The sequence below is a fragment of the Parapedobacter luteus genome, assembly GCF_900168055.1.
GTDB lineage: Bacteria > Bacteroidota > Bacteroidia > Sphingobacteriales > Sphingobacteriaceae > Parapedobacter > Parapedobacter luteus.
This window is the reverse complement of record NZ_FUYS01000005.1, coordinates 173,015-230,685: the sequence shown is the minus strand read 5'-3', so window position 1 is coordinate 230,685 and position 57,671 is coordinate 173,015. Positions and strand designations below refer to the sequence as shown.

At 49.4% G+C, this 57,671-nt stretch carries 48 protein-coding genes and 1 riboswitch (2 of these 49 running past the window's edge); of the genes, 21 read left to right on the top strand and 27 right to left on the bottom strand.

All coding sequences use genetic code 11. The features are described 5' to 3' along the window. Positions 1–1,063, top strand: partial view of a serine hydrolase domain-containing protein gene (locus tag B5X72_RS12085; RefSeq protein WP_079717157.1) — the 3' portion only. The gene continues 719 nt to the left of window position 1, outside the view; 1,063 of the gene's 1,782 nt are visible here — the last part of the coding sequence; its start codon lies beyond the left edge, outside the window; the stop codon is at positions 1,061–1,063. A gap of 37 nt (positions 1,064–1,100) precedes the next feature. Beyond that, positions 1,101–2,483 (top strand): DNA repair protein RadA, encoded by a 1,383-nt coding sequence (gene radA, locus B5X72_RS12080; protein ID WP_079717156.1) that lies wholly within the window; start codon positions 1,101–1,103, stop codon positions 2,481–2,483. A gap of 2 nt (positions 2,484–2,485) precedes the next feature. On the opposite strand, the gene B5X72_RS12075 is transcribed toward radA, so the two are convergent. The 5 genes from B5X72_RS12075 to B5X72_RS12055 form a co-directional block, all read right to left on the bottom strand. Further along, on the bottom strand, positions 2,486–2,854 hold the full coding sequence (locus B5X72_RS12075) for a YccF domain-containing protein (protein WP_079717155.1): 369 nt from the start codon (positions 2,852–2,854) through the stop codon (positions 2,486–2,488). Continuing rightward, on the bottom strand, positions 2,851–4,242 hold the full coding sequence (gene hisS, locus B5X72_RS12070; protein WP_079717154.1) for a histidine--tRNA ligase: 1,392 nt from the start codon (positions 4,240–4,242) through the stop codon (positions 2,851–2,853). Before hisS ends, B5X72_RS12075 begins: the two co-directional genes overlap by 4 nt. Before the next feature lie 61 nt (positions 4,243–4,303). After that, positions 4,304–5,035 carry a ribonuclease III gene (rnc, locus tag B5X72_RS12065; RefSeq protein WP_079717153.1) on the bottom strand — a complete coding sequence of 244 codons (732 nt, stop codon included), beginning with the start codon at positions 5,033–5,035 and terminating at the stop codon, positions 4,304–4,306. 65 nt (positions 5,036–5,100) lie between these two features. Beyond that, entirely contained in the window at positions 5,101–6,354 is a 1,254-nt protein-coding gene (gene fabF / locus B5X72_RS12060) for a beta-ketoacyl-ACP synthase II (RefSeq protein WP_079717152.1), read from the bottom strand. Positions 6,355–6,380: 26 nt separating this feature from the next. Then, on the bottom strand, positions 6,381–6,716 hold the full coding sequence (locus tag B5X72_RS12055) for an acyl carrier protein (protein ID WP_449406354.1): 336 nt from the start codon (positions 6,714–6,716) through the stop codon (positions 6,381–6,383). 174 nt (positions 6,717–6,890) lie between these two features. Between B5X72_RS12055 and B5X72_RS12050 the strand changes: the two genes are divergently transcribed. The 3 genes from B5X72_RS12050 to B5X72_RS12040 all read left to right on the top strand — a co-directional run bounded on the left by B5X72_RS12050 (position 6,891) and on the right by B5X72_RS12040 (position 9,829). Beyond that, the gene (locus tag B5X72_RS12050) at positions 6,891–7,313 is read left to right on the top strand and encodes an IPExxxVDY family protein (RefSeq protein ID WP_079717151.1); all 423 of its coding nucleotides are present in this window, start codon (positions 6,891–6,893) and stop codon (positions 7,311–7,313) included. Between the two features lie 108 nt (positions 7,314–7,421). Continuing rightward, positions 7,422–8,852 (top strand): pyruvate kinase, encoded by a 1,431-nt coding sequence (gene pyk, locus B5X72_RS12045; protein WP_079717150.1) that lies wholly within the window; start codon positions 7,422–7,424, stop codon positions 8,850–8,852. A 332-nt stretch (positions 8,853–9,184) separates the two neighbouring features. Next, positions 9,185–9,829 carry a TylF/MycF/NovP-related O-methyltransferase gene (locus tag B5X72_RS12040; protein ID WP_200121046.1) on the top strand — a complete coding sequence of 215 codons (645 nt, stop codon included), beginning with the start codon at positions 9,185–9,187 and terminating at the stop codon, positions 9,827–9,829. Positions 9,830–9,847: 18 nt separating this feature from the next. Here the strand turns inward: B5X72_RS12040 and B5X72_RS12035 are convergent, their stop codons facing one another. Further along, a complete protein-coding gene (locus tag B5X72_RS12035; RefSeq protein WP_079717148.1) occupies positions 9,848–10,219 on the bottom strand; it encodes a hypothetical protein in 372 nt (123 codons plus the stop codon). Between the two features lie 121 nt (positions 10,220–10,340). Between B5X72_RS12035 and B5X72_RS12030 the strand changes: the two genes are divergently transcribed. The 8 genes from B5X72_RS12030 (at position 10,341) to dusB (ending at position 20,466) form a co-directional block, all read left to right on the top strand. Next, positions 10,341–12,149: a sensor histidine kinase gene (locus tag B5X72_RS12030; protein WP_079717147.1), complete on the top strand. Its 1,809-nt coding sequence runs from the start codon at positions 10,341–10,343 to the stop codon at positions 12,147–12,149. A gap of 10 nt (positions 12,150–12,159) precedes the next feature. Then, complete coding sequence (locus tag B5X72_RS12025; RefSeq protein WP_079717146.1) at positions 12,160–12,852, top strand: response regulator transcription factor; 693 nt, start codon at positions 12,160–12,162, stop codon at positions 12,850–12,852. Positions 12,853–12,968: 116 nt separating this feature from the next. Beyond that, positions 12,969–13,072, top strand: a riboswitch (SAM riboswitch). Between the two features lie 119 nt (positions 13,073–13,191). Continuing rightward, positions 13,192–15,513, top strand: a complete 2,322-nt coding sequence (metE, locus tag B5X72_RS12020) for a 5-methyltetrahydropteroyltriglutamate--homocysteine S-methyltransferase (RefSeq protein ID WP_079717145.1) — start codon at positions 13,192–13,194, stop codon at positions 15,511–15,513. A gap of 124 nt (positions 15,514–15,637) precedes the next feature. Then, on the top strand, positions 15,638–16,315 hold the full coding sequence (trmD, locus tag B5X72_RS12015) for a tRNA (guanosine(37)-N1)-methyltransferase TrmD (protein WP_079717144.1): 678 nt from the start codon (positions 15,638–15,640) through the stop codon (positions 16,313–16,315). A 231-nt stretch (positions 16,316–16,546) separates the two neighbouring features. Next, positions 16,547–17,956, top strand: coding sequence for an anthranilate synthase component I family protein (locus B5X72_RS12010; protein WP_079717143.1), 1,410 nt, complete (start codon positions 16,547–16,549; stop codon positions 17,954–17,956). Positions 17,957–17,963: 7 nt separating this feature from the next. Then, entirely contained in the window at positions 17,964–18,629 is a 666-nt protein-coding gene (locus tag B5X72_RS12005) for an anthranilate synthase component II (RefSeq protein ID WP_079717142.1), read from the top strand. A 6-nt stretch (positions 18,630–18,635) separates the two neighbouring features. After that, complete coding sequence (trpC, locus tag B5X72_RS12000) at positions 18,636–19,430, top strand: indole-3-glycerol phosphate synthase TrpC (protein WP_079717141.1); 795 nt, start codon at positions 18,636–18,638, stop codon at positions 19,428–19,430. Between the two features lie 43 nt (positions 19,431–19,473). After that, positions 19,474–20,466 carry a tRNA dihydrouridine synthase DusB gene (gene dusB / locus B5X72_RS11995; protein ID WP_079717264.1) on the top strand — a complete coding sequence of 331 codons (993 nt, stop codon included), beginning with the start codon at positions 19,474–19,476 and terminating at the stop codon, positions 20,464–20,466. Here dusB and B5X72_RS11990 read toward each other — a convergent pair. The 8 genes from B5X72_RS11990 to B5X72_RS11955 all read right to left on the bottom strand — a co-directional run bounded on the left by B5X72_RS11990 (position 20,463) and on the right by B5X72_RS11955 (position 31,199). Continuing rightward, positions 20,463–21,968, bottom strand: a complete 1,506-nt coding sequence (locus B5X72_RS11990) for a lipopolysaccharide biosynthesis protein (protein ID WP_079717140.1) — start codon at positions 21,966–21,968, stop codon at positions 20,463–20,465. The genes dusB and B5X72_RS11990 overlap by 4 nt on opposite strands. An 18-nt stretch (positions 21,969–21,986) precedes the next feature. Continuing rightward, positions 21,987–22,286 (bottom strand): acylphosphatase, encoded by a 300-nt coding sequence (locus B5X72_RS11985; RefSeq protein ID WP_394332955.1) that lies wholly within the window; start codon positions 22,284–22,286, stop codon positions 21,987–21,989. Between the two features lie 131 nt (positions 22,287–22,417). Next, positions 22,418–23,263 carry an endonuclease/exonuclease/phosphatase family protein gene (locus B5X72_RS11980; RefSeq protein WP_079717139.1) on the bottom strand — a complete coding sequence of 282 codons (846 nt, stop codon included), beginning with the start codon at positions 23,261–23,263 and terminating at the stop codon, positions 22,418–22,420. A gap of 2 nt (positions 23,264–23,265) precedes the next feature. Continuing rightward, positions 23,266–25,032, bottom strand: a complete 1,767-nt coding sequence (locus tag B5X72_RS11975; protein WP_079717138.1) for a RagB/SusD family nutrient uptake outer membrane protein — start codon at positions 25,030–25,032, stop codon at positions 23,266–23,268. An 8-nt stretch (positions 25,033–25,040) separates the two neighbouring features. Beyond that, the gene (locus tag B5X72_RS11970; RefSeq protein WP_079717262.1) at positions 25,041–28,532 is read right to left on the bottom strand and encodes a TonB-dependent receptor; all 3,492 of its coding nucleotides are present in this window, start codon (positions 28,530–28,532) and stop codon (positions 25,041–25,043) included. Between the two features lie 205 nt (positions 28,533–28,737). Continuing rightward, positions 28,738–29,946, bottom strand: a complete 1,209-nt coding sequence (locus B5X72_RS11965; protein ID WP_079717137.1) for a FecR family protein — start codon at positions 29,944–29,946, stop codon at positions 28,738–28,740. A 109-nt stretch (positions 29,947–30,055) separates the two neighbouring features. Next, complete coding sequence (locus B5X72_RS11960; protein ID WP_079717136.1) at positions 30,056–30,613, bottom strand: RNA polymerase sigma factor; 558 nt, start codon at positions 30,611–30,613, stop codon at positions 30,056–30,058. Positions 30,614–30,782: 169 nt separating this feature from the next. Then, positions 30,783–31,199, bottom strand: a complete 417-nt coding sequence (locus tag B5X72_RS11955; protein ID WP_079717135.1) for a hypothetical protein — start codon at positions 31,197–31,199, stop codon at positions 30,783–30,785. A 126-nt stretch (positions 31,200–31,325) separates the two neighbouring features. On the opposite strand from B5X72_RS11955, the gene B5X72_RS11950 reads away from it, so the two are divergent. Further along, positions 31,326–32,681, top strand: a complete 1,356-nt coding sequence (locus B5X72_RS11950; protein WP_079717134.1) for a methyltransferase RsmF C-terminal domain-like protein — start codon at positions 31,326–31,328, stop codon at positions 32,679–32,681. Here B5X72_RS11950 and B5X72_RS11945 read toward each other — a convergent pair. The 6 genes from B5X72_RS11945 to uvrA all read right to left on the bottom strand — a co-directional run bounded on the left by B5X72_RS11945 (position 32,676) and on the right by uvrA (position 42,262). Further along, entirely contained in the window at positions 32,676–34,004 is a 1,329-nt protein-coding gene (locus tag B5X72_RS11945) for a PhoH family protein (protein WP_079717133.1), read from the bottom strand. The two genes, B5X72_RS11950 and B5X72_RS11945, sit on opposite strands and share 6 nt — an antisense overlap. 700 nt (positions 34,005–34,704) lie before the next feature. Continuing rightward, positions 34,705–35,829 (bottom strand): endonuclease/exonuclease/phosphatase family protein, encoded by a 1,125-nt coding sequence (locus B5X72_RS11935; protein WP_079717131.1) that lies wholly within the window; start codon positions 35,827–35,829, stop codon positions 34,705–34,707. Next, positions 35,829–36,710, bottom strand: a complete 882-nt coding sequence (locus tag B5X72_RS11930) for a rhomboid family intramembrane serine protease (protein WP_079717130.1) — start codon at positions 36,708–36,710, stop codon at positions 35,829–35,831. The genes B5X72_RS11935 and B5X72_RS11930 overlap by 1 nt, the downstream gene beginning before the upstream one ends. A 103-nt stretch (positions 36,711–36,813) precedes the next feature. Continuing rightward, complete coding sequence (locus B5X72_RS11925) at positions 36,814–37,545, bottom strand: rhomboid family intramembrane serine protease (protein WP_079717129.1); 732 nt, start codon at positions 37,543–37,545, stop codon at positions 36,814–36,816. Positions 37,546–37,560: 15 nt separating this feature from the next. Further along, a complete protein-coding gene (gene mutL, locus B5X72_RS11920) occupies positions 37,561–39,393 on the bottom strand; it encodes a DNA mismatch repair endonuclease MutL (RefSeq protein ID WP_079717128.1) in 1,833 nt (610 codons plus the stop codon). A gap of 10 nt (positions 39,394–39,403) precedes the next feature. Further along, positions 39,404–42,262 carry an excinuclease ABC subunit UvrA gene (uvrA, locus tag B5X72_RS11915; RefSeq protein WP_079717127.1) on the bottom strand — a complete coding sequence of 953 codons (2,859 nt, stop codon included), beginning with the start codon at positions 42,260–42,262 and terminating at the stop codon, positions 39,404–39,406. Between the two features lie 162 nt (positions 42,263–42,424). Between uvrA and B5X72_RS11910 the strand changes: the two genes are divergently transcribed. Both B5X72_RS11910 and B5X72_RS11905 read left to right on the top strand, forming a co-directional pair. Further along, positions 42,425–43,258 (top strand): DNA adenine methylase, encoded by an 834-nt coding sequence (locus tag B5X72_RS11910; RefSeq protein ID WP_079717126.1) that lies wholly within the window; start codon positions 42,425–42,427, stop codon positions 43,256–43,258. Continuing rightward, complete coding sequence (locus tag B5X72_RS11905; protein ID WP_079717125.1) at positions 43,251–44,540, top strand: type II restriction enzyme; 1,290 nt, start codon at positions 43,251–43,253, stop codon at positions 44,538–44,540. Before B5X72_RS11910 ends, B5X72_RS11905 begins: the two co-directional genes overlap by 8 nt. A 62-nt stretch (positions 44,541–44,602) precedes the next feature. Here B5X72_RS11905 and B5X72_RS11900 read toward each other — a convergent pair whose 3' ends face one another. The 7 genes from B5X72_RS11900 to B5X72_RS11870 form a co-directional block, all read right to left on the bottom strand. Next, a complete protein-coding gene (locus B5X72_RS11900) occupies positions 44,603–45,355 on the bottom strand; it encodes a zinc ribbon domain-containing protein (protein ID WP_079717124.1) in 753 nt (250 codons plus the stop codon). Then, a complete protein-coding gene (locus B5X72_RS11895) occupies positions 45,356–46,453 on the bottom strand; it encodes a Nif3-like dinuclear metal center hexameric protein (RefSeq protein ID WP_079717123.1) in 1,098 nt (365 codons plus the stop codon). It abuts the gene before it with no gap. Between the two features lie 7 nt (positions 46,454–46,460). Further along, the gene (locus B5X72_RS11890) at positions 46,461–46,922 is read right to left on the bottom strand and encodes a hypothetical protein (RefSeq protein WP_079717122.1); all 462 of its coding nucleotides are present in this window, start codon (positions 46,920–46,922) and stop codon (positions 46,461–46,463) included. A 61-nt stretch (positions 46,923–46,983) separates the two neighbouring features. Then, a complete protein-coding gene (locus tag B5X72_RS11885; RefSeq protein ID WP_079717121.1) occupies positions 46,984–47,451 on the bottom strand; it encodes a GNAT family N-acetyltransferase in 468 nt (155 codons plus the stop codon). Between the two features lie 9 nt (positions 47,452–47,460). After that, entirely contained in the window at positions 47,461–48,207 is a 747-nt protein-coding gene (locus tag B5X72_RS11880) for an alpha/beta fold hydrolase (RefSeq protein WP_079717120.1), read from the bottom strand. A gap of 26 nt (positions 48,208–48,233) precedes the next feature. Beyond that, on the bottom strand, positions 48,234–49,856 hold the full coding sequence (locus tag B5X72_RS11875; RefSeq protein WP_079717119.1) for an FAD-dependent monooxygenase: 1,623 nt from the start codon (positions 49,854–49,856) through the stop codon (positions 48,234–48,236). 2 nt (positions 49,857–49,858) lie between these two features. Next, positions 49,859–50,566 (bottom strand): SAM-dependent methyltransferase, encoded by a 708-nt coding sequence (locus B5X72_RS11870; RefSeq protein ID WP_079717118.1) that lies wholly within the window; start codon positions 50,564–50,566, stop codon positions 49,859–49,861. Positions 50,567–50,693: 127 nt separating this feature from the next. Here B5X72_RS11870 and apaG point away from each other — a divergent pair, with 127 nt between their 5' ends. From apaG to B5X72_RS11845, 5 genes are all read left to right on the top strand, one after another. Next, positions 50,694–51,080: a Co2+/Mg2+ efflux protein ApaG gene (apaG, locus tag B5X72_RS11865; protein ID WP_079717117.1), complete on the top strand. Its 387-nt coding sequence runs from the start codon at positions 50,694–50,696 to the stop codon at positions 51,078–51,080. A gap of 727 nt (positions 51,081–51,807) precedes the next feature. After that, positions 51,808–52,464, top strand: coding sequence for an oxidoreductase (locus B5X72_RS11860; protein WP_079717116.1), 657 nt, complete (start codon positions 51,808–51,810; stop codon positions 52,462–52,464). After that, positions 52,461–54,323, top strand: coding sequence for an ABC-F family ATP-binding cassette domain-containing protein (locus B5X72_RS11855; RefSeq protein WP_079717115.1), 1,863 nt, complete (start codon positions 52,461–52,463; stop codon positions 54,321–54,323). The genes B5X72_RS11860 and B5X72_RS11855 overlap by 4 nt, the downstream gene beginning before the upstream one ends. Before the next feature lie 76 nt (positions 54,324–54,399). Beyond that, a complete protein-coding gene (gene mnmG / locus B5X72_RS11850; RefSeq protein WP_079717114.1) occupies positions 54,400–56,259 on the top strand; it encodes a tRNA uridine-5-carboxymethylaminomethyl(34) synthesis enzyme MnmG in 1,860 nt (619 codons plus the stop codon). A gap of 81 nt (positions 56,260–56,340) precedes the next feature. Further along, positions 56,341–57,671, top strand: partial view of an Ig-like domain-containing domain gene (locus tag B5X72_RS11845; RefSeq protein WP_079717113.1) — the 5' portion only. 334 nt of this gene lie beyond the right edge of the window; 1,331 of the gene's 1,665 nt are visible here — the first part of the coding sequence; the start codon lies at positions 56,341–56,343; the stop codon falls past the right edge of the window.

The following is a 57,671-nucleotide window of genomic DNA, read 5'->3' as shown; positions in this document are numbered from 1 at the left end:
CGGCCAAGTGATTTTTGAAAAGGCGTATGGCTATCATACCTATGATCGGCAGCGGCGCACGGCGGTGTCTGACATCTTCGACTTGGCGTCCATCACCAAAATCGCTGCAACAACACCCGCCATTATGCGGCTCACCGAACGGGACATTATCAACCTGGACAGCACCATGGGATATTACTTGCTCCAAGCCCAGGGCACCAACAAGAAAGACACCAAACTGCGTGACATCATGCTCCATGAAGCCGGCTTCGTTCCCTTTATCGCTTTTTACCAGCACCTGAAATCCGGTGATCTCAGCACGGACTCATCAGCAGCCTATGCAGTGAAAGTGGCAGACAGCTGCTATATCCGTACGGGCTATTACGAAGACATCATGTGGCCTACCATGCTCCAGTCCAAGCTTAATGCTTCCGGATCGTATGTATATAGCGACGTCAGTATGTATGTTATGAAAGAGATCGCCGAGCACCAAACGGGTTTGCCCATACAGGATTATATCCAGCAAGAGTTTTACCGTCCATTGGGTATGCAAACCGCGGGTTATCTGCCCAGGCGGCGCTTTGACAAAAGCCACATCGTGCCAACTGAAAACGACAAAACGTTCAGAAAGACCTTACTGCAAGGGTATGTGCATGATCAGGGAGCGGCCATGGCCGGGGGTATCGCAGGCCACGCAGGATTGTTTGCCTCGGCAAACGACCTGGCTATCTATGGGCAATTATTGCTCAATCGGGGGACTTACGGCGGCGAGCGCTATTTCAAGGCCGAGACGATTGACCTATTTACTTCCAGGCAATCCGCCACCAGCAGGAGGGGCCTGGGGTTTGACCGCTGGGATCCCGATACCGCCAAGCACTACCCTTCGAACTTAGCCTCGGATGCCACCTTTGGGCACACCGGATATACGGGCACTTGCATCTGGATTGATCCGAAAGCGCAGCTGGTCTATATTTTTCTCTCCAACCGGGTGCATCCGACGGTCAGCAACAAGCTGATCAGCCTCAACATCAGAGGGCGGGTGCAGGACGCCTTATATGAAGCGATCAATGCCTCAAAATCTTGACACGCTAAACGAACGGCGATAACGACTCAGGAAAAACATGGCCAAAACAAAAACGACCTATTTCTGCCAGAACTGCGGATATGAATCTGCCAAGTGGCTCGGCAAATGCCCCTCATGCAACGAATGGAACACGTTCGTGGAGGAACTTGTGGAGCCCGCAAAGGCACGTGTACCGGACTGGCGGACAGCCTCAGGCCCAGCCGCCAAACGGACAAACAAGGCTTCGCGGATACAGGAAATCGCCCATCGGGAAGAAACGCGTTACGTCACACCGGATGACGAGCTGAACCGTGTACTGGGCGGGGGTATCGTCCCCGGTTCGCTGGTGCTCATCGGCGGCGAACCTGGCATCGGAAAGTCTACGCTGATGTTGCAGCTCGCACTCAGCATGCCCGGTGCGAAGGTCCTGTATATCTCCGGTGAGGAAAGCGAGCAACAACTCAAAATGCGCGCCGAACGGCTGATGCAATCGCCGAAAGCCGAATGCTTTATCCTCACCGAGACCTCCACGCAAAACATTTTTAAACAAATGGATGCCATCGCTCCTCAACTGGTAATCATTGATTCCATACAGACCTTGCATTCCGCCCAAATCGATTCGGCCCCGGGCAGTGTGTCGCAGGTACGCGAATGTACGGCCGAATTATTGCGGTTTGCCAAAGAAACCGCCATCCCCGTATTCATTGTGGGGCACATCACCAAAGACGGGGCCATCGCAGGCCCCAAGGTATTGGAACACATGGTCGACACCGTACTGCAATTCGAAGGAGACCGCCATCATGTATACCGTATCTTACGCGCCATTAAAAACCGCTTCGGTTCGGCCGCCGAACTGGGCATTTATGAGATGCAGGGGTCTGGCTTGCGCGAGGTAAGCAACCCCTCGGAGATTCTGCTCTCTCAGCGCGAAGACAATATGAGTGGCATCGCTATCGCCGTGTTATTGGAAGGCGTACGTCCCATGCTTATTGAAGTGCAGGCATTAGTAGGTACCTCCGCCTATGGCACTCCGCAACGTTCCTCCACCGGGTTTGACACGCGGCGGATGAATATGCTGCTTGCCGTACTGGAAAAACGATTCGGCTTTCGGCTGAGCGCTCAGGATGTATTTCTGAATATGGCCGGAGGCCTGCGTGTGGAAGACCCTGCTATTGACTTGGCCGTCATCACGGCGATAATTTCCTCACAGCAGGACATTCCCGTGCCCGCCACTACGGCCTTCGCCGGCGAAGTGGGACTTTCGGGGGAGATCCGGGCGGTCAACCGTATCGAACAACGCATCGCCGAAGCAGAGAAACTGGGCTTTGAAACGATTTATATTTCTAAATATAACGTCAAAGGCTTGAGCACGGCTAAATACCAGATAGCCATCAAACCGGTATCCCGGGTAGAGGAAGTCTTCCAGGCCGTGTTCGGTTAGTGTTAGTTGAGTGCCTTCCCGAAAGGAGTAAAGGCAAGTCCCATCAATTTAAAATGTTGGCGGCCAAAGGGGATACCGATGATGGTGATGCAGAGCAATAGGCCGAATACAAGGTGCGTGAGTGCGACCCATATTCCACCAAACACAATCCAAAGGATGTTCATCAGCGTGTAGAGGCACCCCGTGCTGGATGGGCGGTTGGTTACGACGGTACCAAAAGGGACCAGAGCAGCTACGGCCAACTTAAAAAGCTGGATGCCGAAGGGAATGCCCACGATAGTAAGACACAGCACCAGCCCGCCGACAAGGTACTCCAGAAAAATAAAAAAGCCGCCAAAAATAATCCAGATGAGATTGCCTAAAAAATTCATAGTGGTGAAGATAAAAAGGTAAACAATGCCTTCTCATCCAGTTTTCGCTGTTCACCCGTTTGCATATCTTTCAATGTCAAGAGTCCGCTTTGGATTTCCTCCTCCCCGATGAGGACAACATACGGTATCTTCTTGGCATCGGCATAAGCCAATTGTTTTTTAAGCTTTGCCGCGGCGGGATAAAGCTCAACGGCGATATCGGCATTACGTAGTTTTTGCAGCAAGGGCAACGCATATAGTTCTGCGAGCTTGTCGAAATTACTGATGAGTACTTTGGTAGACTGGGCAGTGCTTTCGGGGAATAATCCGAGTTCTTCCAACACATCGTATATCCGATCTGCGCCGAACGAAATGCCCACGCCGGTAAGCCCTTTGAGTCCGAACATTCCGGTAAGGTCATCGTATCGGCCGCCGCCGCCGATGCTTCCCATACGGACTTCATTGGTTGCCACTTCGAAAATACACCCCGTATAATAATTAAGTCCGCGCGCCAACGTGATGTCAACCGCCACAAAACGATTCAGCAGTGCCGTATCACCCGTCAGCTTTTCAACATAACCCAATACCGTTTCGAGCTCATCGATCCCCTGCAAGCCGATTGCTGACGACGCCAGCACTTGCTTCAGGTTTTCGATTTTTTCCATATTAGACCCTTGCAGTTGAATGATAGGCTGCAGCTTTTCCAAATCTTCCGGAGAAAAGCCGCGGTCAAGTAATTCCGTGACCACGCCATCCAGTCCAATTTTGTCAAGCTTATCAATGGCGACAGTCATGTCTACAATCAGCTCCGGCTTACCGAGCACTTCCGCGATACCGGTCAATATCTTGCGGTTGTTTAGCTTAATCGTAAAGTCGCTCAACCCCAAATTAGTAAGCGCCTCGTGATAAATAAGTACAAACTCCGCTTCATTAAGCAGGCTGTCCGAACCTACCACATCGACATCGCACTGGTAAAACTCCCGATAGCGCCCCCGTTGGGGCCTATCGGCACGCCATACCGGTTGTATCTGGAACCGTTTAAACGGTAAGGCAATCTCATGCTGACGCATCACGACATACCGAGCAAAAGGCACCGTTAGATCATAGCGCAGCGCCTTCTCGGCAATATGCGGAATCAGCGGTGCCGACGCCCTGCTTTCCAGCAGTTCGGCAGGGACCTTCGCCAGGTAATCCCCCGAATTGAGGATTTTAAAAATCAGCTTATCCCCTTCGTCGCCATATTTACCTGTAAGGGTTTGCAGGTTTTCAACGGAAGGGGTCTGTATTTCACGATATCCGTATTTGGCGAATACCTTTTTGACGGTATCAAAAATGTAATTACGTTTTTCCATTTCCACGGGCGAGAAGTCGCGCGTGCCTTTTGCCAAAGCGGGTTTGATTACTGCCATGGCGCAAAGGTAGGGATTGATTTAGGATTTTAGTTTTTAGATTTTAGATTTTTGCGGCATGCTAAAGGACATTCAGGGTCTCACAGGCCTTCTCAGCAGCAATTTTCTCTGCGCTTTTTTTGTTGTAATCGCGGCCGGTGCCGCATACCTCACCGTCGACCACAGCATCGATGGTGAAGATTTTGACGCTATCGCCTTCGGCGTTTTCGGTCTGCACAAAGCTCACTTCCTTGCCCGCCTGTTGGCACCATTCGATAAGCCGGCTCTTAAAATTCGTTTCGGTTTGTTCCAGTGTTTGGATATCCACATGAGGCTTGATGATCCGATTTATCAAAAAATTCTTGGTAAATACATATCCTTTATCGAGATAAATGGCGCCAATCAACGCTTCAAAAGCATCACCCAACAGCGATCCCTGTTTATTGGGATAGCTGATCATGCGCGTATCATATTGGATGAGTTCATTAAGGCCCAGCTTTTTTGACAATTGGTTAAGGTGTGCACGGCTTACGATTTTTGAGCGCATTTCGGTCAAAAAGCCTTCGCCTTTGTATGGATACTTTTTAAACAATAATTCCGCCACCACCGAACCCAGCACGGCATCTCCCAAAAACTCCAACCGCTCATTACTGTTTTTCACGCCATCTTTGACCGGTACAGCCACAGACTTGTGTCGGAAAGCCAAGTGATAAAGATGGAGATTGCCCGGCACAAAACCCAGCATATTCTTCAACGCCTTGACATACCGGCGATTAGACGAAAAATGCAGTTTGTAAATCTTTGAAAGAGGCATCTAATGACTAACTGAATACAAACATGCAAAGGGGCTAAACCCCTTTGCTGCAAATGCCTTCAAACCTATGCTTCAAACTTCTTAAATATAACGGTAGCGTTATGTCCACCAAAACCAAAGGTATTGCTCATGGCCGCGTTGACCTGCCGTTTTTCTGCCTTGTTAAAAGTGAAGTTCAGTTTCGGATCGAGGTTGGGATCATCCGTAAAATGATTGATAGTCGGAGGGACGATGTCATGCCGTACAGCCAGGATAGAGGCAATGGATTCAACGGCCCCCGCAGCCCCCAATAAGTGTCCTGTCATCGATTTTGTCGAGCTTATATTAAGTCCATAGGCGTGCTCGCCAAAGAGCTGAAGGATAGCCATGATTTCACTGGGATCCCCTACCGGAGTGGACGTACCATGTACATTGATATAATCGATATCTTTAATGGAGAGCTTTGCATCGGCCATGGCGTTGGCCATGGCAAGCCTGGCTCCGAGGCCATCAGGATGCGATGCCGTGATGTGATAGGCGTCTGCACTCATGCCTCCGCCGACGAGCTCCGCATAAATTTTCGCTCCGCGAGCTCTGGCATGTTCCAGACTTTCCAGCACAATGGCTCCGCCACCCTCACCGGCAACAAACCCATCCCTGTCTTTATCAAAAGGTCTTGACGCCGTCTTCGGATCGTCGTTGCGTGTAGACAAAGCGTGCATCGCATTAAACCCCCCAATGCCCGCTTCATTAATAATCGCCTCAGAACCGCCGCTGATAATGATATCGGCGCACCCTGTACGGATATAATTCAACGAATCGATCAATGCGTGGGTAGATGATGCACAAGCAGATACCGTAGAGAAATTGGGACCACGCAATCCATGCCGCATCGAGATGTGCCCTGGAGCGATGTCCAGAATCATCTTCGGAATAAAAAACGGATTGAATCGTGGGGTCCCATCACCTTTGGCGAAATTGCTTACTTCATCCATAAACGTCTTCAGACCGCCGATGCCAGACCCCCAAATCACGCCGATGCGATTGGTATCTAATTTATCGAACTCCAGCGAAGCGTCAGCAATCGCTTCATCGGTTACAGCCAATGCGTAATGTACAAATGGATCTACCTTCCGGGCTTCTTTGCGCTCCATGAAATCCTCAGCATTGAACCCCTTTACTTCACAAGCAAAACGGGTCTTGAACTTCGAAGCGTCAAACTTGGTGATAGGAGCAGCGCCGCTTACCCCTTTGATCAGGCTATCCCAAAATGCTGGGACAGTATTCCCAATAGGAGTAAGCGCACCTAACCCTGTTACTACTACTCTTTTAAGCTCCATTTATTACGATTAGCCTAATGAATTAGTTAGTTAACGTTTTTTTCTAAATAAGCGATTGCTTGTCCTACCGTACTGATGGTTTCAGCCTGGTCATCGGGAATAGCTACGTTGAATTCCTTTTCGAATTCCATGATCAACTCTACTGTGTCAAGTGAGTCAGCACCTAAATCATTGGTGAATGAAGCTTCCGGGGTCACTTCGTTTTCGTCTACACCCAGTTTTTCAACGATAATTGCTTTAACTCTTGATGCGATATCAGACATGATTTTATAGTTTAATTGTTTAATAAATCTGTGCAAAGAAAAATAAATTTCAGCAAATACTAAAACGTTTTTGATTTTTAGAACATTATTAAGGTTCATCCAGCATAACTAAATTATGGTTTTTATATCAATGATTTAGCCTATGGATTGCCAGTTATACGACGGTTTACTTTTGGTATATCGCTATATAGCATCTTACCTTCATTATCTTGTATATAATTGCTATACTAGTGTTTTTGTTTTTGTAAATTTGCGCTGAATATAGAAAAAACTTTGAATAAAGTCACACTAAAATACGAATTGGACCTCGATTTCGTCCTCATTGCCATTACTTCTTCACTTAGAGACTATCGCCTATGTTATTTCATCAACAAACTTACGGGGCTTAAATTGAGCAAGATAGACGACCACGAGGTTTGGATGCCGGCACCAATAGGCCTAACGCATTTCAGCCGGTATGCTGATTTTTCGGAAACATCGGACACCGAGTTTTACCTATTGGCCAACAGAGGGACAGCCGGGGGCTTCTTAATCCCTGAAATGCGTCATTCGGATTATTTTTTACTAATCAGGAACTTTATCGATGAGGAGGATTTGGCTGCCATCGAGAACCATATTACAACGATTCCGGAAGTGGTTGTCGCCAGTGAAATCTCCCCACAAAAATTGAAATCCAAAGAAAATCTAATATTTTAGCGCCATATTTGTCAAAGTGTATCAATTACACCATAACTAAACACAGGAATATCATTTTATAAATGCCTTATAGGAAGGGGCAATACAATAAACAAAACAACTCGATAAATGGAAAAGGTTCAAAAGCGAACTAAAATCGTAGCCACATTAGGGCCAGCATCGGCTAAAAAAGATGTATTAACAAGCATGATTGCCAAAGGTGTAGACGTTTGCCGGCTTAATTTTTCACACGGCAGCCAAGAAGATCACCTCAAAGTAATTCAAACCATACGGGAGATCAACCAAGAACACCAGACAAATATCAGCATCTTGGCAGACTTACAGGGTCCCAAAATCCGTATCGGGAAAATGAAGGAAGGCGGTGCGGTCTTGCTCAATGGCACACAGGTGGAAATCACTACCCAGGAGCTTATCGGTGATGAAAACCGTATTTATATTACATACGATAATTTTCCAAAAGACGTCAAAACAGATGAAATCATCTTGCTCGACGATGGGAAAATCCAGCTGCGCGTACTACGGTCAAACTTTGCTGACACCGTGTGGTGCGAGGTTGTCCATGGCGGTGTGCTCACTTCCCGCAAAGGGGTAAACCTGCCCAATACTAAGGTTTCCATTCCCAGCCTTACCGAAGAAGATTTAGACAACCTTAATTTCGTTCTCCAATATGATGTCGAGTGGATAGGGATGTCGTTCGTGCGGACAGCGGAAGACATCGTGAAACTCAAAGAAGTCATTGCGGCTCAAGGCAAATCCGCCCGTGTCATCGCAAAAATAGAGAAGCCTGAGGCGATAGATAATATTGACGCCATCATTGCTGCGACCGACGGCATCATGGTTGCCCGGGGAGACTTGGGCGTAGAAATGCCTATGGAGGATGTTCCCGTGCTTCAGAAAATGATCGTAAAGAAATGCCGCAATGCATCCAAGCCGGTCATCATTGCTACCCAGATGCTGGAAAGCATGATTACCACCCCTCGCCCTACGCGCGCGGAAGTGAATGACGTGGCCAATTCGGTGCTCGACGGAGCGGACGCAGTCATGCTGAGCGGTGAAACGTCTGTGGGAGAGTTCCCCGAAATTGTCATCGAAACCATGAGCAAAATCATTGTGCATGTCGAACGGACTTCTTACCCGTATTACAGCTCCAAGAAATCCGAGCACAGCACGGATTCCGTCATCCCGGATGCTATCTGCGGATCCTCTGTATACTTAGCCGAAAAGACCAATGCCTCGGCCATTGTCGCAATGACCTATTCCGGCTATACGGCTTTCGAAATATCGAGCTACCGCCCGAATGCAGACATTTACATCTTTACAGGCAATCCGGTATTGCTCAATACACTGAGCCTGCTATGGGGCGTAAAAACTTTCTATTACGACAAGTTTGAGAGCACCGACGGCAGTATCCACGACGTCAACTCGCTGCTGAAAGAAAAAAACCTTGTGCAGCCGGGACAAATCGTCATCAATACCGCATCGACACCATTGCATAAAAAAGGCAAAACCAACACCATCAAGGTTACGGAAGTAGAATAGCGGAATAACACAACCCCAATACCATTTAGCCACCTTGGCTTCGGCCTGGGTGGCTTCTTCTTGAACAGGTTTGCTCTTGCCTCCTTCAGTACCGGAAGATCGGCGTCAGGGACCGCAGCCGGTAAAAAACAAGGCTTTCTGTGATCAGGCGCAAACAAAATATTTTCAAACTTGTAGCGTTATATATCACATTGGACAACCGTCCAGCTGGGCAATGAATAACATTCCTGCCCCTACACGTATTGATGTTGACAAAAATGATAGCTGACCAGTTTCTCATAAAAGCACAGTCTTTATTTTATTCCTTCACAGACAAAGAAAAGGCTCAGCTTATGCGGATAAAAACGCAGCAACTGACCTATTTGACGACCAAGGATCTATTTAACCTGTATCGCGCGGCCGCTGAGGTAGAGCGTGCGGGGGTCCCGGGATTGTTTATCGAAGCCGGCTGCGCGCTGGGTGGCTCGGCCATCGCCATCGGAAAGGCAAAAAGCAAGCAACGGGAATTTCGGATATACGACGCGTTTGGATTGATTCCCCCACCGTCGGAAAAGGATGATGCCGATGTACATGCCCGGTATGAAGAAATCAAAAGCGGAAAATCTAAAGGACTGGGCAACAATACCTACTATGGCTATACCGAAAATCTGAAGGAGGTCGTCACCGCCAACCTCGCTAAACACGGCGTCCCCGTCGAAACCAACAACATCAAACTGATAAAGGGATATTTCGAGGATACCCTGTATCTCACGGAGCCGGTGGCTTTCGCGCACATCGATTGCGATTGGTATGCCTCCGTGATGAGCTGCCTTGTTCAAATTGAGCCCCGTTTGTCGCCCGGCGGTGTCATTGTATTTGACGACTATTACGCGTGGTCAGGCTGCCGGTCTGCCGTGGATGAATATTTCCGCGATAAAAGCGGGTTTGAGCTTAGCAAAAAGGGCAGAAAACTCCACGTCAGAAAGGCCGCACGATAACCAGTGGCCCGCGGCGGTTCAATTTTCCGATGGTTCAATCGGAGGCAGCGTGGGTTTCTTCCGCTTCGGCAAAATAGTTAATGGTTTATCCCGGATGCTATCCGGTTGTGCCGGCGTAACCAACGGACCATGGTACAGGTTCGGCATGGATACGCAGTTATCCCCACGGTATCCATTCGGTATTTCAACACACCTGTCTCCGCGATATGCGTTGGGCATCGGATCGGTCGGAAACGACTGTAAGCGATGCTGCTTGGGGGCGGCTGCAGCGCTATCAGCCGGGCTGTTCTTTCCCGCAAATCCGTCAGCCCGCTGCTGTTTGTTGTCCGATTGCCCGTAGGCCACGGTAAAAATGCCAATAACACCTAATACGATGATGAACGCTTTCATTGTCCCAGGGAATTAGTACAATTCAAAAATAGCAAAAACACGTCAAGGCCGTCATGTTATCCCTGTTAAAATATGTTAAAACCCTGTGTATTGCTGCTTAGCTTCTGTATTTTTGTGTGGGATGAAACATAAGAGTATCGGATTGATTATCGGGTTGATGACCGTGGCCCTACTGGGGGTGATGGCCATGCAATACTTTTTTATTAAGCAATCATACATCCTGAAAGCACAGCTATTTGACGAATCGGTGAAAGCTGCGCTCAACGCGGTCGCCGCCAAGGCTGAAAAACGAGAGGTCATGCAGCTCGCCGATGCCCAGCGCAAAAACAAAGAAAAACTGGAGCGGGAGCAACGCAAGCTGGAGGAACAGTTGCGCCTAAAAACCGAGATTGAGCGGCTACGGGAAAAACAAGCCCGGCAATACGCCGCCTTCAAACGGCATGAGGAGACGCTGTTTGCACAATATCCCGTGGTGCTGCCTATTGAAAGCAATGAGTTTTATGAGACGTATCTCAATGATTCCCGGTATAAAGACTTTTTGCGCGTCAAATTTCAGACGAACGCCACGGTTGATGGCGCTTTCCAACGCAATGACAATATTGTGGGTCTCTATGCTATCCGGCAGGTGCCGTTGCTCAAAGCCAAAGATGACAGCGTGCGTTATTTTATTCCAGGCCCCATTGCATACGGCTCCACGGTTTTAAATTACGCCATCGAAACCTTACCTCCCAGGCAAGATCTCAAGCTGAAAAGCGAAATAGCCCGCAAAGAGCGCCAGCTCCAACTGCTGGAGGCCACTACGCTGATGGACACCATTGCGATACTAAGCGGCAAAAACCCCCAATTAATGGAGGATTTCGCCGCAGAGATCGAACTGTATAAACGCCCGTTGAGCCAGCGCATCGACGTTGCTTATATCAGACGCGAGCTGCGTAAGGAGCTGCTAAGCCGGGATATAAAATCCGCCTTCAACCTGGAAATAAAAGACAACCACACCACGCTGTATGCGTTCGCGAATTTTTCGGCGGAGGACCTTTCGTCCCAAAACCTGTATACCACCGAGTTATTCCGTGCGGACAATGAGCGCTCATCCGGCCGGCTTTCTGTCTATTTCCCCAATAAAGCCAACATTTTGATGGGCAACATGACGGTCATGCTGTTTTCGTCGGTCGCGCTTTTACTGGTACTCATCAGCTGTTTTGCGTACACCATCTTTACCATGCTCCGCCAAAAGAAGATTTCCGAGATGAAGACGGATTTCATCAACAACATGACGCACGAGTTTAAAACCCCCGTGGCGACCATCATGATTGCCAGCGAATCCCTGCGCGATCCCGAGATAGCATCTGATCAGACGCGGGCTGCCCGTCTCGCTAATATCATATACGACGAAAATGTGCGCTTAGGCAACCATATCGAACGGGTGCTTAACATCGCACGCCTGGAAAAAGGAAACCTCAAATTGGAACTTCGCGATGTAGATGTTAATGACCTTGCGCAAGCCGTGGTGGATAGCATGGAGCTGCAATTGCTCAAAAACGACGCCAATGTGCACATGCATCTTGATGCAACAGATGCTACTGTCGTGGGAGACGAATTACATTTATCCAACGTGTTTTTCAATTTGATCGATAACGCGATTAAGTACAGCAAAGAAAAGCCCGACATCACCATTAAAACAAGAAATGCCGGCAGCCACATACACATTACCGTGGCCGATAAGGGCATCGGAATGAACCGTGACCAGCTTTCCAAGATTTTCGATCAGTTTTACCGCATACCCACCGGAAACCGTCACGACGTAAAAGGATTCGGTTTGGGGTTAAGCTACGTAAGTGACATTGTAAAACGATTTGGCGGCAAAGTGCAGGTAAAAAGCGAGAAGGACAAAGGAACTGCGTTTGAAATCATGCTGCCGCTCAAAGGATAGGGAGACTATTATGCAAAAAATTCTATTAGCAGAGGACGACCCCAATTTGGGCGACATCTTGAAGGACTACCTGGAACTGAAAGGAAAGTTTGACGTCACACTCTGCAAAGACGGCGACGAAGCCCTTCGCCAATTCAATAAAGAGAAATTTGACCTCTGCATCCTCGATGTGATGATGCCCCGTAAAGACGGCTTTACCTTGGGCAAAGAAATCCGGAAAGCCAACGCGGACATTCCCATTATCTTTGCCACGGCAAAAGGGATGATGGAAGACAAGACCGAAGCATTTGGCCTGGGGGGTGATGACTACATTACCAAGCCCTTCCGCGTGGAAGAGCTTTTGCTCCGTATCAACGCCTTGCTTAAGCGGGCATCCCGCGAAAAGCAAGGGGAGGAGGAACTCCCGGACAAATTCCAAATCGGGAATTACCACTTCGATTATGTCGCCCAGCAAATCAGCAGCAATGGCCATCAGCAGAAACTATCCACCAAGGAGGCTGAGTTGTTGCGCCTACTTTGCATCAAAAAGAACGATGTGCTCACCCGGGAGGAAGCCCTGCTAAAAATCTGGCACGACGACAACTATTTCAATGGCCGTAGCATGGACGTTTTTTTGAGCAAACTGCGCAAATACCTGCGCGATGATCCCAAGGTGGAAATCGTGAATGTGCATGGCAAGGGTTATAAGCTGTTGGTCAGTTAATCAGGCTGGGATAAGCGCCTTCTACAAGTTTGCTCGTTTCCGCATGACGGATGGATGGGCACCGCGCCTGCGAATTATTTTTTGCGCATTTCAAATTTTATGCCGATATTAGCGGCCGCTTATGGAGAAAGGCAGAGGGAATGGACCCTGTGAAGCCTTAGCAACCTGTCACCAGACAAGGTGCTAAATTCTACCCCGGGTAATCGGGGAAAAATAAGCAGACACAACTCACCTTGTGCCCTCTCCCCTAAAGCAATATAAAAACGTAGGATCGCCGATTCCGAAGTAGGAGAGGCGGTAGCTGATTTGTATATTTAAAAAGTTATCATACACATTGTCATGTTAAAAACCAACAATTTGGGTTACCCCCGCATCGGCGCCCTAAGGGAACTGAAGAAGGCTAACGAAGCCTATTGGGCAAAAAAAATAGGCCAGCAAGAGCTATTGGATGCTGCACGCGCTATACGCGAAAGCAATTGGAAGACCCAGCAGGATGCGGGTATTGACCTCATCCCGTCAAATGATTTCTCTTTCTATGATCAGGTGTTGGACCTCTCGCTGACCGTGGGCGCTATCCCTGCTCGTTACCAGGGCTTTCCGTTAGCAGGAGCATCTTCATACAACCTCGATTTGTATTTTGCCATGGCCCGCGGTTTCCAGCAGGACGGCCTGGATGTGACCGCCATGGAAATGACCAAATGGTTTGATACCAACTACCATTACATTGTTCCTGAATTTGTAAAAGACCAGCAGTTTCGCCTTACTTCGGAAAAGATCGTCAACGAGTTTAACGAAGCCAAGCAGTTAGGTATTGTCACCAAACCGGTATTGTTGGGTCCAATCACTTACTTGCTTTTAGGCAAGGAAAAAGAAGCCGGCTTCAACCGCTTGGATTTGATAGATCGCCTATTGCCTGTTTATGAAGAAATCCTCGGCAAACTGGCTCAAGCCGGAGCCCTGTGGATACAATTTGATGAACCGTTTTTGGCGCTGGATATCGACGACAAGACCCGGGCGCTCTATCAAACCGTCTATGATCGCCTCTCGGCCGCCGCTAATGGCATCAAGCTGTTGGTCGCCACTTATTTCGAGGCGCTGCAGGAAAATGCGCAAACGGCGCTGCGCCTGCCGGTGCAGGCGCTGCATGTCGATCTTGTACGCGGCGAAAAACAGTTGGACGAACTGTTACCTGCCGTGCCTGCCAACCTTATTCTTTCTTTGGGCGTGGTGGATGGCCGCAATATCTGGAAAAATGACTACGAAGCGTCTCTCCGGAAGATTAAACAGGCCGTGGACACATTAGGTGCAGACCGCGTTTGGGTAGCGCCGTCAAGCTCCTTACTGCATGTTCCGTTTGACCTGGATTTAGAAGACAATGAACAATCGTTGCCCGCGGAGGTCAAAAACTGGCTGGCCTTTGCCAAACAAAAGCTGGCAGAGGTAAAAGATTTGGCCGTCCTGGCAACTGGCAACGTTGACGCGGCGACATTAAGCCGTTTCGAAGCCAACAGGGCTGCACAGCAAAGCCGGCGTACCTCAACGTTGATTCACCGCGAGGAGGTGAAGGCCCGTGTAAAAAGCATTACCGATGCCGACGCACAACGGACAAGTCCGTTCGCCGAACGCAAAGCAAAGCAACTTGCAAAATTCAACCTGCCGGCCTTTGCCACCACCACCATCGGCTCGTTCCCACAGACACGGGACGTCCGCAAGTGGCGGGCCGACCTGAAGAAGGGCGCCATCACGCAAGAGGAATATGATAAACTCATCGCCGAAGAAACCGAGCGGACCATCCGTCTGCAAGAAGAATTGGATATCGATGTGCTGGTGCATGGCGAATTCGAACGCAACGACATGGTGGAGTACTTCGGCGAGCAGCTCTCCGGTTATGCGTTCACCAAAAATGGGTGGGTGCAATCGTACGGTTCACGCTGCGTGAAGCCCCCCATCATCTATGGCGACGTAAGCCGCCCCGCAGATATGACCGTGCGCTGGTCTGCATATGCGCAATCGCTCACCGAACGCCCCGTGAAGGGCATGCTCACCGGACCGGTAACGATCCTGCAGTGGTCGTTCGTGCGCAATGACCAGCCGCGTTCAGAGACCACCTACCAGATTGCGCTCGCCATCCTGGATGAAGTACAGGCACTGGAAAAAGCCGGCATCAAGATCATCCAAATTGACGAGCCTGCCATCCGCGAAGGACTCCCGCTGCGTAAGGCCGACCATAAGGGATACCTTGACTGGGCGGTACGTGCGTTTCGCGTCTCCTCATCCAATGTGGAAGACGACACGCAAATCCATACGCATATGTGCTATTCAGAGTTTAATGACATCATTGAGCACATCGCGGCGATGGATGCTGATGTCATCACCATCGAAACGTCCCGCTCACAAATGGAATTGTTGGATGCCTTTGCTGACTTCAATTACCCGAATGACATTGGCCCCGGCGTTTATGACATCCATTCACCTCGTGTACCGAGCAAGGAGGAGATCGTAGCCCTGCTTGAAAAAGCAAAGGCCGTCATTCCTGCGGAGCAACTATGGGTTAATCCGGACTGCGGCCTAAAGACCCGTGCCTGGCCTGAAACCAAGGCGGCTTTGGAAGCCATGGTAGAAGCGGCCAAAACGTTGCGCGGCGTAACAGAAACGGTGTAAGTGCCTTTACGCGACAAATTTTCGCTGACTCCGGCTGCCAATAGCGGCAGCCGGACTTTTTTAACCCCCCTAAAGGCCATCGGCCACGGCCGACCCATCACCAAAAAACACTATCTTTGCCCGTATGCGGTTTGACATTATTACGGTGCTACCCCAGCTGTTGGATAGTCCTTTTGCACATTCCATCTTACAGCGTGCGCAAAAAAAGGGACTTTGCGAAATCGTTGTGCACAACCTGCGCGATTACGCCGATAATAAGCATAAAAGCGTGGACGACTACCCGTACGGGGGCGGCAGCGGCATGGTGATGCAAGTGGCCCCTTTTGCCGCTTGTATCGAGCAACTGCAAGCCCAGCGCAGCTATGATGAGATCATCTTCATGACACCTGACGGCGACACGCTCAACCAGACTATCGCCAACCACCTGTCAACCAAAGCCAACCTTATCATCCTTTGTGGGCATTATAAGGGCATTGACCAACGCATACGCGACATCTATGTGACCCGTGAACTTTCGATCGGCGACTATGTCCTCTCCGGCGGAGAGCTGCCTGCGGCGGTCTTGGTTGATGCTGTTGTACGTCTGCTCCCGGGCGTGCTATCGGATGAAACATCAGCGCTTTCGGATTCGTTCCAAGGTGGCTTATTGGACGCTCCGGTGTATACCCGGCCGGCCGACTGGAATGGGCACAAAGTTCCCGATGTATTGCTCAGTGGCAATCAGGCCGCCATCAACCAATGGCGGGACGAACAGGCCATCGCCCGGACCAAATCCCGAAGGCCGGATCTGTTGGATGACTGATTTTTTTCATTTTTACCACAAAAAATTTGTTTGGCGTTTTTTTTTTATATTTTTGCTACACTATGTTAATGAACAAGTTCCGCATCGCATTATGGTGGCGGCTCGATGGAAATAACGTCGGGCAGGCTGGGACGGTTACATGTGGTTAATCACGGCTCAAGATTTAAACATATATGCCCCGACGTTTTAAAAATCCGTCGGGTTTTTTTTGTTGTCTATTAAAAGGAAATTATGGCTTATCGATTTAAAACCAACTACAAACACTTGCTGGCGGATACCACCACGCCGGTAAGCACTTACCTCAGGCTGCGTGACGTGTTTCCAAACAGCCTGTTGCTTGAAAGCTCAGAATACCATAGCCGGGAAAACAACATGAGCTATATTTGTTGCCAGCCAATAGCAGGTATTAAACTGGATAAGGAGTTTCTCGAAATCCAGTACCCCGGCAGCCCGGTGGAAAGGAAGCCTGCTGCTGCCATCAACCTTCGTGAAGAAGTTTCCCTGTTCAGGCAAGCGTTTGAAGAAACACGCGTATTGGATGCTAATGTCATTTCCAATGGCCTGTTTGGCTTCTTTACGTTTGATACGGTAGCTCACTTTGAGGATATCGAATTGAAAAGCCCGATCGATCCCAACCGCAATATTCCTTACTTGCAATACCATGTCTATCGGTATGTCATTGCCATCGATCATTTCCGCAATCAGCTTTATATGTTCGAGCATCAACTTGAAAACGAAGAAAGCCCCTCCGGATTGGAAAAAATCCAATACCTTATCCAAAACAAAAACTTCCCCGAATACAGCTTTTCCATCAACGGTGGAGAAACGTCAAACATGACCGATGAGGGGTTTAAAGCCCTCGTAGAAAAAATGAAGACCCACATTTACCGGGGTGATGTTTTCCAGATTGTGCCGTCCAGGAGCTTTTCCCGGCCATTCTTAGGCGATGAATTCAACGTATACCGTTCGCTACGCTCCATCAACCCTTCACCGTACCTGTTTTATTTCGACTACGGTGACTTCAAATTATTCGGCTCCTCGCCCGAAGCCCAATTGACCATCCGCAACAATGAAGCGACCATTTACCCCATTGCCGGTACGTTCAAGCGTAGCGGCAACCAAGAACGGGATGAAAAAATTGCTGAAGCCCTTAAGGAAGACCCTAAGGAAAACGCCGAACATGTTATGCTGGTCGATCTTGCCCGCAACGATTTAAGCCGTCACTGTGCGCATGTACACGTCAAATCTTACAAGGAGACGCAGTATTACTCCCATATTATCCACTTGGTTTCCAAAGTCTGCGGTACACTGAAAAAAGGAATAAACTCTTTTGATGTCGTGGGAGATACATTTCCGGCCGGGACGCTTAGCGGAGCACCCAAACATATGGCCATGCAGTTGATCGATCGCTATGAAAACCAGCAGCGCAGCTTTTATAGCGGAGCCATCGGCTATATGGGCTTTAATGGCGATTTCAACCACGCCATCATGATACGTTCGTTCTTAAGCCGCAACAACACCCTTCATTATCAAGCCGGCGCAGGCATTGTTGCCGATTCAAATCCCGAAAACGAGCTTCAGGAAGTCAATAACAAAATTGCCGCCCTGCGCAAAGCGCTGGAACTGGCACAAGATATTTAATACGACAATGAACAACCCACAACAATCATCACCACGGATATTGGTGGTAGACAATTACGACTCTTTCACCTTCAACCTCGTGCACCTCCTGCATGAATGCGGGCATGATGCCACGGTATGGCGCAATGATAAGTTTGCGCTGGAAGATGTAGCGGCTTTCGACAAAATCCTGCTTTCGCCCGGGCCGGGCATTCCGCAGGAGGCGGGATTACTGCTTGATGTCATCCGCGAATACGGGCCAACGAAAAGCATTCTCGGTATCTGCCTTGGCCAACAGGCCATCGCCGAAGTGTATGGCGGCTCCCTTTATAATCTTGCCAAGCCAGTACATGGTATGGCCATGCCGCTATCGGTTACGGTATCTGACGAGCCCCTATTCAGCGGCCTGCCGTCCTCGTTTTCCGTAGGACGCTATCATTCCTGGGCGGTATCGCGGGAGCAATTACCCGATGTCCTCCGCATCACCGCCGAGGATGACTACGGAGTCATCATGGGCCTCTCGCACCGCACATTGGATGTAAAGGGGCTACAATTCCATCCCGAATCGGTACTCACCCAATATGGCAAGGAGATGATTGCCAACTGGCTGTCGTCAACACCCCAGCATCGATCACCGATCACCGGCCACCCTTCACTGGCCGCAGATCACCCTTCACCGACCATTGACCACTGAAAAAAAATGACTATCTTAGATACCATCATCGCCAAAAAAAGACAGGAAGTCGAACAGGCAAAAGCAACCCTTTCGATAACCGATTTGGAAAGGAAACCGCTATTTTCCCGAGCATGTTTTTCGCTGCGCGAATTTGTATTGTCGCCCGGCAAAAACGGCATCATCGCCGAATATAAGCGCGCTTCGCCATCCAAGGGAATCATTAACGATCGCTCACCCGTGGAGGAAGTCGTTGCCGGCTACCAGGCCGCCCACGTGTCAGCAGTCTCCGTACTTACTGATTCGGAGTTTTTTAGCGGCAGCCTCAATGACCTGACGGCCGCGCGTGACGCACTGCTTATTCCCCTGCTCCGTAAGGAGTTTATCATTGACGAGTATCAGCTGTTTGAAGCCAAAGCGCATGGTGCGGATGTTATCTTGTTGATTGCGGCGGTCCTCCGGCCAAGTGAGATCAAGTCGTTGTCTGAAACGGCACAATCACTGGGCCTCAGCGTCCTACTGGAAGTGCACGGACACGACGAACTCGACCGCAGCATCATGGACAGCGTAGATGCCATCGGCGTAAACAACCGCAACTTGAAAGACTTTACGGTATCACTGGAGCATTCGCTGGGACTGGCCGATTCGATTCCAGACCGGTTTATCAAGGTTTCAGAAAGTGGCATCAGCAATGCCGCCACTATCAAGCGGCTGCGCCAAGCAGGATTCCAAGCCTTCCTGATTGGCGAAAATTTCATGAAGACCGGAGATCCCGCACAAGCCATACAGCACTTCGTTGCGTCTTTGCAGTCATCCGATTAGCAAAAATTTGCGTATTTTTGCACCGGACATCAACGATCCTTACATGACTGTCAAAATAGGCAATATTGATCTCGGTGAATTTCCACTGCTCCTTGCACCGATGGAGGATGTCAGTGATCCGCCTTTCCGCTTTGTATGCAAACAAAACGGGGTGGACATGATGTACACCGAATTCATTTCGTCGGAGGGGCTCATCCGCGACGCAGCCAAAAGCCGACAGAAACTGGACATATTCGAATACGAGCGCCCCATCGGCATTCAGATTTTTGGCAGCGACATCGATACCATGCGCGAAGCAACGGAGATTGCCTCTCAGGCGGGGCCGGACCTCATCGATATCAACTATGGCTGCCCAGTCAAAAATGTTGCCTGCCGTGGGGCCGGAGCCAGCCTGCTGCAGGATATAGACAAGATGACGGCCATGACCAAGGCCGTGGTGGGGGCCACGCATCTGCCCGTGACGGTCAAGACGCGCCTTGGTTGGGACGATAACACCAAGAATGTGTATGAGGTCGCCGAACGCCTTCAGGATGTCGGCATTCAAGCCTTGAGCATTCATGGCCGCACACGCGCGCAGCTTTACAAGGGACAAGCCGATTGGCACCTCATCCGGGAGGTAAAACGCAACCCCCGCATCCAAATTCCTATTTTCGGCAATGGCGACGTCGACAGTGTGGAGAAGGCTGCCGCATGGCGCATGGAGTATGAAGTAGACGGCATCATGATTGGCCGTGCATCGATTGGGTACCCGTGGATATTCCGCGAAATTAAGCACTTTTTCCAAACAGGCGAATACCTCCCTGGCCCCACCATTGCCGAACGGGTGGCTGTCTGCCGCACACACTTCGAGAAATCCATTGCGTGGAAAGGGGAGAAAACCGGTGTCTTCGAAATGCGGCGTCACTACGCCAACTATTTCAAAGGCATTCCGCATTTCAAGGAGTATCGCATGAAACTGGTTTCCCTTACGGCTATTGCCGACATCCACGCCGTGCTCGATGAAATCAGTGAGCAGTTTGAGCCCGAATGGGCTTAACGAGTGCTTCGCTTAAAGACCGCCAGCAACATTTTCCGCTCCAGCAAAAGCGTCACGCCAATAAACCCCAGGAAAAGGAGGTTTCCAACGTATACATTCCTATCGAAGACACTGAAGGACAGCCAGCAGATGCCTGCACCTGCCAAGATATAGCCCAATGCCTTGCCTACCCGATAAGGAATGGGGTATCGCTGCTGTCCCCAGAAGTAGGAAAGTGCTACCATACAACAATAAACGACCAGCGTAATCCAGACCGAGGCAACATAGCTATACCGCGGGATGAACACGAAATTGAGCACCAAGGTGATGACAGCGCCAATACCTGAAATATAAAGACCAAAGCGCGTCTGATCCGAAAGCTTATACCAAATCGATAAATTTACATAAATACCCAATAAAACATAGCCCATAAGCAAGATCGGGACAATGTGCAAACCCGACCAATAGAGCGCCATGTCCGCCTCGCTTCCGCCGCGTATAAAATATTTCAGCCATTCGATATTGACCGTGATGCCGACCATCACCAGTACCATGGCAATCACAAAATAATCCATGATGATCGCATAAACGCTACGGGCATTCGCATTTTTTGCGTAGCTGAAAAAAAACGGTTCGGCCCCCAGGCGGAATGCCTGTACGAAAAGGCTAAGAAAGACCGCAATGCGGGAGACTGCGCCATATATGCCGTTATCCACCTCTCCTGCTTTTCCCGGCACCAGGAGGGGGATCATCATCTTATCGAGGTACTCGTTGATGATAAACGAAATGTTGGCAACCAATACGGGAAAGCTGTACGAAAGCATGTCAACCAGAAGCTTGCGATCAGGCCGTAGCCGAATCTTCCGCAGTTCAGGAAGCAGAAGCACGAGCGTAAGCCCGCTGGCAGCAAGATTGGCCAAAAAAACGTAGCCCAACCATCCCTGTCGATACCACCCTTCAAAGTAGGGAACCCATGCGGGCATGTGGTGCAATGCCCACGGAATAACCACGATAAACAGTAGGTTGAGCCCCACCAACGTCAGGACATTCAGGAGTTTCACCACCGCAAACCGAATCGGGCGCCCGTCGGCCCGCAGCTGCGCAAAAGGTATAACAGCCAATGCATCTGCCGCCAGAATGACCGCAAAATAGCGAACATATCGAGGATAGTCGTCGCCCTGACCACCATTGTCGAGCCATGCTGCGATAGTCGGTGTAAATAAAAAAACGGTAATGACAAATAAGACGGAAACGAACAGAATGACAAGGAAACTGTTGCTGAGAACCCTTTCCTTGTTGTTTTCGTGCTTCTGTAGGTATCGGAAAAAGGTGGTTTCCATTCCGAATGCCAGAACAGCCTGTACCATCGCCGCCCAACTATACAAATGGGTGAAAATGCCATAAACAGCCGTTGGAAACTTCCTTACGAACAGCGGCGTAAGCACAAAGTTGATCAGCCGCGCAACGATGGTGCTCAGCCCGTAAATAGCGGTTTGTCCGGCAAATTTTTGAAGTACAGACAAGTTCTTAAAACATTACGATCAGTCACGCGATTTCCTGATGACCTCAAAGTTACGATAGTTTTTCATTTCGCCTTCCTCGCAATCGACTTTTTCGACTACCGCCCCTTCGGGCCCCTCCTGGCACCATTCAAAGAACGATTCAAGCGCAAATGAATCGCCTTCCGCTTCAATATATACGGTACCTTCAGGTTTGTTTCGGGCCGTTCCTTTCACGCCCAGCTGGTCAGCCACCGCCTTGGTCGTCAGTCGGAAATACACACCCTGCACTTTTCCGTACACCGTGATGTTGAGGTGTTTCAGCTCATGTTCGTTTGCCATTGCCGGAGATCGTAAATTACCTCCAAAAATAAAAAGTATCACCGAAAAATGCGTTGCGTTTCTCAGATTAGCAATCACTTGTTAAAAAAATAGGCAAATAGTCCAATGTCCTATTTGCCTAACCTGACTTATCAGCGTACTAAACGAAGGGTTGCTACCACAGGCAGGTGATCCGATGGATACCGTTGATCCTTCGCATCCGTCAGCACGGCATATTTCGTCACTTCAAAGTGGTCACTTACCAATACATAGTCTATGCGGTTGCGCAACGGGGCAGTAAACCGGAAGCCGTTTGACGTGCCCACAGGTCCGTAAGGAGGCATCTTGGTAGCGCTATAGGCATCGTTGAGCAAGGCCGACAGGCCTTTAATCTGTTCCGTTTCGGGCGTGGAGTTGAAATCGCCGGTACAGATAACAGGCAGCTCCCCCGCGATTTCCTTAATTTTCGCCACCATCAGCTTCCCTGATTCTCGGCGAGCAACCACCCCTTGGTGATCAAAGTGGGCATTGAACACGTAAAACGCCCTTTGAGTGTTTTTATCGGTCATTTTTACCCATGAACAAATTCTGTTGCAACACGTGGCGTCCCATCCCAGTCCAGGTACTTCCGGGGTTTCGCTCAGCCAAAAATTGCCGGAGTCGATGATTTCGAAGCGGTCTTTCTTGTAAAGGATAGCCGAGTGTTCGCCGCCTTGTTGGCCGTCGTCGCGCCCAGCACCGAAATAGGCATACCCTGGCATTTCCAACAGATCGTTGATCTGATGGATAAATGCCTCCTGCGTGCCAACGATATCGAAATCGTGATATTGGATAAGTGCTTTGACGTTCGCTTTGCGGTGCGGCCAGGCGTTCAGGCTATCGCGTGGCGTGTCCATCCGCAGGTTATAGCTGGCAACGTTTAAGGTAGACCGCCGTTCCTGTGCGTTAACCCCGCCCAGCAGGGTTAACGACATTAAGATGATGAAGAACTTGTTCATCGTTACCATCCCGGATTTTGGCCTAATGCAGGATTCAGTTCGCGGTCGGCCTGTGGTATCGGGTACAGGTATTTCCGGTCCTGCCACTCGCGGGGCCCCGGATTGTGAATCACCTCTCCCGATGTGCCGTTGGAAAGCTGCGCACGCCCCGCTGCCGTGGATGGCGATACATCCACAAAAGCCACTGATGGGTTGGAAGGTGCCGGGCGGCTGCCCTGATAAAAACAAACATCCATTATGCCATCCTCATTCAGATCGTATTCGCCCAATGCGGGCACATACATGCCGTTCATCGGAGCGCTTTCGAACAGATCGCCGAGGCGCCACCGCCTTAAATCATCCGGGCGAAGTCCTTCAAACACCATTTCCACTGTTCGTTCACGGATAACTTCCAACAGAATCGGGTCGGTAAACCGTCCTTGGTAGTAGGACAACAGATACGGATCAGCCGAGGCGGGCAATGTCGTCAAGGTTGGTCCGGTAATGCCAGCACGGGCGCGGATCGCTCCAATGGTTGCCGACCAGTCGGCAATGGTCATGTTGCCCAGTTCAGCCAAGGCCTCGGCTTTATTCAGCAACACTTCGGCCCAGCGCATGATGATGTGTGCATTGTCATTTCTGCTTTCATCATCATAAGGAAAACGCTCATCGTAACACCACTTGATGGGTTGGTAGCCAGTGAATGTCTGGTTAAAATTGGGCGGCGCGATGACGGGGACGCCATTTTCCGTGCGGTGGTAATCGCCCGACCGGATGGTCTGCTTCAGCCTCAGATCGCGGCCTTTCACTTCCTCGGCAAACGGGGTGGTCCGATAATCGGGATCATCGGTAAAACGTGTGCCGTCAAGGTTGAGGTACATGTTGACGAAGTTGCGGGTGAGGCTGGGCCGATTGCCAAAGGTGGGGCTGATAAACCGGCGGTTTGCCGAGCTGAACACCTGTAAGTTGGCGTCCAGGGTGACGGCCAGTATGGTTTCATCGGCATAAGGCATACGGGTGATGAATAATTCGCGGTAAGACAAGCTTTCATTGGCCGATTGGTGCAGCGTAAACCCGGTAATCCCGTTGGCTGCATCCACTACATGCTGGAACCAGGCGTTTGCCGTAGCTTGCATCTCGTACTGGCCGTGGTATTTTCTGAAGGACGCCTCAAAAAGGCAAATTCTCGTCTTATACGCCCGAGCGACATTTTTGGTGATTCGGGTACACGTCGGATCGGTTTCCAGCGCAATGTTTTCGATGGCAAAATCCAGATCGGCCAGCACATGGTCCATCACGGTAAAGCGGTCCGTACGTGAGCCGTATAAGGTTTCCGAATCGTTGACGTCGATCGTCTTATCGATCCAGGGCACATCGCCAAAACGCCTGACTTTTTCAAAATAAAACAGCGCACGGAAAAACCTCGCCAAACCCAGAAAATGGTTCCTTTCGGCAACAGTGCTCTGCTCCGCATTTTCAATGAAGTAATTGATGTTGCGCAGTGCCGTCCACGACCATCCACTGCTGGTTATGGGACTCAATGCACCGGGTGACAATAGGTTGTCCACGCCGTTTCGTGCGACGACGTCGGAAACGTCATCGCCGTTAAAAACACCTTGGTCTGTTCCGGGCAGAATGTCGTAAAATGAATTGGCATAAAGCTCCATGCCGCTTGCCGATCCAAAAATAGCCTGATTCGTGGCAGTATCTACGGGAATTTCCTCCAGGTTACAGGACGCCAATGACAAGCTCGCCATGGCGATCAGCAAATATTGAAAAATCTTCATCATGGTGATCGTTAAAAATTAAGTGTTAATCCTGCCGAGATGGAACGCATCATCGGGTAGTTGTAGCCGTCCCCGCTATTTCCCCCGCTCAGATCGCGGTCAGAGCCGTAAATACTGGTGACGTCGGTATCGCGGGTCCATTTATACATAGGCGACCAAGTCCACAGGTTTTCGGCCGAAAGGTATACCGTCAGCCCCTTGGCATGCAGTTTGGATAAGGCGCGTTGCGGAATAGCATACCCCACCTGCAGGTTGCGCAACCGGATGTATGATGCATCCTGCAAGAAGCGATCATTGGCTACCTGCAATGCCCGCCCGCTTCCCTGGGCGATATAGCCCACAAGGCGGGGCAAATAGGCGTCAAAATTACCGAGCTCTTCCCGGAACATGTTATCCTGGTGCCAGCGCGGATATTGATTATACGGACGGTTATATTGCCCCCAGAACCGTGCTTCGGCAGACGGATACCAGTCTTGCTTCAGTACTCCCTGGAAAAATGCGGAGAGGAAGAAACCGTTCCAGTCACCAGACAGGTTGATGCCGTATGCATACCGGGGTTCGGAATTGCCGATGATCGTCTTGTCTCCCGAATTGCCTACACGGTTTTCCCCATGGAAAATGACGTCATCCCCATCCAGGTTGACAAACTTCAGGTCTCCGGGATAGTTTCTCCGAGTATTCGTATTCGGGATGTTGTGCTGTGAAGGCGAATTGGCAATTTCCTCTTCCGAACGGAACAGCCCTTCAACGCGGTAACCCCAGATTTCCCCTATCCGTTGCCCGGTATAATGAGGGAGCGCAAGGCTCAGCTCCTGGTTGTTGTACTTGGTGATGGTTGCATAAGAGTCTGCCATAAAGACTTTAATGCCGTAAGCGAACGGCTTGCCGGCCATTTCAAAACGGTCCTGCCAATTTACGGTCACTTCCCACCCGGTAGTTTCCAGGTCGGCATAGTTACCGCGCGGTACGGCGGTGCCGTAGATGGCCGGCAGGGTTGGGCCAGCGGTAAACATGTCGGACGTCCACCGGCGATAAAGCTCGCCCACGAATTGCAGGCGGTTGTTCAAGCTTCCAATATCCAGCCCGATATTCCCGGTTGTCACCGTTTCCCAGGTCAAGCCTGCGGGAATCACACCGGGTTGTCCGGTTTGCTGCGGACGGATGCCATTAATGATCCGGCCGGACTGGGAAATCCTGAAATTTTCGGTGAATTCGTACGGGTTGATATTGCCGTTGCCCAGGGAGCCGTAAGATGCCCGCAGTTTAACGTTTGACAGGACCGCGGGATTGACGTTCCAGAACGATTCTTCCGACAAACGCCACCCGACGGATGCAGAGGGGAAGAACGCCCACTGCTGATCAGTCGGGAATTTCGAAGAACCGTCGTAGCGGCCCACAAGCTCAAGCAGGTAGCGCTCTTTGAAATTATAGTTCACCCGGAAAAAGCCGCCTGCGATGGCCCATTTCTGGTGTCCACCTGTGGTTACGATCCCCTGCCCCAGGGCAAGGTTGATGTCGTCAGCATCCTCGTACACGATGCCATTTCGCCGCACGGTCAGGTTTTTGTACAACGATTGCTCATAGTTGAAGCCGGCCAGCAACGTAAGATGATGTGCGTCGGCAAAATTTTTCACGTAGTCCGCGTACAGGTTGGTCGCCAGGTACTCGGTGGTTCGGCGACGTTCCTCCAAGTCGTTCGTATTGGTTCCCGTATAGCCGGTTACTCCCTCAAAACGGCTGTAGGGTACCTGAACCCGCTTCTGGCTGGATCCGATATCGTTGTTCTGAAACGTAAAATCGCCGCGCACGGTCAGGCTTTTATCAAAAAATTCAGCCCGGAGTGCCGTGCGGTTGCGCAGGAAGCGTTGTTCGGTGTCTATACCATTCCGTCCGATATAATAGTCACCCACGGTATACGCTGCGGAGAAAGACAACGAACCATCCGGATTCAGAAGCGGTGCAAGGGGGTGCCCTTCGTCTGCCATGTTCCGCCAGATGCCACTGCCTTCACCGACGTTAAGCGGTTGGAAGTAACGCATTTTGGAGTATTCGGCATTGTTTTCGACCTGTAGCCAAGGCGTCAGTTGGATCGTACCCTTCGCACGGAGGTTGTGCATGCTGTAGTCGTCTGAGTTATATCGGTAAAGCCCATCCTGCCCGTTAAAGCGCCCGCTGACATAAAACGATGCTTTATCATTGCCTCCGGTCAGTGACAAGTTATGGTCCTGTGCGAAAAACCGATCTTTCATAAGCTCACGGTACCAGTCCGTGCTATAATAGTATTGGTATTCGCCGGTAGCGGGATCGACCTCGACCCGGGGTAGGGAGGGGTCTTCCCAGCGCCGTTTTATCTCCTCCAGGTATGCCGGTGAAAACGGAAGGGTTTTATTGACAGCAGTTGGCGTATTTCCATTGTCATTCCAGCGCGACCAGGCATCACTGAAGCCTTGTGCCCAGGGATATGAATCGGTTATGTTGTCAGGCACGGCAGTAGGCGCCCGTGACGAAAAGTTGGTCGAATACGTAATTGATGTGAGTCCTTCGACCGCTTTCTTGGTGGTGATCAATACCACACCGAACGCTGCCCGTGCTCCATAAATAGAGGCGGAAGAAGCATCCTTCAGTACCGAGATGCTTTCGATGTCGTTTGGGTTCAGCATCCGCGGATCGCCCTCTACGCCATCGATCAAAACCAACGCACTGCCTTCTTGGCCAACAGACGTCATGCCCCGTACATTAAAAGCCGGAGACTGGGTCGGTTTCCCGTCCAACAGCTGGATATTTAAGTTGGGGACGACCCCAACGAGTCCTTGGGCAACGTTTGTAATGGGTCGCTTTTCCAACACTTCAGGACCAATCTGGTCAACGGCGCCGGTAAGGTTTGCCTTGCGCTGTGTTCCATAACCCACCACGATCACCTCATCCAGGCCGCTCACCTGCTCACGGAGGGAAACATTGATGACATTGTCGCTTGAAACAGGTAGTTCCTGTGAAGCATAGCCAATAATTGAAAACAAGAGAGACTGATCGCGATTGGGTAAGCGAACGCTGTAATAGCCGTCCGCTGTGGTAGTCACCACCGTTTTGCCGCCCTTAACAGCGACGGTGACCCCCTCCAATGGCTGCCCTTGTTCATTCGTCACCCGCCCGGTAATCACAATCTCCTGAACGTTTCGTTTTCTTGTGCCCGCTATGGTGGGGTCGTAGCCCGGGATACGGGTGATGATGATGTTTTGCGACACCAGCTTATACCCCAACCCCTGTCCTTTGAGGCTTTCTGAGAGCGCCTCTTCAATTGAAGCATTTTGAAGATTAATGTTGACCGGCTTGGTGTTCCGGATGATGTGTGCGTCGTAAAAAATATGATAGCCTGTTTGCCGCTTGATGTCTTTAAATACTTCTATCAGCGTTACCTGGTTTTTCTGAAGCGTAATGCGTTGGGCATATGTAAAGGCACTTACCTGCAAGCAGCTGATTAACAACAAAATACAGGACAATTTCATAGCCAATAAGTAGTTGGGCATCACACATTTACGAAGACAATTGTAATGTGCGGTAAAAAATTTATACATTTGAATAGGGTTTATAGAAAAAATTCATTCGATTTCTTATTTCATTAAATCCTTTGGCCCAAAGCCACGCGCATCAGGAGCGGTCGCAACGCTCCTGATTGCCTTTTAGCCTCGGTTACTGTCTCCACTTAGGCTACTATGTCATGACGATTACCCTCCTTCCTGTAATTTTGAACCGGATGGATCCGGTGAGCGCTATCGTTTTCAACAACGTTTCGAAATCTTCAAACCGTGAAATGGTACCCCCGAAATATTTGTTAGCCATATCACCTTGATATTCCACTTCGATATCATACCACCTGGCAATAACATTCATGACCTGGCTGATATGTTCGTCATCGGAAAACGCAAAATACCCATTTTTCCAAGCGATGTACTGCTCCACATCCACTGAACGGATTTTCGTTGCCGCTCCCCGCACCACGCTTTGGTCACCGGGCTTTAATACATCCAAATGGTTGGCGGCCAAATTCCTGATTTGGACGGAGCCTTCCACCAAGGTAGTCTTTACGTCGGATTCGTCGGGATAAGCTGCTATATTAAATTGCGTACCAAGAACCTCTACGGTTTGATTCTTTGTTTTCACCACAAACGGCATTTTTTTCTGCCCGCGTACTTCAAAGTACGCTTCGCCTTCCAGTTCGACGATACGTTCGCTCCCCGTAAAGCTGCCTGGGTATTTCAACGTAGAGGCCGAGTTGAGCCAAACATTGGTGCCATCAGATAGGGTGATTTGGTAGGTGCCGCCCCTGGGAGCGGTTATCAGCATCGGCTCCCGCACTTCATTTTCGCCCGAATGCCCCTGTCCTCCATCCACAACTACGCTTCCATCCCCATAGGTAATCCGGTCGCCCATGACGATGCCCGAATGGTCCGAACTTAAGTCAATTTCTCGCCCGTCGGCCAATGTCAATACCGCCTTATTGCCTCCGGGGACAATGGGCTGCTCAATATTCACCACAGCAGCCTGGTCTTTCTTCGCCTCCCGACCGGGCCAACGGCCATCACGGAAAAGCAAAATACCTGCGCACAGCAATGCGGCGGCCCCGGCCAACCAGCCCCAGTAAAGGCTTCGCTTGAATGGTTTTGCTGCCATAGGCTGCGCCAACGGTGCATCGGGCGCCTCATTTACATGCCGGAGGATACCTTGATACATGGCGTCACTGGAAGCCGGTGCTATCGGCTCATCGTCCATCCGCTGCCATAGTTCATCGACCACGTCACTTAAGGCATCATCCATGCGCTCATGCTGCACATACTGCTTTAATTCCCGCAGCTCATCTGCACTGATTTCATCGGCAAGATAACGTTGAAGCAAATAGCGTAAATGTGCTCTGTCCATCATGGTACGTCCTAAATATATACGAGCAGCACTGTCTTTCCGAACGAATTACTGCAATTATATAAGAATAAACGGATGGAATGGGCGGATGGACTATCGGTTCATATATTTTTTACCAATAAATCATCCCTTGTTGGGTAAAGCGGAGTTTTAGCGTCCTTAATGCATTGACCATGTGGTTCCTCACCGTATTGGGCGAAATCTGCAACCGTTCTGCTATTTCGTCATAGGATAGCCCCTCATCCCTGCTCAACGTGAAAACCTGCTGTTGCTGGGCGGGCAGCGAATTGATGGATTCCCGGGCAAAACGATTGAGATCCTCAAAGAAAACGGTTTCTTCAGTGTTGTTCGTGGAATTAGCAGCGAACACCTTCACGTAATCCGAGGCATTGGTTTCCGCCAGCTTCTTCCGAAAATGGTCTATGGCAAGCCGTTTAGCGATTAAGTAAATATAGGGATACAATGGTTGTTCGCCATCCAGTTTGTGCCGGTTCATCCATAGGGAGATGAACGTTTCTTGCAACACTTCTTCGGTTTTCGCCGTGTCTTTGAGCAAAGCAAGAATCAGCCTGTAAATCCGACCATGCAATTGATCGTAAATTGCCCTGAAAGCGGCCTCCTCCCCGTCACGCAAACGGGCAATCAACGCTGGATCGACACAGGTAGACATGGCAAATTATCTCCTCGTTTGAATTTGTGGATTATCCTTGGTGCCAACAAACATAACGCTATTTTTTAAACCACACAAGGATATGTTTCGCCAACAAAAATAGGGGGGTTAACTAAAGTTTGTATGCAATTCGTATTAAGTTTATGTTAGCAGCGGCAATGTATGCCATTCACGGCGCCGCATCTACTTTTTCCACCACCGCTACGGCACGCTTCCCCGCCGCAGGCAAAAGCACAAGGTAATAATAAGCAATAAAACCGATGCCAAAACTGAATGGTATAGCCGTGTAATATCGAAGCGAATCGTGTTCAGGCCAGAAAAATTCAAAGGTCATCCATGTGCAGTTGGCACATATCCAACATAAAATGGCCAGATTGTGATACAGCTCACTCTTGATGTATCGGGTTTGGATGGTTATTTTGACGGCCAACAGCAGCGTCGGGATGACCATCACCATGCCCAGGGGTTGCCAGAGCATGGCCCAGCTAATGTCTTTGATTAACCAAAAAACGATATGTAAGTTTTCCGAAAAACGGAAACGAGCCGGTACTTGATAGACGGGTTCGTCTGTTAATGGTGGTTGCATGTACTGATTTATGTAATTTTGAAAGCCATCGCCGGAACAACGAACTCCTTTCAGGGTTCGAAAATATTTCTTTTCACACACATACGCAAGGGTAGGACCGGATTAAATCCTTAGCTTTGTATCCACATGAGCAACATCATACCGCCCGCGCTGGTTCGCCGATTAGGTAATCTCGCCGGGTTTGACACCGTGGCTTTTGAGTCCGTACATGAGCGGGAAGGGGGTGTTACGTCCATCCGGATTAACCCAGCAAAAGCCAGTAAGCTTGATCTCGCCTCACTTGACCGGGTGCCTTGGTGCGACAACGGCTTTTACCTGCCCGATCGCCCTATCTTCACCCTGGACCCGCTGTTTCATGCCGGCTGTTATTATGTCCAAGAGGCGTCCTCGATGTTTATTGCCCATGCGATAAAAACGCTGGCATTGGACGGCCAACCGGTGGTGGCACTGGACCTTTGCGCGGCACCCGGCGGCAAAAGTACGCTGCTGAATACGTACCTCCACCCGGACAGCTTGCTCATTGCCAACGAGATCCTGAAGGCCCGGGCGACCGTTTTAGCCGACAATCTCGTGCGCTGGGGACAGGCCAACACCATTGTCACCAACAATGACCCATCGGCATTCCGTCACCTGCCCGGCTATGTCGATATCATGCTGGTGGATGCTCCTTGTTCTGGGTCGGGCATGTTTCGCAAAGACCACGATGCGATTACGGAATGGTCTGAAGCGGCGGTACTGCTATGCAGCGAACGGCAACGGCGCATCCTCGCCGACAGCTTGCCCGCGCTCAAGGAGGGGGGTATACTGCTGTATTCCACGTGTTCCTATTCGGTTGAAGAAAATGAAGAGATAGCCGACTGGCTTTGCGAGAACCAGGGTATGGAACCGCTCGGCATCCCCATCAACGAGTCATGGGGCATTGAACAGACGCTGTCAGACAAGCATGCATGCCCCGGCTACCGGTTTTATCCGCACAAGCTGCGTGGTGAAGGCTTTTTCCTGGCCGCTTTCCGCAAGAAAGGCCCGCAACCTTCTTTTGATCGCCGCAAGCTGAAAACCGAAAAAAACTCCATGCCCAAGGAGCTGGAAAGTTGGATCAGGGAATTTGGGGCATTCACCGCGTTTACAGTAGGCAGCGACTTGCACATTCTGCCCAAAAGCCGTGAGGTCGACCTACGTATCGTCCAGGATATGCTCTACCTGCGTAACGCTGGCACCCGCGTGGGGAAACTGGTCCGGGGTGAGCTTATTCCGGCACACGACTTCGCATTAAGCGTTGAGCAAAGTCCGGGCATCCCCAAGCTGGCGCTGGACAGGGAGCAGGCACTGGAATACCTCCGCAAGGGCAACCTTTCGCTCATGCACGACCGCAACGGCTGGGCATTAGCCACATACGAAGACGTCCCGCTGGGCTGGGTGAAAATACTCCCCAACCGCATAAATAACTATTATCCCAAGGAGTGGCGCATTGCCACGCTATAACAAATCATTCGCCAGGTTAGCCAACTCACTGCGTTCGCCCTTTTGCAGGGTGATATGCGCATATAGGGGATGGTTCTTCACGTTTTCGATCAAATAGGAAAGGCCGTTGCTTTCGGCATCAAGGTATGGGGTGTCAATCTGGTAAATATCGCCCGTAAAGACGATCTTCGTGTGTTCGCCAGCCCGGGAGATGATGGTTTTAATCTCATGTGGCGTCAAATTCTGCGCCTCATCGACAATGAAGAAAATTTTGGTAAGCGTGCGTCCGCGAATAAAAGCCAACGGGGTGATCGCAATTTTCTCCGTGGCAATCAGTTCGTCTATCTTTCCAAGCATCTTTTCGTCATCGGCATATTGCTCTTTGATAAAACGGAGGTTATCCCAGATGGGTGCCAGAAATGGATCCGTCTTTGACTTTGCATCCCCTGGCAAGAAACCGATTTCTTTATTGCTTAATGGGATAACCGGCCGCGTGATATAGATCTGCCGATAATTCTTCCGTTGCTCCAAGGCACTGGCCAACGCCAGCAATGTTTTTCCTGTGCCTGCATTGCCCTGAATACTCACCAGGCGGATAGCCGGGTCCAGTAGGGCGTGAAGCGCAAAGGCCTGTTCGGGATTTCTGGGTTTAATGCGGAATACCGGAGCCGTCGATACAGGGGCCAATGTTTGCGTGCTTTTATGGTAAAACGCGTTAAACGTTTTCCTACCCCGCTTCAGCACATAAAACTGGTTCGCGCCGATATGGTTGAAAGACGTACCATCCACCGCTACGGGAGCCCGGTTTTTCAGCGCTTCCACCAGCTCATCGGTTAAATCCTTTCGTACCGTTTTGCCCGTGTAGAGTTCATCCACATTTTTTATCTTTCCGGTTTCATAGTCCTCCGCAGGCAGGTTCAGCGCCTTGGCCTTCAACCTTAAACAGATGTCCTTTGACACCAGCACAACCTTCCTTGCAGGATTTTCTTCCATAAGCGTGAGGGCAGCGTTGATGATTTGGTGGTCATACTTCTCATTGCCGAAAATTTCCGCCGCGTCATTCCGTTGAGGCTTTCCGGAAAGAATAACCCTGAATTTGCCTTTGCTTTGCCCGTTGAGATGTACCCATTGGTTGATTAACTTCTTCTTGGAAAGGCCATCTATCAACCGAATAAAGCTGCGGGCTTCGAAATTGCGGGTCTCATTGCCCCCCTTCATGTTGTCGAGCTCCTCAAGTACTTGTATGGGAACGGCCACATCGTGCTCCTGAAAGTTATTCAGCGCATTATGATCATACAAAATGACTGAAGTATCCAAAACAAAAATCTTGCGGGATGCTGTCATAGATAAGCTAATTTCCTTCCAATTGTGGACATAAAAATACAATTTTTTCCGACCACGTTTCCAAAAAAGGCATTTTTAGCAAGCGGAAAAAATGGGCCAATGCGTCAAGAATCAGTGTCACTTGTTGATAAGTCTGCCAGACTAAATGTGGAGAAAAGATAAAATCCGCCACAAAAGGTAGATTGATTGGAGCAATATAGCCGAATATGGGCGATATGAACCTGTGAATAACGGCCTGTATCTGAGTGGAAAACTTGTTAATAAAACAAATAGCTTTCCTCTTGACAGTCAGACTTTTTGTTATTACCTTAGTCTTTATCAAGTACGAAGTTCTTTGAATCGTCCATAAAGAAAGCATCCGAGATGAAGCAATACCTGATGGTTTTTGCTTCGGATAGCTTCAGCGATGGATTGGCTCCAAAGCATTATGCTACTGGAGATTTGCTGGTCCCCTAAGGGGGGCGGCCCAATCAAAGCATACGCAATGGATTTTGCGCAGTTCAGTCTCTATGGAGTACCATACATGCGGCAAAAGCATCATGTAAATGCGGCCTTCTGGCGAGCATAAGACAGGTGCCATCAAAGATACTTGACTTGATGCCTCAATTACAGCTACGGTTGTAATTAAGGTTAAAAACGGAGGATTCAAATCGAAAGAGGCGGTTCTCCGTTTTTTTATGAATTAAGGCTTTTATGAATTTTAAAGCTGCACATCCGCCCACACCGGATAATGATCAGAAAGCTTCGCTTTGATGATTTGATAATGATGTATCTTGAATTCCTTGCTTGTCAGGATATAATCAATTTGGAAGTTTGGGAAATCGCCGTTGTACGTTACTCCCCATCCACGTCCCTTTTCATGAAAAGCGTTCCGTAGCCCCGCAGAAACCCGATTTACAGAATAAGATAAAGGCGTATCGTTAAAGTCGCCCGCAATGATGTAGGGTGTTTCGCACGCACGGCTATGTTCACGGAGGGATTCGGCCTGGTCGCTCCGGGCACTGAAAGCATGTTTCAGGCGCGAACTGATACGCCGGGTGGAGGCTGCATCCTTTTCAATGGCTTTGGAAGGCCTTTTGATGAAATCGTAATCTTCTTTCTGAAAACCGAACGAACGTAAATGCACATTATATACCCGGAAAATCTTACCTCCTTTGTCTATATCGGCGTAGATAATCCGGTTCACCCCCAGCTCATGTTCGGGCAGATGACCTGAAGCGATAATCGGATACCGCGAGAAGATAGCGATACCATAAGCTTCATACTCATTTTCCGCTGTGGGGGAGATGTAATGGTATGGTGTCTTGATCTTCCGTTCAAAGGCCCGGGCCATTTTATATTGTCCTTTCTTGCGGGTATAATATTCCTGTATACACACAACATCCGGGGAAATGCTGTCCATCAGTTTCATGGCATCTTCCCAGATGGTGAGTTCGGTATCCTCCTGCTCAAAGGCCCTGAAGAAATGGACGTTATAAGTAAGTAGCCGAATGGTTGCCGTGTCTTGCGATGTCACCACCGCTTCGGGCACCTTGCGGTTGAAGCCGATATGCTTGCTCAGGGTGTTCCAGCCGAATACGATGGCCAACAACGAAATGCCCGCATAGCGGGCCCCGAGTATCAACCAATAGACGATAAAAAGGATATTGATGACCAGCAGCGGCAGGTAAGCGATGCCGAAGAAAGCGATCGGCCAGAACGAGCGGGGGTTAATGTACGGGGCGGAATAACTCAGTAATAGCGCCAGGACAGCGATAATATTGGCCAACAAAACGGTTTTACCGAAAAAATTCAGTTTTCTTATACGACGTGATTTCCGTACCATCAGTACTCGTTTTGGCCCTGTTTGCTGGCTTTGAACAAAGCTTCTTTCTCGGCCTTGGTAAGGCTATCGTACCCGGACTGGGAGATTTTGTCCAATATTCGATCGATTACTTCCTGATTAGGTACCAGCGGCTCTTCATACGGCGATGCCATGTTGTCATTCCGCATCACCCGCAATTTCCTTTTCCTGCGCTCGGTGCCCAGCATGCGGCTCCAGTCCTGTCCATTCTGCAATCGCTTGATGTATATAAAGCCAAACAAAGCCCCGCCGATATGCGCGATACTTCCCCCGGCATTAAGACCGGAGATAGCCAATACATCGATGGCAATGAATGCCAATGCGAGATATTTCAACTTTACATTGCCAAAAAACAGCATCCGGATGGTGTAATCCGGCAATAGGGTAGCCGTTGCAAAGACAACCGCACTGACACTGGCCGACGATCCAATCATGACCGTGCGGAAAGCTTGTGCGCTGAACGCCGGAATCAGGTTGAAAGCGAGCAAATAAAGCAGGCCTCCCGCAATTCCGCCGGCAAGGTAGACAAAGACAAATTGGCGCTGCTTAAGAAAATCGAGGAAAATGATGCCCAGCCAAAACAACCACAACATATTAAAGAGCACATGGAACAATCCCTGCTGCGTAAACATGTATGTGGCAATGGTCCACGGCTTATACAGCCAGCCGGTGATGGATGCCGGAAGCTCCAACCACGACATCAGGTAGCCGGACAAAGGGACGTTCGTAATGCCCAGGGCCGTAACCAACGAAAGCAGATTAATGCCAACAAACACCAAGATGTTGATAGCAATAAACAGATACAGCGGATTCCCCGAGCGGAAAGCTTTATCCCATAGATCGCCAATCCATGACCTTTTCATTGTCGTGCTTTCTGTATAGTTGCCTGATAACAGTGGCTAATATAGGAAAAATTTTTTTTAATCATTTTTATTGAAGACACAACACAATCCGCTTTGTTTTATTTTACCAATAATTGGGCCGTCTGATACCCCACAGCTTAATGAGCAGAAATCCGAACAGCGCCCCTCCGATATGCGCAAAGTGCGCAATGGAGGTGCCGGTACGCGACACACCAAGAAAAAGCTCGATAAGAATCATCACCGGAATAAAGTACTTTGCTTTGATAGGCACCGGCAAAAAAATCAACATCAACGGTGTGTTGGGAAACAAGTACCCGAAGGCGATCAACAAGCCGTAGATTGCACCTGAAGCTCCTACCATCGGTGTGTTATAGATGGATACCAGCTTCTCAAAGCTTTCCTGTGTCAATCCCGGATGATTGCCATGCACGACTCCTGCAAGCATATCAAATCGCAACCAATCCCGTGCAGCCACTGTCCCCGCAATTTGATAAACCTCTGCTGCCTGCACACCAAATTGTAATACCAACGCGCCGAGCCCCGTAATCAGGTAATAATTTAAGAATCGTTTGGACCCTAGTACCTGCTCAAGTACCGGGCCGAACATAAAGAGCGCGAACATGTTGAAAAAAATATGCGTAAATCCCCCATGCATAAACATATAGGTGATGATTTGCCACATTTTAAAAAATGGCGAGTCCGGATAATAAACACCGAAAAAGCGGTTGGCCTGCTCAAAAATCATCGTGCCGACAAAACAGATAATATTGATAATGAGAAGGTTTTTGACTACTGGCGGTAGTCCAGCAAATGGGGATGCGGAATTATTATACATGGTATTTCTATTCAATTAATTGCGTTCAAAACGCGCTGACAGTTCTTGCAATGTAAAAGTAAGGATTATCGGCTTGCCATTCAATGATACATTGGGCATTTCGCAGGCAAAGAGCTTATCTATCAATTCAGCCATGTCATCGGCAGACAGTGCCATGCCGGGTTTGATGGCCGCATGCTTAGCCAAACTTCTGGCCAGCTTTTCCCGTTTAGGCAGCTTCAGCGCAGCTTGGTTGTTTTTATAATCTTCAAGCAGTTGCTCCAATACCTGCCGTTCGCTCACGCCTGAGGTCAAATCAGCAGGGATGCCCTCTACCACAAACGTATGTTTGCCAAACTCCCTGATTTGAAATCCCAGCGCCTGAATGTCCGGAAGTAAATCCATAATCAATTGGAAGTCCGGACCACTAAGCGTCACGGTTTGTGGGAATAAGCTCTGCTGACTTGCTCCCTGGCGGTTTTCCAGCTGCTGGCAAAACTGCTCAAACAAAATACGCTCATGTGCAGCTTGCTGGTCAATCAAAATAAACCCTGAGTGGATTTGCGAAATGATGTACCTGTTATGCAGCTGGAAAGGTTGCTTCTTAGCGGGCTGCACATGCTCTCCCGGTACATCAGCATCGTTGCCATGGAGGCCAAGCTGGGTGTCCCCCTTTTTTTCCGTGATCTGATAAAGCGTATCCCAATTTTGGGGAATGGATGGCGATGGCGCTTGCTTCCGGCTACCCGATTTCGTGTGTTCAAAAGGGTTAAAATCAGGATTGAAGGTAATGGATGGGGGCGTAATTTCTTCCAGCGGTTTCGCACTGATCATGTGGCTGAATCCGGTTTCCTGGTTAAAGTCAAGCGTAGGTGTGATATTATATCGCCCCAACGAACGTTTCACCGCCGATTGCAGGATCGCATAAATCGCCCGCTCATCTTCATACTTGATCTCCGTTTTAGTCGGATGGACATTGATATCTATTTTTGCCGGATCGATTTCAATGAATAAGACATACAGCGGAAAGCTGTCCGGCGGAAGAATCCCCTCATAAGCCTTGACGACAGCGTGGTTGAGGTAAGGATCTTTCACGAAGCGGTTATTCACAAAAAAGAACTGTTCGCCCCGCGTTTTCTTCGCAAACTCGGGCTTTCCGATGAAGCCTTTCAGGTTGATGATGGTCGTTTCCTCCTCTACCGGCACCAGTCGCTGATTGTAGGTGTTCCCAAATACGTGAACGATGCGCTGTTTCAGGCTTTCGCCGGGCAAATGAAACAGCTCCTGGTCATCGCTGTGCAGGCTAAAGAAGATGTCCGGGTGGGCCAGAGCCACCCGTTGGAACTCATCCAAGATGTGGCGCATTTCCACCGGATTGCTTTTGAGAAAATTGCGCCGCGCAGGAATATTGTAAAACAGGTTTTTTACGCAAATGCTCGTGCCCGCGGGAAGGGCTGCCGGTTCTTGCCGCGTGACCGCTGAGCCTTCGATTTCGATCAAGGTGCCCAGCTCATCTTCCACACGGCGAGTCTTGAGCTCGACATGCGCGATCGCTGCGATGGATGCCAATGCCTCTCCGCGGAAACCCATGGTCCGGATAGCGAATAAATCTGCTGCCTCACGGATTTTGGATGTCGCATGGCGTTCGAAACATAGCCGGGCATCGGTTACGCTCATACCGCAACCATTATCTATCACTTGAATAAGCGATTTACCGGCATCTTTTACAATCAGCCTTATTTTGTCTGCTCCGGCATCAATCGCATTTTCTATCAATTCCTTCACTGCTGATGCCGGACGTTGCACCACTTCACCCGCAGCAATTTGGTTGGCCACGGTGTCCGGCAACAGTTGGATAATATCTGACATGTTGGCGAAGTTACGAAAACGTCCCTACTCCCCGCATTTCTAACTCAAGAAAGCGGGCCGTTTGGCTTCTTTTACACTGAACAAGATCTTCGGGTGTACCGCTGAAAAGGATTGATCCGCCGCCGGCACCCCCTTCCGGACCAAGGTCTATCACCCAGTCCGCGACCTTGACGACGTCGAGGTTGTGTTCGATCACCAATACCGTGTTTCCGCGGTCTACCAGCCGGTTAAGTACACCGAGCAGTACATTGACGTCCTCAAAATGGAGGCCGGTAGTCGGCTCATCGAGGATATAAAAAGTCTTTCCCGTATCCTTCTTGGAAAGTTCGGTAGCCAGTTTCACACGTTGCGCTTCACCGCCGGATAGCGTTACCGACGACTGGCCCAGCGTAAGGTAGCCAAGGCCCACGTCCTGCAACGTTTTGATTTTCCGGTATATCGAAGGGATGTTTTCAAAAAAAGTGACTGCCTCATCAATGCGCATGTCGAGTACATCGCTGATGGATTTGCCGCGATAGCGCACTTCCAGTGTCTCCCGGTTGTAGCGTTTGCCGTTGCAGGTCTCGCAGGGCACCTGCACATCCGGCAGGAAGTTCATTTCGATGACCTTCATACCCGCTCCCTGACAAGTTTCGCAGCGCCCGCCTTTCACGTTAAAGGAAAAGCGGCCCGGTTTATATCCCCGGATTTTAGATTCGGGCAATTGTACAAAAAGCGCCCTGATGTCCGAAAATACCCCGGTATAGGTAGAAGGATTAGACCGCGGCGTGCGTCCGATAGGAGTCTGATCGATCTCGATAACCTTGTCTACATGCTGTAGTCCATCAAGCTTCTTATAAGGTAGGGGCGTCTTTTTTGCACGGAAAAAATGGCGGTTCAAGATGGGGTACAGCGTTTCCGTAATCAAGCTGGATTTGCCACTGCCGGATACACCGGTCACGACGATAAGCTTGCCCAGCGGAAAATCAACCGAAACATTGCGCAGGTTATTGCCGGTTGCGCCGGAGAGGTGCAGCACATGCCCATTGCCTGGCCGCCGTTCTGCCGGTACGCGTATCGCCTTTGTTCCGTTGAGGTACGCCGCGGTAAGCGTGTCGGCAGATTTGATGGCATCCGGTTTGCCCTGTGCCACCACCTGCCCGCCATGCGCGCCCGCCGCCGGCCCCATATCGATTACATAGTCGGCGTGAAGAATCATATCCTTGTCATGCTCCACAACCAGTACCGAATTGCCGATGTCCCGCAGGTTTTTCAGGGCATTGATAAGCCTTTCGTTGTCTCGTTGGTGCAACCCGATACTGGGTTCATCAAGAATGTATAGCACATTGACCAGTTGTGAACCGATCTGCGTGGCCAGCCGGATGCGTTGCGCCTCACCGCCGGAGAGTGTTTTTGCCGTACGGTCGAGTGTCAGATAATTAAGTCCCACATCCAGCAAAAAACCAAGCCGCGCACGGATCTCCTTCAGAATCTCTGTCGCGATTAAGCGCTGCCTATCGTCCAATTGCTGTTCGACGGCATCAAACCATGCCGCCAGTGTAGTGATATCCATGGCCGCCAGCTCATGGATATTTTTACCGCCTATTTTAAAGTGAAGCGATTCCTTCTTGAGGCGGGCGCCCTCGCATACGGGGCACACCTTCTGTACGCGGTAGTCATCCAGGTTTTGGCCGTTGAGCCCGAGCCGTTCATTTTGCTCTTCGAGCATCTTAAAGATGCCCGCAAAGGTAATTTTGTAGTCTTTGGTATTCCAGCTGCTATAGGATACCGGCACCGTTACGTCTTCTTCTGCGCCGTAAAGCAGGATGTCCAGCTGCTTGTCTGAAAGTTTTTCAATAGGCGTAGCCAGCGAAAAATCGTATTTCTTGGCGACGGCCTTCAATACCTGAAAGTTCCAGGTATCACGGTATTCGCCAAGCGGAGCAAGGCCGCCCTTCGTGATGCTGAGCTTCGGGTCCGGAATCACCGCATGGCGGTCTATTTGATAAACATATCCCAGTCCGTCGCAATGCTCACAAGCTCCATAGGGCGAGTTGAATGAAAATGTATTGGGCTGCGGCTCATCATAAGAGATGCCCGATTCCGCGTCCATCAGGTACCGGCTGTAAAAGTACTCGTTATTGTCCTTATCACTAACCTTGATGATGCCCTTTGCCGCTTTCATGGCCTGCATGACCGACGTGTAAAGCCGTTTGCGATCTTTTTCCGTGACCAGAAGCCGATCAATGACCGTTTCGATATCATGGATCTTATACCGATCGACCTGCATCTTCGGCACGATGTCCAACAGCTCGCCGTCTACACGCACTTTTACGTAGCCTTGCTTGCGAATTTGCTCGAACAGTTCGCGGTAGTGGCCTTTACGGCCCTTGACCACCGGTGCCAACACATTGATAGCTTGTCCATCAAATTGCTGGATAATACGGTCCACAACCTGCTCTTCCGACATGCGCTCCATCTTTTTCCCCGTCACATAGGAGTAAGCCTCTCCCGCCCGGGCAAAGAGCAGGCGCATGAAGTCATACACTTCGGTAATTGTCCCCACCGTAGAACGGGGGTTTTTGCTGGTGGTCTTCTGCTCGATGGAAATCACCGGACTGAGCCCGGAGATCTTGTCTACATCCGGGCGTTCCATACCACCCAGAAACTGGCGGCTGTAGGCGCTGAAAGTTTCCATATACCGGCGTTGGCCTTCCGCATAAATGGTGTCGAAGGCTAACGATGACTTGCCACTACCGCTTAGGCCGGTTATGACAACCAATTCATTACGAGGAAAGCTTACGTCAATGTCCCTGAGATTATGTACCCGCGCGCCAAAAACTTGTATTTCACGTTGTTCACCCAAGTCGGGCGTCGTTTGTTTCGTCATTTACCCTTTCTAATAAAAACTAAGTGGTAAGCAAAAATACGGATTTTTTGTGAATTTTATTAGTAAAGAAACGAGAATACCGCCCATGCTGCCGCTGAAAAAATAATTGTTTTTATCCTTAATATTTGCGAGCTTTGCAGCTAAGCATTTTAGCATTATTTCGTGGCAAAAAACAACTTGATTGCGCCAGTCTTGAAATGGGTGGGAGGCAAGAGGCAACTGCTTGACGCCATCATCGCACTGAAGCCAACCCGATTCCGTTCATATTATGAGCCTTTCGTGGGCGGAGGAGCCGTATTCTTTCATCTGCAACCCAAGAAGGCGATCATTAATGATGCCAATGCCGAGCTTATCAATGTCTATAAAGTCATACGGGATAGCCCAAAGGCGTTAATTGATGATTTGATGAGCCACAAAAACGAGGTGGACTACTTCTATCGGATAAGGGGGTTGGATAGGCTACCGAACTATCCGGACTTGTCAGATATCAAGCGTGCGTCAAGGTTAATCTACCTAAATAAAACCTGTTACAACGGTTTGTATCGGGTGAATAGCGCCGGCGAATTCAATACGCCTTTTGGCCGGTACAAAAACCCGAATTTTATTAACGAACCCACGATAAAAGCCGTCAGTAGGTACCTGAATACGCCGACGATCCAAATACTGAACATCGATTATGAGCAAGCATTGGCTGAAGCCACCCGCGATGATTTTGTTTATCTGGATCCGCCTTATCACCCGGTATCGCAGACCGCAAACTTTACGGGTTATGTCCGGGGGGGATGGGGCGAAGAAGATCAGGTACGTCTTCGTAATGTATGCGACGATCTTAACGAAAGAGGTGTCAAATTTCTGCTTTCTAACTCCGCTACTGCATTTATCGGCGGTCTATACGCGAATTACCACATCCATACCGTGAAAGCGACGCGAGCCGTTAACTCAAATGCCGCCAAACGGGGCGAGATTGATGAATATCTGATACGCAATTATGACTGATTCCAAAAATGAAGCTGCTTGGAAGCTGCTGTTCGAACGGCATCAAATCTTGAAAGCGATAAATGAATCAGGCTATTATAAAATCACCTCCGCAGAAATCAATGCCGTGAGAGAAGCGCGGTTGATGACCAAGTTTGACCACCAATCCCAGCTTCCACAATTATTTACCGCCCATAATCTTTCGATACTTCCAGTGACCCGGCGCGCTTATATTATCTCCTCATTCAACGCCTATCACGTTTTTGAGCCGGATGATGCCCCAGTCTATAAAATTAAGTTTCCCCACCATATTGAAAGCTTGGATTTCAAAAATATAACCAGCGAGTCAACCGCCGTAAACTGCGCTTTTATCACCGGGATTATTCAAGATTTTGTCAACGACGACGCGTTATATGCAACGGTCAATGGCAGGATGGGTTCGTCGGCATTCGACTTTGATATCCATTGTGCAGATGGCCAATCAAGAACTGTCGCCGTCAAAAATGCGCAGATTGAAATCGATGCCGGATACGAAGGATCACATTCATTAAGTCTCATTGAGGCAAAAAATTATATCGCGGGAAATTTCCTGATTAGGCAGCTGTACTATCCATTCCGGCTCTGGCATGGGCAGGTCACCAAACAGGTCAGACCCCTTTTTCTGACCTATACAAACGGCATCTTTCATCTCCGTGAATATGTTTTTGAAGACCCGAATGTTTATAATTCCCTTCGCTTGCGCCGGCAAAAAAAATACCTGATCGACGAGGGAGCACCTCCCATTCGTTTGTCGGCAATCCTTGATGTTTTGCATCGTACACCCATAATCGCGGAGCCAAGTATTCCGTTTCCACAGGCCGACTCGTTTGAGCGCGTTATCAACCTCTGCGAGCTGCTGTTTGAAGAAACCCTTTTGACGCATCAACAAATTACGGCAAATTATGATTTTGACAGGAGGCAAACCAATTATTACAGCGATGCCGGGAGATATTTGGGATTAATCGACAAAGTCCGGGAAGGAGGGGAGACCCTATTTTACCTGACCCAAAGAGGCTCCGCGCTCTTTCGATTGGACATCAAAGCGAGGCAACTGGCATTAGCAGGATACATCTTTGAACATACAGCATTCCGGTCGGCCTTCTTCTTCTATCATAAGCAGGCCAAAATGCCCAGTAAAGAACAGCTTGTTGAAATCATGAAAATGAGCGATGTTTATGCGATAGAATCCGAATCGACATTCAGGCGCAGGGCCTCAACCATCGCGCATTGGATACAATGGATAATCGGCCTTATTGAGGAATAGTTGGCAAAAAAAAGCCATCATCGGATAGGATGATGGCCTCAGTTGAACACATTTTTTATTTATCAGCCCACGAAGGCCGATTCCACTTCCTGAACCAGCGCTTCATCAACCAATACGCGTCCACAATGTTCGCAGACGATGATTTTTTTGCGTTGGCGAATTTCCAGTTGCATCTGGGGCGGAATTTTGTTGTGGCATCCCGAACAGCTGTCGCGATCGATAGAGACCACCGCCAATCCATTTTTATAAGAAGACCGGAGCCTGCGGTATACGCGAATCAGCCGATCTTCAATGCCCTTTTCGGCTTCCTCCGCTTGATTCAGCAGCTCGTCTTCCTCCTTTTGGGTTTCGGATGTAATGGTATCCAGCTCACCTTTCTTTATTTCAAGGTCTTTCTTGGCTGTCTCAAGCGTTGCCTGTGTATTTTCGTAGGCTTCCGTTTTATTCTTAATTTCAAATTCAAACTCGCGGATTTTCTTTTCGCTTACCTGGATATCCAACCCCTGAATTTCGATTTCCTTCGTGATCGCGTCATACTCCCGGTTATTCTTTACCTCATTGAGCTGCCCTTCATACTTTTTGATGGCGGCCTGTGCATCTTGGATCATGTTGCGGCGGTTGACGATGGAATCTTCCAAGTCGTCCAATTCGCCTCGAATTTTTTCAATCCGGGTTTCCAGACCTGCAATTTCATCTTCCAGATCACTCACCTCCATAGGCAATTCGCCCCTTACCTGGCGAATTTTGTCTATTTTCGTGTGTATGGTTTGCAGCAGCCAAAGGGCTCTTAGCTTTTGTTCAATGGTCTGTTCCATTTAACTGTAGTATTTTATCGGATTTGTATCTATTTCCGTCAAACGGACTGCAAAGGTAGGAAATTTTTTCCGAATAATTTCCAACAATAATTCTTGCGTAAATTGTTCGCTTTCAAAATGTCCCACGTCGGCAATCATGATTTTTCCCTCGGCGTCGAAAAACTCGTGGTATTTGTAGTCGGCCGTCACAAATGCATCTGCGCCCGACCGAATAGCCGCACCGAGTAAGAAGCCTCCAGCACCGCCGCAAACAGCAACGCGGGCCACCGGTTTGCCGAGCAAGGCCGTATGCCGGATTACCGATGCTTGCAGTTGTTCTTTCAGCAGCCGAAGGAACTCCAGTTCGGGCAACGGATGGTCCAACTCGCCAACAAGGCCACTACCTACCTGCGGATGGTTATTTTGCAGCGGATATATATCGTAAGCCACCTCCTCATAGGGGTGCGCCTTGAAAAGACCGATCAGCAGCTTCCGCTCGCGATCAATGGGATATACCACCTCGATCCGTACTTCCTCTTCGCGGTGCTGCTTACCGCGGCTGCCAACGAAAGGGTTGGTTCCTTCTCCACCGCGGAATGTGCCGTAACCCGCCACATTGAAGCTGCACTCGTCATAATTCCCGATATGGCCGGCGCCGGCAGCAAATAGTGCCGCACGTACCTCCTCGGCATGGCTTGCGGGCACAAATACAGAAAGCTTGCGGAGCAGCTCCTTTCTGGAACTCAATATGGCGGTCTTTTGTAAACCTAACCGCTCAGCTATCTTGCTATTTACGCCGCCCGTCACGTTGTCAAGGTTGGTATGAATGGCATATAGCGCTATATCATGTTTAATGGCTTTCATCACCACACGCTCCACATAAGTTTTGCCATTGAAGCGCTTAAGTCCTTTAAATACAATGGGATGGTGAGAAATAATCAAATCACATCCCAAATCAATGGCTTCATCCACCACTTCTTCCGTGCAATCAAGTGACACCAATGCTTGCTTGATCGGCTTTGCCGGGCTGCCCACCAGCAACCCCGCGTTGTCGTAAGGCTCCTGATAGTCGAGGGGGGCCAGTGATTCAAGGTAATCGGTCAGTTCTTGCAAATACATCATAGCATCAGTCCTGTTGTTTGTTTTTAAACTTCTCATGCTCCTCCAGGAGGTTCCGGAAGTTGCTTAGTTTTACCCAGTACACGATAAAATAAACGACGCTCAACAAAAAGATGGTAATCAGTATAAATGGCGGAAAAGGAATATTTGAAAGCAAAAACAGCCACGCATACCACATGCCCGCCGCACGCCCCGGGTTTTCCTCTTCAGCAATCTTCCTGTCGAAAAACTCATTGGTCAGCGAGTCTGCCACCCTCGAGGCGACCGAAAAGTTCCAATAGATGTTGAAAAAAGGTATGACCAGCAGCCACGCCTGTTCGGGTTTAATCAACCTGTTTTCCGGTGCGACCAGCAGCAATGTCTTCCGTACCGTATTGGCATAAAACACCCATATCAACATCCGGATCATGAACACTGCAGCCGCCAACTGCATCATTTCCGGCGAAAGGTTTTCGTAATCGATATTCATCGTTGCTAAATTACGGCGATTTGAGCACAAAACCCAATCTGGGCGGTGATCCGTGTCATCGCTATTCAATCAATGAAAGCGTCATTTCAATATGCAGGATACCGGCGTCCATATAAGGTTCGCTCGTCTGTTCAAAGCCGAGACGGTTATAAAACGCTTTCAGGTGTTGCTGGGCGCTGATTTTTATCGTTTGGCGTCCAAACAAGTTATAAACAGCATCAATGCTCCGCTGCATGAGCGCTTCGCCAAAATGGTAGCCCCGAAAATTTTTGGCCACTACTACACGGCCTATGCTTGTCGCATCGGCGTAGGAAAGTCCCCGTGGAATAAGCCGCGTATAGGCTGCGAGCACATCGCCGTGCCAACCCATCAGGTGAAACGATTGCTGGTCTTTATTGTCTAAATCACTGTACACGCACGCCTGCTCCAAAATAAAAACTTCTTGCCTGATTTGCAGTATTTTATACAGCTCTTCGAGCGACAACGCATCAAAGGGTTTGAGGCGCCAAGTAAGCGTTTGTTTATCCATGATTAGCGGTCAGTTTTCTATCACCTGTTGATCCAGCAATTGGGCGAGCTTGTCTGGCATGGTCATCTGCGGATTATGATCGGCCTGCATATGGATGACCTTCCACCCGTTATCATCCGCGCGCCTTGCAAACGCTGCGAAGGCGTCTTTATCCGGGTCATCTCCCTCAAAGGTGAGGATGTAGGTCGTCGGTATTTTCAGCCGGTCTGTATTTTTCAACGAAAGCGGCTGGGTAAATGTTTTGGCAGACTGCGGTACGTCCTTTGGGTAAGGCTGATCTGCTGCCACCCAAGCCGGTACAATGAATCCATCCGTTGACGGCATACTGCCCTGTTCCGGCTGCCCAAACGCGGTAGCCAGGCTCTGACCATCTTCCGGCAAAAGCGCATCCAAATAAATCATTTTACGGATCCGGCCTGGTATACTGTCTGCCACGCCCGTGATTACCATGCCGCCATAACTGTGTCCCATAAGCACCACATCATGCAGGTTTTCAAACAGGATGGTATTGACCACGTCCTTGATGTGGGTATCCAGCCCGATATCGGGCGATGCCAAGTGCGCACGTTCGCCCTGGCCGGTAAGCGTCACCCGGTAAACTGCATGTCCATGGGAACGGAGCAGGGAATCGGTTTTTTTAAATGACCAGCCACCGCCCCATGCGCCGTGCACCAGCACAAAGGTCGTCTGCTGGGCCGTAGCCCATGTCGCCGGCAGCACCCCGCTGATTAGCAACACATAAAATAGCTTTCTCATCTTGCATTTAAATTAATAACACATAATTAGTGTATTTTCGACAAATGACCAAAATTTTTCCATCCCAGCACCTCTTCCATGTACGTATCGATAAGGCTTACATTCAGCATATCGTTGATGTAACCGATGTGCATGTCGGGCCTGATAAGAACGATCTTCGTCCCGTCCGACTTTACATCAAACGCATCGAATACATCCCTGTTTTCACCCGAATAGGGTAGGTAATACAGGTGCATCTCCCTGGGGTATTTCTGCCGCACCCACTGGCCGACTTGGTGCAGATGATGCTGGCTGATGGTGCCCAAAAGGAGCAATACAAAACCCGGTTTTTCGCACCATCGGTGTAAGTCCGTCCGGGTTTTGGTTTTTTCATCAAAAATCGGTAAAAAGGGAAGCCTGTCTCCAGCCTGAACTCCACGGCCAGTTGCGTGATGGACGGCAAGTGGTGCTTTACGGTAATGCACATCCAGTTGTGCGATATGGTCAAAAAGGCTGCCGATCCTGACGCTTTTTTTTGCGATGTAACGCAATCCCAAGGACAAGAATGTATTTCTCAGCGGAAGGAGCCAAGACGGTACGGCTGTCATGATCTTAAACGCTCGATCAGTCGTGCGGAGGGTGGCACGGGCCACAGGCATACGCTCCAACGGGTAGGTATGCAATACCTGGCTATCCATCCTTCCGTTTATCACGCCGGCCAATTTCCAAGCCAGGTTTGCAGCATCCTGTATCCCGCTGTTCATTCCCTGGCCGCCAATCGGCGTGTGCACATGAGCCGCATCACCTATCAAAAAACAGCGCTGCCGGGCGAACTGTTCCGCCATGCGTTTATGCAGCAGAAACCGGCTGATCCAAAAGATTTGGCTTACCGGAAGTTCAAAGCCAACCCTTTCCTCCACGATGGGCTTAATATCGGCGTATTGGATATCGGGAGACCCTTGGTTTTCTTTTTCTTTGGGCAATAGCCCAAAAAGGCGGTACCGCCCGTTTGAACCGTATGGAAAAATTCCCAAAAAGCCTTTTTTCGACATAAAAAAATGAGCCAGGCGCTTATCCGCCCCCTCAATTTGCACATCTGCCAAAAAAAACCGGCCATGATACGGCCTTCCTTCAAATGAAATGCCGATGCACTCCCTCACTGTACTTTTTATGCCATCCGCTCCGATGACCCATTTGCATTCCCATTTTTGGACGGTCTCCTGATTCCGCAGTTCCACGCGGGCCACCTTATCATCCTGCCGGATCGAGACCAACCGGGTCTCCCACTTTACGGGGCATGTATTTTCCGTCAACCGGTCTATCAATAACTTTTCCGTCTTGTCCTGCGGGACAATGTGAATAAACGGAAACACCGTATGGGGGCTGTCCATTTGGGAAAAATCCAGTTTACCCAGTATATTTCGGCCCGACTGTAGCTGCATGCCATAACAGGGTGTGCCCTGGGCAAGTAGCGGATCAGCCAGCCCCATTTGCCTCAGCAGCTCCAGCGAGCGCGCATGCACGGCGATGGCTTTGGAGGTTCTGTCCGGCCCCGACTTGCTATCAATGATTACGGGTTGTACGCCAAACCGGAGCAACTGGGCCGCCATCATCAGGCCCGAAGGGCCAGCACCCACGATGAGCACATCGGTATAGTTGACGTTGTCCACGGTTAGAAAATCAGGAAAATTGCCGGTTTTTTGTGAAAGTCATAGGAGCCTTTCCGCCATAGCTGCAAAGGCTGACTGACAATCTGCTCATCCGCGGCTGTAAGATTGCATGCCACGCAAAGCCGGGTCTGAGGCTTGCCTATACGCAGAATTTCGGCCAGTAACTGGTTGTTGCGAAAGGGCGTTTCGATGAACAGTTGCGTCTGCCGCTCCCGCTGGGCCGCCTGCTCCAGGACTTTGATTTTTTTGGCTCGTTCAGCTTTGTCGATTGGTAAGTAGCCGTGGAACGCAAAGCTCTGCCCATTAAACCCCGAAGCCATCAACGCCAGCAAGATAGCACTGGGGCCGACCAAAGGCACGACATTAATGCCCCTGCGATGCGCTTCCGCCACGATAGCGGCTCCCGGATCGGCGACACCGGGGCATCCGGCCTCACTCATTAAGCCCACGTCTTTACCCGCCTGCAAGCCCGTGAAAAAAGCTGCGGTATCTGCTTTATCGCGGGCGTGCTTGCCGTAATCATGCATAACCAAATCGCGCTGCGCCTTCTCAAGTCCAGCCTGTTTGAGAAATTTGCGAGCAGTCTTTTCATTCTCTACAATATATTCATCGATGCCGTTAATGACGCGCGTAAGGTACGGCGTAAAGGACGCTTCTGCGGCTTCATCGGCCAAAGGCACGGGAATAAGGTACAACGTTCCATAAGGCATGCACAAAGGTAATGAAAATTGCGGCGCGAAACAGCAACATCAGCGACGGCTCAGCGGCAGGTATTTTCCCCCTATGCTTCATTAATTCAAACACATTTGTTAAATTGGCCAAAAATCTGTGATAAGCATGGTCACGCAAATTACTGACGGGGTAAAGGTTTCAGTTGAAACCGTGTATCAGCCCGAATATTCCAATCCGGAAAATGAGCATTTCATGTTTGCCTATAAGATTACCATCGAAAATTTAAGTGATTACAGTGTCCAACTTCTGCGCAGGCATTGGTATATCTTTGATTCAAATGGCTCGCACCGGGAGGTGGAAGGAGAAGGCGTCGTCGGCCAGCAGCCCATTATCGAGCCGGGTGAGCAGCACGAATACGTATCAGGCTGCAACCTCAAAAGTGATATGGGTACCATGAAAGGAACATACCAGATGCTCCGCGAGTTTGACGGAAATCTCTTTTACGTCAATATTCCAAAATTTGACCTGATTGCGCCCCATCGGTTAAACTGATTTTTTCATTGAAATTGCCTTTAAATGGCAATGCGGCCGCATGAGGCATTCTACATTTCATTTCTTGCTTGTTTTCAGCGGCGTCCGAGAGGTCTGCTTTGCTTAGCTCATATCCCTTTTAGGCAGCAGCTCATACCGGCTACCTTTACGATTTAAGTTCCCCTCCCAATACGATTTTAGCCTGGCTGACACCCGCTTACTCAGGTCGCCGAAGCCTTTCCCATTTTCCATCCAATCCTTCAACACCAAACGTCAGGCTAATTATAATATAATTGATATTTAATTAATAGTTTATTCATGTTTAATAGGGATGAATCCCTATAATATCCCTATTAGGTCCCTATAAAATCCCTATAAAATTTTAATAATGTTGACCAAAAGTTAGTCATTGGTTTTAACATGTTGTAAAAAGGCTTGGAGGCAGCTTTGGACACGCATAAGCGACCTGAAAGGATGAGCGCAGCGAGTCTTCCAGTTGCGTTCGTATCCAACATGCCGCTCCTCGCAATCTCCAAAAACCATGGCTAATAAACGCAACCTGTCGAGAGCTTAGGCCAGCTTTGGACACGCATAAGCGACCTAGGGGGATGAGCGCAGCGAGTCCTCCAGTTGCGTTGCGTATCCAAAGCTGGCCAACAAAATACTTAGAAAGCGAAATCCCTCTGGTACCACACCTATTCAGTAGAGTACCAATATATTTGCGTATTTTTGCACAAAAATTTGTAGGATGCAAAAAACGGCTGTACTATTCGGGGCCACGGGACTCATCGGCGGTGCGTTGTTAAGGCAGCTGCTTGATAATCCGGCCTATGGCCGGGTAATCGCGGTGACCCGCAGGAATTTGCCCGTCGAACATCCTAATTTTGTACAATTAATTGCTGATTTACAATCGATTACAAAAATTGAAAAGCAGTTGATTGCAGATGACGTATTTTGTTGTCTGGGTACCACAAAGAAGAAAACCCCGGATTTAGCCGCGTATTATCAAGTTGATCATGACTATCCGTTGGCTGTCGCACAGCTAACAAAAAGAAACGGCGCCCGTGCATTCCTTTTGGTTTCAGCTATCGGTGCCAATCCGCGGTCGGCTAATTTCTATCTACGGATGAAGGGGGAGACCGAACGGGACATTTCAGCCGTTAATTTCGATGGCCTGCATATTTTCCGGCCCTCCTTACTTACCGGGCAACGACAGGAGCATCGGGCGCTGGAGTCGTTTTCAGAACGGGTTTTCAACGTCATCAATCCACTTTTAGTAGGCCGTATGAAGCGGTATCGCAGCATTCCAGCCACGGCTGTTGCCAAGGCGATGAACAGCGTCGCGCAACGCCATACCAAAGGGACATTTATTTATTACTGGGACGATATTAAGAACGTGGTGTGAGTATTTTATCAACAGAACGGTTAGGACACAGCTATCACGACATGTGGCTGTTCAGGAATCTTCATTTCGGTTTGCAGCGAGGGGACAGGGTGGCCTTGGTCGGCGCCAACGGAGCGGGCAAATCGTCGTTGCTTCGCATTCTTGCGGGCGCATTGGATCCAACCGAGGGAACCGTGGTCAAGGAAAAGGGCATCCGAATAGGATTCCTTCCCCAGGACCCCGACCTAAGCGTCTATGCGTCTATCAACGATTTTATTTATAGTGCAGACAACGAACAGCAGCGGCTTATCCGGCGATATGAAGAGTTGGTCGCAAGCCCCCAGGCAGACGCCCACCAGCTGATGGTACTAAGTGACCAGCTCAGTGCGTTGAATGCTTGGGAATACGAACACACGATCAAAAGTATCCTCTCCCGTTTGCAGATTACCGATTTTTCACGGGAAGTCGCCAAGCTGTCGGGTGGTCAACGGAAGCGCCTGTCCTTGGCTAAACTGCTTATCGATGAGCCCGATGTCTACATTTTGGACGAGCCGACCAACCACCTCGACATCGAAACGATCGAATGGTTGGAAAAACTGCTTACTACGGGACAAAAGACGGTGTTGCTCGTCACCCACGACCGGTATTTTCTTGATGCGGTAAGCATCGGAATCCGCGAACTGGACCATGGCAAGCTTACAGCTTATACAGGCAACTACAGTTACTATTTGGAAAAGAAAGCCGAACAAGAAGAAGCTGCTGGTGTCTTACTGGATCGCAATCGGAACCTCCTCCGGAAGGAGCTGGAATGGATGCGCAGGCAACCCCAGGCCAGGGGTACAAAGTCCAAGGCGCGCATCGACGCCTTCCATGAATTGGAAGAGAAAACCAAAGGGCAAAAGCAGAACGACACCGTACAACTCAGTGTAAAAATAAGCAGGCAAGGCAATAAGATACTTGAACTGGAAAGCATATCAAAGGGTTACGACGAACAAACGCTTATCAGCGACTTTTCATACGTTTTTAAAAAAGGCGACCGCGTCGGCCTCGCTGGCCGAAATGGCACTGGAAAATCGACTTTCCTGAATCTGATTACCGGGTTGGAGCAACCGGATAGCGGCACCGTAACCAAAGGAGGCACGACCGTATTCGGTTATTACAAGCAGGGAGGTTTGGTGCCTTCTTCCGAAACCGAACGTGTGATCGATGTCGTAAAAAATGTAGCCGAATATATCAGTATGGCTAACGGCGATACACTATCGGCTTCACAACTCCTTACCCAATTTCTTTTCCCGCCGGAAAAGCAATTCAATATGGTAAGCAAACTTAGTGGGGGAGAGCGCAAGCGATTGCAACTTTTGCGTGTACTCATGCAAAATCCAAACTTCCTTATTCTCGATGAACCTGCCAACGATTTGGATATTGACACGCTTAATGTACTGGAGGAGTTTTTGGTGAATTACCCGGGGGTATTATTAATGGTTTCTCACGACCGCTATCTACTTGACCGGCTCACGGACCAACTCTTTATTTTCGAAGGCAACGGCACCGTCACGGTTTATAATGGCAACTACGCGGATTATAAATCCGAACAGGCAATATTAGTTCAGCGAGCCAAGACAGCGGTAGAACAGAAAGCGCCACCGAAAACAGACAAAACGCCCGTCAAAAAGAAACTGTCGTATACAGAATTAAAAGAATATGAATCCTTGGATTCTGAGATACCGTTGCTTGAGCAGCGAATAGCTGAGCGAACCAGTGCATTAAACGAAACAAACGATTATACTGCGATAGCGGAAATCGCAAGCGAAATCGAACAACTAAATAATGACCTCGATCTGAAAACAGCTCGGTGGCTCGACTTAGGGGAGTATATATAGTATTCATAAGATGTTCCACGTGGAACATCGGTAATTGAAGTTAATAAATGTTCCACGTGGAACAAAAAGAGACATCATGTTTAAAAAATATAATATCATTGTAGTGGGAGGGGGGCATGCGGGATGCGAGGCTGCTGCGGCAGCGGCAAACCTTGGATCGTCCGTGTTACTTATTACAATGAATATGGCCACGATTGCACAAATGAGTTGCAACCCGGCGATGGGAGGAGTCGCTAAAGGCCAAATTGTGCGGGAAATTGACGCCATGGGCGGCTACTCTGGAATTATCGCCGATAAAACAACCATCCAGTTCCGTATGCTTAACCGATCGAAAGGTCCCGCAATGTGGAGTCCACGGTCGCAAAATGACCGCATGCGGTTTGCTGAAGAATGGCGACTACAGCTCGAATCTTTGCCAAACATCGATATTTGGCAAGACACCGTTAAGGAAATTATTGTCAAGAACGGCAGGGCAAATGGTGTAGTCACGTCCCTGGGCCTGACGATTGAAAGTGATGCGGTAGTCCTCACCAACGGCACCTTCCTGAATGGCACTATCCACATCGGCGAAAAACGCTTTGGCGGAGGACGTACCGGCGAAAAGGCCGCAACGGGTCTCACCGAGCAATTAGTCAGCTTAGGTTTCCAATCCGGACGCATGAAAACCGGCACGCCACCGCGTGTAGACGGAAGAAGCCTTGACTATTCGAAGATGGAAGAACAATGGGGCGACGAAGAACGCGGGCGGTTTTCCTTTACCAATGTGGAGCTTCCCACCGAACAACGCTGTTGCTGGATTACCTATACCAATGAGGCCGTGCATGAAACATTAAAAGAAGGTTTCGAAAAATCGCCCATGTTTACAGGCCGAATCAAAGGTCTCGGTCCGCGCTACTGCCCATCCATCGAAGATAAAATAAACCGTTTTGCCGAGCGCGATCGTCACCAGATCTTTGTGGAACCTGAAGGTTGGAAGACTGTCGAAATCTATGTCAATGGCTTTTCCACTTCTTTGCCTGAAGATATCCAACTTAAGGCACTCCGGCTGATTCCCGGCTTTGAAAATGCCCGGATGTTCCGGCCGGGCTATGCGATCGAATATGACTATTTTCCTCCGATGCAATTGGATTTGACGCTGGAAACCCAACAGATCAAACACCTCTTTTTCGCTGGCCAGATCAACGGCACCACGGGCTACGAAGAAGCCGCCAGCCAAGGATTCATCGCCGGCATCAATGCCCACCAACGCATCAATGATTTGCATGAATTGATTCTTAAACGTTCTGAGTCCTATATCGGCGTACTTATCGATGATTTGGTGACCAAAGGAACCGAAGAGCCTTACCGCATGTTTACATCACGGGCTGAGCACCGGCTGCTGCTACGTCAAGACAATGCAGATGCCAGGCTTACACCGATTGCCCACCAATTGGGCCTTGTATCCGACGAACGCCTCGAACAGGTAAAACAGAAAGTGGCTTCAGCCGACCGAATCGTTGAATACCTGCGGACGCACTCCGTCGATACCGACGCCATCAATCCAATTTTGCAGGAACTGCATACCAGCCCGCTTACGCAGAAAACACGCCTGTTTCACATCCTTACCCGACCTCAGGTAAGTATCGGCGATATCTCGCGGACCGACAGCGGATTGGCTACCTTGTTGTCAAACTTTGATAAAGCAATCATCGAGCAGGCAGAAATCAAAGTCAAATACGACAGCTATTTTGAAAAGGAAATCGAAATCGTGAATAAGATGCGCCGCATGGAAGATCAGGAAATCAATCCAGAATTTGACTACACCAGTCTGGTATCCCTTTCAAAAGAAGCCCGGGAAAAATTAATTAAGGTCAAGCCGCGTACACTTGGCCAGGCATCCCGTATTTCGGGGGTTTCACCATCAGATATATCCGTTTTAATGGTTCATATGAGTTAATAATCTTGTTTTCAACTACTTAACCGTAAAAAACTTCGGCTTTCATAAATCAGCTATAAGGCATTTTCTCCGACATACCCGATGCAAGAATCGTCCAAAATAAAAACTCGCTCTAATCGCCTAAAAATAGGCTTAAATCCGAAATGGGGTGTTTTCGCCTTCTTTATCGGCCTTATTTTGCTCACTTGGCAATGCGCGAGCATACAGCAGCCCACCGGTGGCCCCAGAGATTCAATACCGCCCAAAATTATCAATGAGACGCCGCCTAATCTAACGCGAAACTTCAACGCTGAAAAGATCGTTATCGAATTTGATGAATATATCCGGCTAACTAATCCGCTCAGGGAAATCAGCGTATCACCGGATATCGACCAACCCATCAGCCCGCGTGTCCGCAGGCGAAACATCGAAATCGAACTTCCCGACTCGCTTGCTGAAAATACAACCTACACCATCAATTTCGGTAAGGCCATCGGTGACTTCAATGAAAACAATCCATTATTGAATTACAGCTATGTTTTTTCCACCGGTGATATCATCGACTCCCTGGCCGTTTCCGGAAAAGTCATCAATGCACTCACGAAACTGTCAGAAAAAGAAGTCACGGTAATGCTTATTCCCACCCGACAGGATTCCATCTTTGGCAAACGCAAAGCAAATATCTTCACACTGACAGATACCGCGGGAAATTTCCAGTTCAGAAACCTCCGTGAAGATACATACCACATCTATGCCCTTAAAGAAGAAAATAACGACCGTGTATATAACGACCCCAGCGAACTTATTGGATTCCTTAATGATTCCATTACCTTAGCGCAGGACACATCGGGTATCCTACTTCAGCTCTCACGTGGAATCGCCCGTAATTTCCGTCTGCTCGATCGCAAGCTCGAATCCAATGGAAGACTAACGTTTGCCTTCAATAAACCACTTGAAAACCCGGAAATCATCATCACGTATCCACCCGAACTCAACGAAGACAAGCAGCTCGAATATTCCGTAAATCGCGATTCCGCCGTGGTATGGCTCAATGATCTGACATTCGATTCGTTAAAAGTCCGTTTCCTCGACGATGGCAATCCATTGGACTCCGTGACTATGCGCCGCGGCCGAAACGAAAAATATGACCGCGATTTCATCATAACCGACAACTTAACCGGAAATCGGGTAAACCGGATCAGGCATATTGAACTTACTGCAGGCGCTCCCGTGCAGGCCATCGATCGAAGCAAAATCATTCTTCTGGAAGATTCCATACCACGTACCAATTTCCAACTTGCACGTGATACCGTTGCACCAAGGCGATTTATCTTGCGATACAACTGGCGACCGAAACGAAACTACTCGTTGACCTTCGAAGAGGGTGCTTTCTCGGGTTACTTCGGTGATAAAAGCAAAAGTGTAACCCGATC

Bases quoted from the DNA above. Each gene is read 5' to 3' on its own strand.
- radA (WP_079717156.1), top strand. From the start codon at position 1,101: ATGGCCAAAACAAAAACGACCTATTTCTGCCAGAACTGCGGATATGAA.
- B5X72_RS12075 (WP_079717155.1), bottom strand. From the start codon at position 2,854: ATGAATTTTTTAGGCAATCTCATCTGGATTATTTTTGGCGGCTTTTTT.
- hisS (WP_079717154.1), bottom strand. From the start codon at position 4,242: ATGGCAGTAATCAAACCCGCTTTGGCAAAAGGCACGCGCGACTTCTCG.
- rnc (WP_079717153.1), bottom strand. From the start codon at position 5,035: ATGCCTCTTTCAAAGATTTACAAACTGCATTTTTCGTCTAATCGCCGG.
- fabF (WP_079717152.1), bottom strand. From the start codon at position 6,354: ATGGAGCTTAAAAGAGTAGTAGTAACAGGGTTAGGTGCGCTTACTCCT.
- B5X72_RS12055 (WP_449406354.1), bottom strand. From the start codon at position 6,716: ATGAACCTTAATAATGTTCTAAAAATCAAAAACGTTTTAGTATTTGCT.
- pyk (WP_079717150.1), top strand. From the start codon at position 7,422: ATGGAAAAGGTTCAAAAGCGAACTAAAATCGTAGCCACATTAGGGCCA.
- B5X72_RS12040 (WP_200121046.1), top strand. From the start codon at position 9,185: ATGCGGATAAAAACGCAGCAACTGACCTATTTGACGACCAAGGATCTA.
- B5X72_RS12035 (WP_079717148.1), bottom strand. From the start codon at position 10,219: ATGAAAGCGTTCATCATCGTATTAGGTGTTATTGGCATTTTTACCGTG.
- B5X72_RS12030 (WP_079717147.1), top strand. From the start codon at position 10,341: ATGAAACATAAGAGTATCGGATTGATTATCGGGTTGATGACCGTGGCC.
- B5X72_RS12025 (WP_079717146.1), top strand. From the start codon at position 12,160: ATGCAAAAAATTCTATTAGCAGAGGACGACCCCAATTTGGGCGACATC.
- metE (WP_079717145.1), top strand. From the start codon at position 13,192: ATGTTAAAAACCAACAATTTGGGTTACCCCCGCATCGGCGCCCTAAGG.
- trmD (WP_079717144.1), top strand. From the start codon at position 15,638: ATGCGGTTTGACATTATTACGGTGCTACCCCAGCTGTTGGATAGTCCT.
- B5X72_RS12010 (WP_079717143.1), top strand. From the start codon at position 16,547: ATGGCTTATCGATTTAAAACCAACTACAAACACTTGCTGGCGGATACC.
- B5X72_RS12005 (WP_079717142.1), top strand. From the start codon at position 17,964: ATGAACAACCCACAACAATCATCACCACGGATATTGGTGGTAGACAAT.
- trpC (WP_079717141.1), top strand. From the start codon at position 18,636: ATGACTATCTTAGATACCATCATCGCCAAAAAAAGACAGGAAGTCGAA.
- dusB (WP_079717264.1), top strand. From the start codon at position 19,474: ATGACTGTCAAAATAGGCAATATTGATCTCGGTGAATTTCCACTGCTC.
- B5X72_RS11985 (WP_394332955.1), bottom strand. From the start codon at position 22,286: ATGGCAAACGAACATGAGCTGAAACACCTCAACATCACGGTGTACGGA.
- B5X72_RS11980 (WP_079717139.1), bottom strand. From the start codon at position 23,263: ATGAACAAGTTCTTCATCATCTTAATGTCGTTAACCCTGCTGGGCGGG.
- B5X72_RS11975 (WP_079717138.1), bottom strand. From the start codon at position 25,032: ATGATGAAGATTTTTCAATATTTGCTGATCGCCATGGCGAGCTTGTCA.
- B5X72_RS11970 (WP_079717262.1), bottom strand. From the start codon at position 28,532: ATGAAATTGTCCTGTATTTTGTTGTTAATCAGCTGCTTGCAGGTAAGT.
- B5X72_RS11965 (WP_079717137.1), bottom strand. From the start codon at position 29,946: ATGATGGACAGAGCACATTTACGCTATTTGCTTCAACGTTATCTTGCC.
- B5X72_RS11960 (WP_079717136.1), bottom strand. From the start codon at position 30,613: ATGTCTACCTGTGTCGATCCAGCGTTGATTGCCCGTTTGCGTGACGGG.
- B5X72_RS11955 (WP_079717135.1), bottom strand. From the start codon at position 31,199: ATGCAACCACCATTAACAGACGAACCCGTCTATCAAGTACCGGCTCGT.
- B5X72_RS11950 (WP_079717134.1), top strand. From the start codon at position 31,326: ATGAGCAACATCATACCGCCCGCGCTGGTTCGCCGATTAGGTAATCTC.
- B5X72_RS11945 (WP_079717133.1), bottom strand. From the start codon at position 34,004: ATGACAGCATCCCGCAAGATTTTTGTTTTGGATACTTCAGTCATTTTG.
- B5X72_RS11935 (WP_079717131.1), bottom strand. From the start codon at position 35,829: ATGGTACGGAAATCACGTCGTATAAGAAAACTGAATTTTTTCGGTAAA.
- B5X72_RS11930 (WP_079717130.1), bottom strand. From the start codon at position 36,710: ATGAAAAGGTCATGGATTGGCGATCTATGGGATAAAGCTTTCCGCTCG.
- B5X72_RS11925 (WP_079717129.1), bottom strand. From the start codon at position 37,545: ATGTATAATAATTCCGCATCCCCATTTGCTGGACTACCGCCAGTAGTC.
- mutL (WP_079717128.1), bottom strand. From the start codon at position 39,393: ATGTCAGATATTATCCAACTGTTGCCGGACACCGTGGCCAACCAAATT.
- uvrA (WP_079717127.1), bottom strand. From the start codon at position 42,262: ATGACGAAACAAACGACGCCCGACTTGGGTGAACAACGTGAAATACAA.
- B5X72_RS11905 (WP_079717125.1), top strand. From the start codon at position 43,251: ATGACTGATTCCAAAAATGAAGCTGCTTGGAAGCTGCTGTTCGAACGG.
- B5X72_RS11900 (WP_079717124.1), bottom strand. From the start codon at position 45,355: ATGGAACAGACCATTGAACAAAAGCTAAGAGCCCTTTGGCTGCTGCAA.
- B5X72_RS11895 (WP_079717123.1), bottom strand. From the start codon at position 46,453: ATGTATTTGCAAGAACTGACCGATTACCTTGAATCACTGGCCCCCCTC.
- B5X72_RS11890 (WP_079717122.1), bottom strand. From the start codon at position 46,922: ATGAATATCGATTACGAAAACCTTTCGCCGGAAATGATGCAGTTGGCG.
- B5X72_RS11885 (WP_079717121.1), bottom strand. From the start codon at position 47,451: ATGGATAAACAAACGCTTACTTGGCGCCTCAAACCCTTTGATGCGTTG.
- B5X72_RS11880 (WP_079717120.1), bottom strand. From the start codon at position 48,207: ATGAGAAAGCTATTTTATGTGTTGCTAATCAGCGGGGTGCTGCCGGCG.
- B5X72_RS11870 (WP_079717118.1), bottom strand. From the start codon at position 50,566: ATGCCTTATGGAACGTTGTACCTTATTCCCGTGCCTTTGGCCGATGAA.
- apaG (WP_079717117.1), top strand. From the start codon at position 50,694: ATGGTCACGCAAATTACTGACGGGGTAAAGGTTTCAGTTGAAACCGTG.
- B5X72_RS11860 (WP_079717116.1), top strand. From the start codon at position 51,808: ATGCAAAAAACGGCTGTACTATTCGGGGCCACGGGACTCATCGGCGGT.
- mnmG (WP_079717114.1), top strand. From the start codon at position 54,400: ATGTTTAAAAAATATAATATCATTGTAGTGGGAGGGGGGCATGCGGGA.